The 57071-nt window shown below is 69.0% G+C and carries 49 protein-coding genes, 4 tRNA genes and 1 pseudogene (2 of these 54 cut by a window edge); 32 read left to right on the top strand and 22 right to left on the bottom strand.

Translation table 11 applies throughout. The features are described 5' to 3' along the window. The 6 genes from AC3ERS_RS04265 to AC3ERS_RS04290 form a co-directional block, all read left to right on the top strand. On the top strand, window positions 1-773 hold the 3' portion of the coding sequence (locus AC3ERS_RS04265) for a cytochrome ubiquinol oxidase subunit I (RefSeq protein ID WP_431963701.1). Its footprint begins 718 nt before the window's first position; the window shows 773 of its 1491 coding nt (coding positions 719-1491); its start codon lies beyond the left edge, outside the window; it ends in the stop codon at window positions 771-773. Window positions 774-784: 11 nt separating this feature from the next. After that, complete coding sequence (gene cydB, locus AC3ERS_RS04270; protein ID WP_431963703.1) at window positions 785-1816, top strand: cytochrome d ubiquinol oxidase subunit II; 1032 nt, start codon at window positions 785-787, stop codon at window positions 1814-1816. 6 nt (window positions 1817-1822) lie between these two features. Beyond that, the gene (locus AC3ERS_RS04275; RefSeq protein ID WP_431963705.1) at window positions 1823-3745 is read left to right on the top strand and encodes an ABC transporter ATP-binding protein/permease; all 1923 of its coding nucleotides are present in this window, start codon (window positions 1823-1825) and stop codon (window positions 3743-3745) included. Window positions 3746-3857: 112 nt separating this feature from the next. After that, window positions 3858-5522 (top strand): ATP-binding cassette domain-containing protein, encoded by a 1665-nt coding sequence (locus AC3ERS_RS04280; protein ID WP_431963707.1) that lies wholly within the window; start codon window positions 3858-3860, stop codon window positions 5520-5522. Between the two features lie 285 nt (window positions 5523-5807). Then, window positions 5808-6152 (top strand): Uma2 family endonuclease, encoded by a 345-nt coding sequence (locus tag AC3ERS_RS04285; protein ID WP_431963709.1) that lies wholly within the window; start codon window positions 5808-5810, stop codon window positions 6150-6152. Then, a complete protein-coding gene (locus AC3ERS_RS04290) occupies window positions 6095-6394 on the top strand; it encodes a Uma2 family endonuclease (RefSeq protein WP_431963711.1) in 300 nt (99 codons plus the stop codon). The genes AC3ERS_RS04285 and AC3ERS_RS04290 overlap by 58 nt, the downstream gene beginning before the upstream one ends. Before the next feature lie 78 nt (window positions 6395-6472). On the opposite strand, the gene AC3ERS_RS04295 is transcribed toward AC3ERS_RS04290, so the two are convergent. The 6 genes and pseudogenes from AC3ERS_RS04295 to AC3ERS_RS04320 form a co-directional block, all read right to left on the bottom strand. Further along, window positions 6473-7201, bottom strand: coding sequence for a heme-binding beta-barrel domain-containing protein (locus tag AC3ERS_RS04295; RefSeq protein WP_431963713.1), 729 nt, complete (start codon window positions 7199-7201; stop codon window positions 6473-6475). Between the two features lie 183 nt (window positions 7202-7384). Beyond that, complete coding sequence (locus tag AC3ERS_RS04300) at window positions 7385-7690, bottom strand: DUF1416 domain-containing protein (RefSeq protein ID WP_431963715.1); 306 nt, start codon at window positions 7688-7690, stop codon at window positions 7385-7387. A gap of 5 nt (window positions 7691-7695) precedes the next feature. Next, complete coding sequence (locus AC3ERS_RS04305; RefSeq protein ID WP_431963717.1) at window positions 7696-8529, bottom strand: sulfurtransferase; 834 nt, start codon at window positions 8527-8529, stop codon at window positions 7696-7698. Between the two features lie 128 nt (window positions 8530-8657). Further along, window positions 8658-9131, bottom strand: a pseudogene (locus tag AC3ERS_RS04310) (DUF4395 domain-containing protein); the annotation flags it as partial. Between the two features lie 280 nt (window positions 9132-9411). Further along, window positions 9412-9861, bottom strand: coding sequence for a thioredoxin family protein (locus AC3ERS_RS04315; protein ID WP_431963719.1), 450 nt, complete (start codon window positions 9859-9861; stop codon window positions 9412-9414). Continuing rightward, window positions 9858-10670: an LmeA family phospholipid-binding protein gene (locus tag AC3ERS_RS04320; RefSeq protein ID WP_431963721.1), complete on the bottom strand. Its 813-nt coding sequence runs from the start codon at window positions 10668-10670 to the stop codon at window positions 9858-9860. Before AC3ERS_RS04320 ends, AC3ERS_RS04315 begins: the two co-directional genes overlap by 4 nt. A 185-nt stretch (window positions 10671-10855) precedes the next feature. Between AC3ERS_RS04320 and AC3ERS_RS04325 the strand changes: the two genes are divergently transcribed. From AC3ERS_RS04325 to pstB, 6 genes are all read left to right on the top strand, one after another. Continuing rightward, window positions 10856-11617: a winged helix-turn-helix transcriptional regulator gene (locus AC3ERS_RS04325; RefSeq protein WP_431963723.1), complete on the top strand. Its 762-nt coding sequence runs from the start codon at window positions 10856-10858 to the stop codon at window positions 11615-11617. Between the two features lie 129 nt (window positions 11618-11746). Beyond that, entirely contained in the window at window positions 11747-12661 is a 915-nt protein-coding gene (gene mshD, locus AC3ERS_RS04330) for a mycothiol synthase (RefSeq protein ID WP_431963725.1), read from the top strand. Between the two features lie 336 nt (window positions 12662-12997). Further along, entirely contained in the window at window positions 12998-14110 is a 1113-nt protein-coding gene (gene pstS, locus AC3ERS_RS04335; protein WP_431963727.1) for a phosphate ABC transporter substrate-binding protein PstS, read from the top strand. A gap of 88 nt (window positions 14111-14198) precedes the next feature. Beyond that, window positions 14199-15173, top strand: coding sequence for a phosphate ABC transporter permease subunit PstC (gene pstC, locus AC3ERS_RS04340; protein ID WP_431963729.1), 975 nt, complete (start codon window positions 14199-14201; stop codon window positions 15171-15173). After that, window positions 15173-16078, top strand: a complete 906-nt coding sequence (gene pstA / locus AC3ERS_RS04345) for a phosphate ABC transporter permease PstA (protein WP_431963731.1) — start codon at window positions 15173-15175, stop codon at window positions 16076-16078. The genes pstC and pstA overlap by 1 nt, the downstream gene beginning before the upstream one ends. Before the next feature lie 18 nt (window positions 16079-16096). Then, window positions 16097-16873, top strand: coding sequence for a phosphate ABC transporter ATP-binding protein PstB (pstB, locus tag AC3ERS_RS04350; RefSeq protein WP_067790438.1), 777 nt, complete (start codon window positions 16097-16099; stop codon window positions 16871-16873). A gap of 281 nt (window positions 16874-17154) precedes the next feature. On the opposite strand, the gene phoU is transcribed toward pstB, so the two are convergent. The 3 genes from phoU to dusB all read right to left on the bottom strand — a co-directional run bounded on the left by phoU (window position 17155) and on the right by dusB (window position 22006). Next, entirely contained in the window at window positions 17155-17817 is a 663-nt protein-coding gene (gene phoU, locus AC3ERS_RS04355) for a phosphate signaling complex protein PhoU (RefSeq protein ID WP_431963734.1), read from the bottom strand. A 266-nt stretch (window positions 17818-18083) separates the two neighbouring features. Continuing rightward, window positions 18084-20612, bottom strand: a complete 2529-nt coding sequence (locus tag AC3ERS_RS04360; protein ID WP_431963736.1) for an LCP family glycopolymer transferase — start codon at window positions 20610-20612, stop codon at window positions 18084-18086. A gap of 251 nt (window positions 20613-20863) precedes the next feature. Continuing rightward, window positions 20864-22006: a tRNA dihydrouridine synthase DusB gene (dusB, locus tag AC3ERS_RS04365; protein ID WP_431964513.1), complete on the bottom strand. Its 1143-nt coding sequence runs from the start codon at window positions 22004-22006 to the stop codon at window positions 20864-20866. 166 nt (window positions 22007-22172) lie between these two features. Here dusB and AC3ERS_RS04370 point away from each other — a divergent pair, with 166 nt between their 5' ends. Further along, window positions 22173-22823, top strand: a complete 651-nt coding sequence (locus AC3ERS_RS04370; protein WP_431963738.1) for a hypothetical protein — start codon at window positions 22173-22175, stop codon at window positions 22821-22823. Between the two features lie 70 nt (window positions 22824-22893). Here the strand turns inward: AC3ERS_RS04370 and AC3ERS_RS04375 are convergent, their stop codons facing one another. Together AC3ERS_RS04375 and AC3ERS_RS04380 are read right to left on the bottom strand one after the other, a co-directional pair. Beyond that, window positions 22894-23859, bottom strand: coding sequence for an acyl-ACP desaturase (locus AC3ERS_RS04375; protein WP_431963740.1), 966 nt, complete (start codon window positions 23857-23859; stop codon window positions 22894-22896). Window positions 23860-24802: 943 nt separating this feature from the next. Further along, a tRNA-Lys gene (locus AC3ERS_RS04380) sits at window positions 24803-24875 on the bottom strand. An 850-nt stretch (window positions 24876-25725) separates the two neighbouring features. On the opposite strand from AC3ERS_RS04380, the gene AC3ERS_RS04385 reads away from it, so the two are divergent. The 8 genes from AC3ERS_RS04385 to AC3ERS_RS04420 all read left to right on the top strand — a co-directional run bounded on the left by AC3ERS_RS04385 (window position 25726) and on the right by AC3ERS_RS04420 (window position 30744). Further along, on the top strand, window positions 25726-26391 hold the full coding sequence (locus tag AC3ERS_RS04385; RefSeq protein WP_431963742.1) for a TetR family transcriptional regulator: 666 nt from the start codon (window positions 25726-25728) through the stop codon (window positions 26389-26391). 94 nt (window positions 26392-26485) lie between these two features. Then, window positions 26486-26558, top strand: a tRNA-Glu gene (locus AC3ERS_RS04390). 29 nt (window positions 26559-26587) lie between these two features. Next, a tRNA-Asp gene (locus AC3ERS_RS04395) sits at window positions 26588-26661 on the top strand. Between the two features lie 57 nt (window positions 26662-26718). Then, window positions 26719-26795, top strand: a tRNA-Phe gene (locus AC3ERS_RS04400). Between the two features lie 413 nt (window positions 26796-27208). Next, window positions 27209-28762 carry a ComEA family DNA-binding protein gene (locus AC3ERS_RS04405; protein ID WP_431963744.1) on the top strand — a complete coding sequence of 518 codons (1554 nt, stop codon included), beginning with the start codon at window positions 27209-27211 and terminating at the stop codon, window positions 28760-28762. 11 nt (window positions 28763-28773) lie between these two features. Beyond that, complete coding sequence (locus AC3ERS_RS04410; protein ID WP_431963746.1) at window positions 28774-29469, top strand: HEAT repeat domain-containing protein; 696 nt, start codon at window positions 28774-28776, stop codon at window positions 29467-29469. A 123-nt stretch (window positions 29470-29592) separates the two neighbouring features. Continuing rightward, on the top strand, window positions 29593-29775 hold the full coding sequence (locus AC3ERS_RS04415; protein WP_067790454.1) for a hypothetical protein: 183 nt from the start codon (window positions 29593-29595) through the stop codon (window positions 29773-29775). Between the two features lie 249 nt (window positions 29776-30024). Continuing rightward, window positions 30025-30744, top strand: a complete 720-nt coding sequence (locus AC3ERS_RS04420; protein WP_431963749.1) for a polyprenol monophosphomannose synthase — start codon at window positions 30025-30027, stop codon at window positions 30742-30744. A gap of 129 nt (window positions 30745-30873) precedes the next feature. Here AC3ERS_RS04420 and AC3ERS_RS04425 read toward each other — a convergent pair whose 3' ends face one another. From AC3ERS_RS04425 to AC3ERS_RS04435, 3 genes are all read right to left on the bottom strand, one after another. Continuing rightward, window positions 30874-31317 carry a DUF6069 family protein gene (locus AC3ERS_RS04425; protein WP_431963751.1) on the bottom strand — a complete coding sequence of 148 codons (444 nt, stop codon included), beginning with the start codon at window positions 31315-31317 and terminating at the stop codon, window positions 30874-30876. A gap of 69 nt (window positions 31318-31386) precedes the next feature. After that, complete coding sequence (locus AC3ERS_RS04430) at window positions 31387-32907, bottom strand: HAD-IB family hydrolase (RefSeq protein ID WP_431963753.1); 1521 nt, start codon at window positions 32905-32907, stop codon at window positions 31387-31389. Next, on the bottom strand, window positions 32904-35351 hold the full coding sequence (locus AC3ERS_RS04435) for a glycerol-3-phosphate 1-O-acyltransferase (protein WP_431963755.1): 2448 nt from the start codon (window positions 35349-35351) through the stop codon (window positions 32904-32906). Before AC3ERS_RS04435 ends, AC3ERS_RS04430 begins: the two co-directional genes overlap by 4 nt. A gap of 276 nt (window positions 35352-35627) precedes the next feature. On the opposite strand from AC3ERS_RS04435, the gene nbtS reads away from it, so the two are divergent. Beyond that, window positions 35628-36941: a nocobactin biosynthesis salicylate synthase NbtS gene (gene nbtS / locus AC3ERS_RS04440; protein ID WP_431963757.1), complete on the top strand. Its 1314-nt coding sequence runs from the start codon at window positions 35628-35630 to the stop codon at window positions 36939-36941. 136 nt (window positions 36942-37077) lie between these two features. Here the strand turns inward: nbtS and AC3ERS_RS04445 are convergent, their stop codons facing one another. Next, complete coding sequence (locus AC3ERS_RS04445) at window positions 37078-38685, bottom strand: (2,3-dihydroxybenzoyl)adenylate synthase (RefSeq protein ID WP_431963759.1); 1608 nt, start codon at window positions 38683-38685, stop codon at window positions 37078-37080. Between the two features lie 155 nt (window positions 38686-38840). Between AC3ERS_RS04445 and AC3ERS_RS04450 the strand changes: the two genes are divergently transcribed. From AC3ERS_RS04450 to AC3ERS_RS04465, 4 genes are all read left to right on the top strand, one after another. Then, window positions 38841-42365 (top strand): non-ribosomal peptide synthetase, encoded by a 3525-nt coding sequence (locus AC3ERS_RS04450; protein ID WP_431963761.1) that lies wholly within the window; start codon window positions 38841-38843, stop codon window positions 42363-42365. 67 nt (window positions 42366-42432) lie between these two features. Next, entirely contained in the window at window positions 42433-43311 is an 879-nt protein-coding gene (locus AC3ERS_RS04455; protein ID WP_431963763.1) for an oxidoreductase, read from the top strand. 164 nt (window positions 43312-43475) lie between these two features. Then, window positions 43476-43949, top strand: coding sequence for a carboxymuconolactone decarboxylase family protein (locus AC3ERS_RS04460; protein WP_431963765.1), 474 nt, complete (start codon window positions 43476-43478; stop codon window positions 43947-43949). Between the two features lie 276 nt (window positions 43950-44225). Further along, on the top strand, window positions 44226-45368 hold the full coding sequence (locus tag AC3ERS_RS04465) for a 3-deoxy-7-phosphoheptulonate synthase (RefSeq protein ID WP_431963767.1): 1143 nt from the start codon (window positions 44226-44228) through the stop codon (window positions 45366-45368). Between the two features lie 67 nt (window positions 45369-45435). Here AC3ERS_RS04465 and AC3ERS_RS04470 read toward each other — a convergent pair whose 3' ends face one another. Continuing rightward, window positions 45436-46089: a class I SAM-dependent methyltransferase gene (locus AC3ERS_RS04470; RefSeq protein ID WP_431963769.1), complete on the bottom strand. Its 654-nt coding sequence runs from the start codon at window positions 46087-46089 to the stop codon at window positions 45436-45438. Next, window positions 46082-46684, bottom strand: coding sequence for a GNAT family N-acetyltransferase (locus AC3ERS_RS04475; RefSeq protein ID WP_431963771.1), 603 nt, complete (start codon window positions 46682-46684; stop codon window positions 46082-46084). Before AC3ERS_RS04475 ends, AC3ERS_RS04470 begins: the two co-directional genes overlap by 8 nt. A 104-nt stretch (window positions 46685-46788) precedes the next feature. Between AC3ERS_RS04475 and sigJ the strand changes: the two genes are divergently transcribed. Continuing rightward, window positions 46789-47709 (top strand): RNA polymerase sigma factor SigJ, encoded by a 921-nt coding sequence (gene sigJ, locus AC3ERS_RS04480; protein WP_431963773.1) that lies wholly within the window; start codon window positions 46789-46791, stop codon window positions 47707-47709. A 48-nt stretch (window positions 47710-47757) separates the two neighbouring features. On the opposite strand, the gene AC3ERS_RS04485 is transcribed toward sigJ, so the two are convergent. Beyond that, window positions 47758-47976, bottom strand: a complete 219-nt coding sequence (locus AC3ERS_RS04485) for a hypothetical protein (protein ID WP_431963775.1) — start codon at window positions 47974-47976, stop codon at window positions 47758-47760. 178 nt (window positions 47977-48154) lie between these two features. Between AC3ERS_RS04485 and AC3ERS_RS04490 the strand changes: the two genes are divergently transcribed. Further along, window positions 48155-49342 (top strand): pyridoxal phosphate-dependent aminotransferase, encoded by a 1188-nt coding sequence (locus tag AC3ERS_RS04490; protein ID WP_431963777.1) that lies wholly within the window; start codon window positions 48155-48157, stop codon window positions 49340-49342. Between the two features lie 112 nt (window positions 49343-49454). On the opposite strand, the gene AC3ERS_RS04495 is transcribed toward AC3ERS_RS04490, so the two are convergent. From AC3ERS_RS04495 to AC3ERS_RS04505, 3 genes are all read right to left on the bottom strand, one after another. Then, window positions 49455-50126, bottom strand: a complete 672-nt coding sequence (locus AC3ERS_RS04495) for a CPBP family glutamic-type intramembrane protease (protein ID WP_431963779.1) — start codon at window positions 50124-50126, stop codon at window positions 49455-49457. A gap of 93 nt (window positions 50127-50219) precedes the next feature. Then, entirely contained in the window at window positions 50220-50909 is a 690-nt protein-coding gene (locus AC3ERS_RS04500) for a trimeric intracellular cation channel family protein (protein ID WP_431963781.1), read from the bottom strand. A 159-nt stretch (window positions 50910-51068) separates the two neighbouring features. Next, window positions 51069-51713 carry a LysE family translocator gene (locus tag AC3ERS_RS04505; RefSeq protein WP_431963783.1) on the bottom strand — a complete coding sequence of 215 codons (645 nt, stop codon included), beginning with the start codon at window positions 51711-51713 and terminating at the stop codon, window positions 51069-51071. A 242-nt stretch (window positions 51714-51955) separates the two neighbouring features. Between AC3ERS_RS04505 and AC3ERS_RS04510 the strand changes: the two genes are divergently transcribed. The 4 genes from AC3ERS_RS04510 to AC3ERS_RS04525 all read left to right on the top strand — a co-directional run bounded on the left by AC3ERS_RS04510 (window position 51956) and on the right by AC3ERS_RS04525 (window position 56483). Beyond that, a complete protein-coding gene (locus AC3ERS_RS04510) occupies window positions 51956-53614 on the top strand; it encodes a DNA repair helicase XPB (protein WP_431963785.1) in 1659 nt (552 codons plus the stop codon). A gap of 40 nt (window positions 53615-53654) precedes the next feature. After that, window positions 53655-54323 (top strand): DUF3239 domain-containing protein, encoded by a 669-nt coding sequence (locus AC3ERS_RS04515; RefSeq protein WP_431963787.1) that lies wholly within the window; start codon window positions 53655-53657, stop codon window positions 54321-54323. A 57-nt stretch (window positions 54324-54380) separates the two neighbouring features. Continuing rightward, window positions 54381-55019 (top strand): LysE family translocator, encoded by a 639-nt coding sequence (locus tag AC3ERS_RS04520; protein WP_431963789.1) that lies wholly within the window; start codon window positions 54381-54383, stop codon window positions 55017-55019. A 72-nt stretch (window positions 55020-55091) separates the two neighbouring features. Next, window positions 55092-56483 carry a M1 family metallopeptidase gene (locus tag AC3ERS_RS04525; protein WP_431963791.1) on the top strand — a complete coding sequence of 464 codons (1392 nt, stop codon included), beginning with the start codon at window positions 55092-55094 and terminating at the stop codon, window positions 56481-56483. A 7-nt stretch (window positions 56484-56490) separates the two neighbouring features. On the opposite strand, the gene AC3ERS_RS04530 is transcribed toward AC3ERS_RS04525, so the two are convergent. After that, window positions 56491-57071 carry the 3' portion of a hypothetical protein gene (locus AC3ERS_RS04530; protein WP_431963794.1) on the bottom strand. The gene runs 259 nt beyond the window's last position, so 581 of the gene's 840 nt are visible here — the last part of the coding sequence; its start codon lies beyond the right edge, outside the window; it ends in the stop codon at window positions 56491-56493.

Raw genomic sequence — 57071 nt, forward strand, 5'->3', positions numbered from 1 at the left:
GCATCGCGCTGGTGCTCACCGGCGACGTCCAGGGCAAGCTGATGTTCGAGCAGCAGCCGATGAAGATGGCCTCGGCCGAATCGCTCTGCCACACCGCGACCGATCCGCATTTCTCGGTGCTCACCGTCGGCACGCACAACAACTGCGACAGCGTCACCCATGTGATCGAGGTGCCGTACGTGCTGCCGTACCTGGCCGAGGGCGAGTTCACCGACGTCACCCTCGACGGCGTGCAAGATCTGCAGAAGGCCTACATCGAGAAGTTCGGCCCCGGCGACTACCGGCCCAACCTCTTCGTCACCTACTGGTCGTTCCGCGCCATGATCGGTCTCGCCGCGGGCTCGATGCTGCTGGTGCTCGCCGGACTGTGGCTCACCAGGCGCGGCAGAGTGCCCGATCAGCGCTGGTACTCGTGGCTGAGCCTGCTGGCCATTCCGACGCCGTTCCTCGCCAACAGCGCGGGCTGGGTGTTCACCGAAATGGGCCGCCAGCCCTGGGTCGTGGTGCCGAACCCGACCGGTGACCCCGCCCTGCGAATGACGGTGCAGCAGGGCGTCTCCGACCACGCGGCGGGCACCGTGATCGCCTCGCTGGTGGTGTTCACCCTGCTCTACGGCGTGCTCGCGGTGGTGTGGTTCTACCTGATGCGGCGGTACGTGATCGCCGGGCCGGAGCAGCCGCCGGTGCGCAAGCCGTCGGGCCCCGGCGAAACGGGCGGTCCCGGTGAGCACGCCGAAGAACCTGCCGTCGAACAGCTTTCGTTCGCGTACTGAGGAGCCCGACGATGAGTCTGCAAGAGTTCTGGTTCGTTCTGATCGGCGTCCTGTTCACCGGCTACTTCGTGCTGGAGGGTTTCGACTTCGGCGTCGGCATGCTGATGCCGGTCCTCGGCAAGGGCAGCGACACCAGGCGGCGCGTGGTGCTCAACACCATCGGCCCGGTGTGGGACGGCAACGAGGTGTGGCTGATCACCGCGGCGGGCGCGATGTTCGCGGCGTTCCCCGAGTGGTACGCCAGCCTGTTCTCCGGGTTCTACTTCGTGCTGCTGCTGATCCTCGTCGCGCTGATCCTGCGCATCTGCGCCATCGAATACCGCGCCAAGATCGACGATCCCGCCTGGCGGGCCCGCTGCGACATCGGCATCGGCATCGGGTCCTGGGTGCCCGCGCTCGCGTGGGGCTGGGTGTTCGCCAACATCGTGCGCGGGGTGCCGCTGGACGCGGACAAGCAGATCACCGGCTCGGCGGCGGATCTGTTCAGCCCGTACGCCCTGCTCGGCGCGCTGACCACCGGCCTGCTGTTCCTGCTGCACGGCGCGATCTTCGTCGGCCTCAAGACCGGTGGCGAGGTGCGGGCCGACGCGGTGCGCCTCGCGCGGCTGCTGCTCGCCCCGACCGCGCTCGTCGTCGCCGGGTTCGGCGTCTGGACGCAGCTGGCCTACGGCGCCGGGTGGACCTGGATTCCGTTGGGGGTCGCGGTGCTCGGATTGGCTGCCGCGGCCGTCGCCGTGTTCGCCGAACGCGACGGGTGGGCGTTCACCGGAACGACCTTCGCCATCGGTGCCGCGACGGTGCTGCTGTTCGGCTCGCTGTTCCCGAATGTGCTGCCCTCCACCATCGGTGACGCGTTCCACCTCACCATCGACAACGCCTCCTCGACGCCGTACACGCTGAAGGTGATGAGCTGGGCGGCGGTGATCGTCACGCCGGTGGTGCTCGGCTACCAGGGGTGGACCTACTGGGTGTTCCGCAAACGCCTGACGGTGGAGCAGATTCCGGCGCACACCGGACTGCCGCTGGGGCCAGTGAAGGACTGATCGGCCATGGCACGTCCACCCGTCGACCCGCGCCTGTGGCGGTATGCCCGCTCGGCCCGCAGGTATCTGGTGCTGAGCGTCGGGTTGTCCGTGGTGATCACGGTGTCGATCGTGGTCACCGCGGTGACGCTGGCCAGGGTGCTGGCAGGCGTCGTCACCGACCCCGGTGCGCGCGGATTCGGTTCGTGGACGGTGGAAATCGCGGTGCTGGCCGGCTCGATCGGCGCGCGGGTGCTGGCCACCTGGGTGCAGGCCAGGGTGGCGCACCGAGCCGGGGCGGACGTGGTCGCCGAGCTCGAGACCGAAGTGCTGGCAGCGGGCGCCCGGCTGACTCCGCGCGAAGTGGAGAGCCGGAGAACCGAACTCGCGGTGGTGGTCGGCACGGGTCTGTCCGGGTTGCGCGGGTATCTGAGCGGTTACCTGCCCGCGCTGCTGCTCGCGGTGCTGGTGCCGCCGATCGTGTTGCTGGTCATCGCGATGCACGACCCGGTGTCCGGTGGGATCGCGCTGGTCACGTTGCCGCTGATTCCGATCTTCATGGTGCTGATCGGGTTGCTCACGCAGGGGCGCGCGGCGGCGACGCTGGAGGCGACGACGCGGTTGTCGGATCAGCTGCTCGATCTGTTCGCCGGGATGCCGACGCTGCGCGCGCTGGGGCGGGAGGCGGGTACGGACACCGCTGCCGCACGGTTCGATTCCGCAGCCGAACGTGGGGTGGCGGCGCAGGCCCGCACCATGGAACACCGTGTGCGCGAACTCGGCGACGCCCTGCGTTCGCGCACGATGCGCGCTTTGCGGATCGCGTTCCTGTCCTCGATGGTGCTGGAGTTGCTCGCGACGCTGAGCGTGGCGTTGATCGCGGTATCCATCGGCCTGCGCCTGGTCTACGGCGGGATGAGCCTCTACGCCGGACTGGTCGCGCTCATTCTCGCGCCCGAGGTGTACCTGCCGTTGCGGATGGTGGGCGAGCGTTTCCACGCGGCCCAGGACGGGATGGCGGCGGCCGACAAGGCGTTCGCGATTCTGGAGCCGGGTAAAGCAATTGCCGACCGTCCGGCGGCGGCGAGCGGCGCGCGTGACCGACGGGGGGAATCGGTCCCCGGGTCGGCGGTCGAACGTCCGGCGGACGATGCTGCCGAGGGTTGGGCGGCTACCGGCGGCGCTGCGAGCCCGGACCCGCGGAGTGCGGGCGGGGAATGCGAGCCGGAATCGCGCACCGGCGCGGCAGGCGATCGTAAGCCGCTCGGTCGCATCGAGATTCGTGAACTGAGCGTCGCGGCTCGGGACGGCTTGGCTCCGGAGGGGCTGTCCGCGGTGTTGCGTCCTGGCGCGGTGACCGTGTTGACCGGGCCCAATGGCAGCGGGAAGTCGACGGCGCTGCTCGCGCTGCTCGGGCTCGTGGCACCGGAGCGCGGGCGCGTGCTCGTCGACGGAACCGATGTGCGTGAGCTGGACGCCGAGTCGTGGTGGGCGCGGGTGGCTTGGCTGCCGCAGCGGCCGGTGCTGGTGCCGGGCACGTTGCGGGAGAACCTGGAACTGCTCGGCGCGCGGGCCGCCGCCGACGCGGATCGCGGGGCGGGCCTCGAAGCCGCCTGCGCAGCCACCGGATTCGACGCCGTCCTGGACGAGCTGCCGCAGCGCTGGGACACCGTCGTCGGCGCGGGCGGCACCGGTCTGTCGCTGGGGCAACGCCAGCGCCTCGCACTGACCAGGGTGCTCGCCGCCGACCGTCCGGTGCTTCTGCTGGACGAGCCGACCGCGCATCTCGACGCGGCGAGCGAGTCCGCGGTACTCGCCGCACTCCAGGCCAAGGCCCGCGCCGGAGCCACGGTCGTCGTCGTCGGTCACCGCCCTGCTGTCCTGGCCGCAGGCGATTACGTTGTGCCCGTGCGCGCCTCGACCCTCGATGTGGCGGTGAGCGGGTCATGAGGACCGCGCGCGCCTTGGTCGTCGTCATCGGTCATCGCCCCACGGTCCTGGCCGCCGCCGATTGCGCTGTGCCCCTGTGTGCCACGACATGCGACGAGGCGGTGAGCCGGTCATGAGTACGCAGAGCGTGCGTGACGATTTCCGCAAGATGTGGGATCTGCTGGCGCTGTCGCCCTGGCGGGTGGCGGTGGCGGTCGGCTGGGGCGTGCTGGCGCTGGGGAGCGGACTCGGGTTGGCGGCCTTGGCCGCGTGGCTGATCGCACGGGCGTGGCAGATGCCGCCGGTGCTCGACCTCAGCGTCGCGGTGGTTTCGGTGCGGGCGCTCGGCATCTCGCGTGGCCTGTGCCGGTACCTGGAAAGGCTTGCGACGCACGATGTCGCGCTGCGGTCGATGACGACCGCGCGCACGAGCGTCTACCGCACGCTGGCGGGCTCGGATGTGTGGTTGCGCCGGGCGCGGACCGCATCGGGGGACACGGGGCCGGAGAGCGCGGCACGGTTGCGGCGCGGCGATCTGCTCGTCCGCATCGGCAGCGATATCGATGATCTCGGCGCGGTGGTCGTGCGCGCGCTGGTGCCGATCGCCGTCGCGATCGTCCTGGCTTTCGCCGCGATCGGGTTGCTGGCCACGATTTCCGTTGCGGCCGCCGTGATTCTGGCCGCGGCGCTCTGGGTTTCCGGCATCCTCGCGCCCTGGCTCTCGGCGCGGGCCGCGCGCGAGGCGGAGACCGCGGTGCGCGCCGACCGTGCCGAATTCACCGCGCAGGCGCTCACCGTGCTGGACCACGCGGCCGAGCTGCGCGTCGCCGGGCGGCTGGACGCGGCGCTGACGGCCGCGAAGGAGGCGGGCAAGCGCGCGGTCGCCGCCGAGGACAAGGCCGCGTCCCACACCGCGTCGGCGGCCGCGGCGACCCCGCTCGCCATCGGCGCGAGCGTGCTGGGCGCCCTGCTCATCGGCATCGTGGCCTACGGACCGAACGGCGGTGCGCCCGGCGCCATGACGCCGATGGCGCTCACCATCCTGGTGCTGCTGCCGCTCTCCGCCTTCGAAGCGGTCGGTCCGCTGCCCGCCGCCGCGCAGGCCATCACCACCGCGCGAGCCGCACTGCGCAGGCTCTCCGCCGCCGAGGCCGCCGACCCGTACCGGGAAGCCGGTCTGCCGCGCGAGTTGCCCGAGCTGCCCGCGGGACGCCGCATCGCCGTCGTCGGGCCGAGCGGGGCAGGCAAGACCACGCTGCTCATGTCCTGGGCCGGTCTCTTCGACACCCCGCGGCCCGACACCACGTTCTTCGCCGAGGACGCCCACCTCTTCGGCACCAGCGTGCTGGAGAACCTGCGCGTGGCGCGCGGCGACATCACCGAAGCGGAAGCGGAGCAGGCGCTGCGCGCGGTCGGTCTGGGCGACTGGCTGGATTCGCTCGCCGGCGGGTTGCACACCGAACTGGTCGGCGGCGCGGCCGCGGTCTCCGGGGGACAGCGCCGCCGCATCCTGCTCGCCCGGGCACTGCTCGCGCCTGCCAAGGTGCTGTTGCTCGACGAACCGACCGAACACCTCGAGGCAGAGGCCGGCGCGGATCTCCTGCGCGCGTTGCTCGACCCCGTTGGCGGACCGGTCGATCCGGATCGGACGGTGGTGGTCGTCACCCATCAGCTGCCCGCCGGGCATCGGGCCGACGCGATCGTGCACGTCGACGCATCGGCCCAGGTCACGATCGAATATCCGGCCCGCAACGGCGCCGTTTCCGCCCCGCGCGAAATTCCGTTGCCGACCTGCTGATCCTTCGATAGTTTCGTCAGTACACAGGAAGGAGGTGGTTCGAAGAATGAGTAATTCCAGGACACGTGAGGTGGCTGTCCGCTAGCGCCGCCGCTGCAGGTGGTATCCGCCCGCGCGACCGCTGAGCGAATACCAGGCAGCCACCCGACCCCCGAGCCCCCGGTCCTGTCCGACCGGGACCCGTGCAGGTTACCGAACCCGCACCGGTACGGCTCGGGGGTCGTTCCTTTTCCAGGGGCGGACTTTCCGACCGGATCGCCCCGGACGAATCGCTAGGCTGCGACGATGGCCGTCGAACCGCTCCCGGACTGGGCGATTCCGCCCGCAGGTGGTTTCACCATCGAGAAGTTTCTGAGTCTGCGGGGGCTCCCGAAGCACACCGAGCTGATCGACGGAAGTCTCGTTTTCGCGAGCCCGCAGCGGAAGTGGCACCGGCAGGCAATCGACTTCCTTCAGCGAGAACTCGACCTCCAAGCACCGCCGCAGCTACGAGCCGACCGTGAGATGGCAGTCAAGCTCGGAAAGCGACAGATGCCGGAGCCGGACGTCATCGTGGTGACACTCGCGAGGCGATGGACCGTGCGGACCCGGACACCTACTACTTCGCAGACGATCTGGCCTTGGCCGTAGAAGTGGTCTCTCCGGACTCCGAAGAGCGTGACCGCGAAACGAAGCCGTTCAAGTACGCCAAGGCGGGGATTCCGCACTACTGGAGGGTCGAGCAAGGAGACGGCACCGTCGTGGTGTATGTCTACGAGCTCGATCCAGCCACGAGTCGCTATGTCCCCACAGGGATCTTCCATGACCGGCTGAAGGTCAGCGTGCCGTTCCCTATCGATATCGATTTGACCGCGATCGGAGAGCGGGGCTGAAAGATGCGCTCGCTGCGATGACGGACGAGTGACCGCGTCTCCGGTCGAAGGCGGCGACCGGAGACGCGAGAGGTCGGTCTACCCGATGTAGCGCTGGAGGCGGGCGGAGAGGCGGGGTTCGAGGGGGCCGTCGGCTACCACGCGTTCTTCGACGTAGGCGAGGTCGCCGGCTTCGATGATGCCGTAGAGGCGCTTGGCGCCGCCGACGACGATGCCGGACTGACTGCGGATGACCACGTCGGTGGCCAACTCCCAGGAGGACTGGGTGAGCGCGGTGCCGTAGAAGAGTTCGACGATGCCGGAGCTGTGCGTCAGCAGCAGTTCGATGACCTCGTCGTTGCCGTCGATGCCGACCCGCCAGAAGCCGGTCTCGCGCAGATCGGGCCCGCCGTAGCTGCCGTCTGTCTCGATGATCCAGGAACGGGCGTCCCAGGAGAGGTAGTCGCCGCCGTCGTGCGAGACGACGATCTGCTGGCCGAAGCGGTAGTCCCCGCGCTCGGGGTCGTTGCCCTCGCCTTCGCCGCGCCAGACGCCGACCATGGGCAGCAGCGCGAGCATGGACGCGCTGAGGTCCGGCCCGAGTCGCAGGTTCGCGGTGTCCTCGGGCAGCGGCAGATCCGGCAGTACCGGAATGTTGCGGGCGCCGGTCGATTTCGCGCGCTCGGCGGCCTCGGCCACGGCCTGGTCGCCGCTGCGCCGGGCGCCCGCGTCGTCACCACGCTTCGGCCCGTTGGCGGGAGCGCTGCCGTTCATCTGTTCACTCGCTCGCTCGGCCGAATCGGAACCTTCGCTCGCGAGGTCGCTCATGACTCGGTGAACAGCCGGTAGAAGACGTACAGACCGAACCAGCCGATCAGCACGGACACCAGGACCAGCAGAATTTCGAAGAAGAGGACCACGTCTCGGAGTCTAACGAGCGCCGCTCCGGGCAACGCAACGGCCCCGGAGCTTCCGCGGGGGAAGCGCCGGGGCCGTTGGGGTTCGAGCGCCTTACTTGGCGACCGCGACGTCCACTGCGTGGATGCCCGCGCCCTCGGGGCTGACCTCGGCCGAGCCGTTGCCCGCGGAGGACAGCGCACGGACGGTCCACGAGCCCGGAGCCGCGAAGAACCGGAAGTCACCGGTGCCGGAGGCGACGACCTCGGCGGTGAAGTCACCGTTGCCGTCGAGCAGCCGCACGAACGCGCCGCCGACCGGCTGACCGTCGGTGCTCAGGACGCGGCCGGTGATGACCGTCTCCTTCTCCACGTCGACGCCTGCGGGGATGGCCTGACCCTGGGTAGGTGCTGCACACATGTTGATTACGCTCCCAACTCGATCGGTGCACCGACGAGGGAGCCGTACTCGGTCCAGCTCCCGTCGTAGTTCTTGACGTTCTGGTGGCCGAGCAGCTCCTGCAGCACGAACCAGGTGTGCGAGGAACGCTCGCCGATGCGGCAGTAGGCGATGGTGTCCTTCTCGCCGTCCAGACCGGCTTCCTTGTAGATCTCGGTGAGCTCGGCGTCGGACTTGAAGGTGCCGTCCTCGTTGGCCGCCTTGCTCCACGGCACGTTGATCGCGCCGGGGATGTGGCCGGGACGCTGGCTCTGCTCCTGCGGCAGGTGCGCGGGAGCGAGGATCTTGCCGGAGAACTCGTCAGGCGAACGCACGTCGACCAGGTTCTTGGCGCCGATGGCCGCGATGACCTCGTCGCGGAACGCGCGGATCGTCAGGTCGGGCGCCGCCGCCTTGTACTGGGTGGCGGGACGGTTCACGGCCTCGATGGACAGCGGACGGCCGTCCAGCTCCCACTTCTTGCGGCCGCCGTCGAGCAGCTTGACGTTGTTGTGGCCGTACAGCTTGAAGTACCAGTACGCGTACGCGGCGAACCAGTTGTTGTTGCCGCCGTAGAGGACGACCTCGTCGTCGTTCGCGATGCCCCGCGCCGAGAGCAGATCGGAGAACTGCTCCTGGTTCACGAAGTCACGACGAACCTGATCCTGCAGGTCCTTCTTCCAATCGAGCCGGACGGCGCCCTCGATGTGGCCGCCATCGTAGGCGGAGGTGTCCTCATCGACCTCGACGAAGACGACGCCGGGGGCGTTGAGGTTCTCTTCGGCCCAGTCCACGGAGACCAGGACATCGGAGCGAGCCATTGTTTTCCTTTCAGAGATGACTTGCAGGGTCAGTTCGATGCCGGGGCCCCGGCGGGAGCGTTGGGCCCGGAGGCGGAAGCGCGCGTAACCACGGAGGGCTCGCGGACGCCGCCATGGACTCTGTTCCGGCGGAGGCGGGCGACCAGCGGGTAGATCTGGCAACCCAGGCAGATCCCGAACGCCGCGTTCAGGAACGCCGCGAACAGGGCAAAGCCGGCGAACACCACGCCGACGACTGTGGAGCCGAGCGCGAAGCCCAGCAGGCTGACGGCCGCGAACACGAAGCCGAGCAGCTGCGCGAATCGCAGCGGCGGCGTCGGTTCGGTCTCGCTGGTGGGGGCGAGGCGCGGCGCGAGGAAGGTGGCGAAGATGCGGCCGTACGGGTGCTTGCGCGGACCGGCGGCCGCGCCGATCGCGAAGACGACCGCCTGCAGCGCGATCAGGACCGCGGCGACGGTGGGCGAAACGGTCGCGACGAGCAGGACCAGGACGAGGACAGCGGTGGTGACCCAGGCCGCGAAGCGCGGACCGCGCACGTCGACGCGGTCGATTGCGGCGGGAATGACTGATTCTTCGGAAGTGTTCCGGGTTTCGGTGGACATTGTGCGTACTCCTGCGCTGAAAGCGTTGATTGGCTGGAAATTCGCCAGCTCGCCGGGGGATTGACCAATCACTCGCGCGGCGGGCAGCGGTCGGCGTCAGGAAGATCCGGGGACAGCCGACCGATCAGCGGCACAGGCAGCAACAACCACCGAGCCGACACAGATCCACTGTGCGGCGTCGGGTGAGCATCAGCTCGTGGTCGGATTGCACGAAAGGCAGTTTACCCAATTGGGCCGGAGAATTGGACCCGGGGTGCGTCACAGTCGCGGTCCAGCGGCTTTACGACTGGTTTTGCCCCGTCAAGGGGGCCAACGCGGTACGCAGATCGCCGGGCTTGGGCACACCCGAGATGCGGAAGCGCTCGCGGCCCTCGATGTCGAAGACGAACGTGGTCGGCAGCGAAAGCACGTTCAGTTCCTTGGCCAGCGCGGGTTCGGCATCGATGTCGACTTCGATGTCCTGCGGCGGGCGCGGCGTCTCCGCCAGGTCCGTCGCGACTCCGGCAACCACCCGGCGAACCGCGACGCACGGCCCGCACCAGTCGGCGGAGAAGTGCAGCACCGCGGGACCGGACCCGGTCACACCTACCGCGGCGAGCAGGTCGGCGCGCGCGGAGCCGGTCTCGGCGGCGGGCGCGGCGGCGCGCAGCTTGCCTTGGCGGCCGCGCAGCACCAGTCCGACGGCGAGTGCGGTGAGCAGAACGAGAGCGAGAAGTGTGAGTTCGGTCATGGTCTCTGCAGCTGGTCCAGGTCGATCGTCACGTTCTCTCCTTTGCCCTCGACCAAGATCTGCCCGCCCAGCGCGAACACCTTCGTCGGGCGCACGCCGAAGGGCAGGTCCTTCGTATCGATAGTGCGCGTGAAGCGCGCGAGCACCGCGGGCCGGTCGGCCTCGGACACGACGGCGGTGGTGGTCAGGTCGGTATCGCTGCTCCGGTAGAAGCCGGTGGCGACGATCTTGACCTGGTCGCCGTCCAGCGTCAGCTCGGCCTGCACCGCGACCTTGTCACCGCTCTGCGCGCCCGACTTGCCCGGCTGCGCGGTGCTGCCCGGCAGCGTGCCGGTGAGCACGAGCGCGCCCTCGGTGGTCATGCCGGTGCCGCCGGAGCCGCCCGTTCCGTCGGATTTGTCCGCCGGCCGCGAATGCACTTGCAGGTCGGGGATATTGAACAGACGGCCGAGCTCGACCGGCTCGATGCGCATCGCCGCCTGGACCTTCTCCACCGGCACCTTGCGCACAGTGCCGTCGGCCAGGTCGCTCAGGCTCACCCGGACGCCGGTGAGCGTCGCGTCCACCGAGATCTCGCCGGGGATGTCGGGACGGACCGCGGCCGCGCGGATCACCATGCTCTGATAACGCCCGTCGAGCGCCTGGGCGAGAAACGGGAAACCGTGGATGGTCACCTCGGGATCGGCGCTGAGATCGGCCCCCTCACGCAGGGTGCGCGAGACGCGGTACTCCGAGTAGGCGGCGGCACCGAAATCGATGACGACCGCCAAACCCGCGAGACACAGCAGTCCGATGATCAGCTTGCGCATGCCATGAACAGTAATGCGACGGCGCGTTCCGAGTCGCGACGGTCTCGTCGGCGGCACTTCGCTCACCCGGATGGCGAGGTCATCGGGGTTGACGCGCTAATCTTGCACTCGATTACCTGTGTATTAGCGATGCGGCTTCGGCGATGCTGCCGTAGCTTCGGCGCTACGAGATGGGAGGAGGGCTTGTGGAGCTGCTCCTGCTGACCTCCGACCCCAACCCCGAGTCGGTGTTGCCCTCGCTCGCGCTACTCGCGCACAACGTGCGGCCTGCTCCGACCGAGGTGGCGTCGTTGTTGGAGGCGGGCACCGCCGACGTCGCGCTGGTCGATGCCCGCACCGATCTGGCCGCCGCCCGCGGACTGTGCCGCCTGCTCGGCAGCACCGGTTCGTCGGTGCCGGTCGTCGCCGTGCTCACCGAGGGCGGGCTGGTCGCGGTCAACGCGGACTGGGGGCTGGACGACATCCTGCTGCCCGGCACCGGTCCCGCCGAACTGGACGCGCGGCTGCGGTTGCTCGTCGGTCGCAACGGCGGCGTCGCGAGCCCCGAGAACACCGGCAAGATCACCCTGGGCGAGCTCGTCATCGACGAGGGCACCTACACCGCCCGGCTGCGCGGCCGTCCGCTCGACCTCACCTACAAGGAGTTCGAGCTCCTCAAATACCTCGCCCAGCACGCGGGCCGGGTCTTCACCCGCGCCCAGTTGCTGCAGGAGGTGTGGGGCTACGACTTCTTCGGCGGCACGCGCACCGTCGACGTGCACGTCCGTCGTCTGCGCGCCAAGCTCGGCAGTGAGTACGAATCGCTCATCGGCACGGTGCGCAACGTCGGCTACAAGGCGGTCCGCCCGTCGCGCACCGCCACGAAGGGCGAGCCCGTCACGTTCCCCGACGACGACACCGAGGGCGACGACTCCACCCTGACGCCGCTCAACGGCTCGGTGCAGTAGCAAGCACGCGCGGGCCGCCGGAATGCCGGAGCGGCTGTCGGCGCTGACACACTGCGGACGAGAGCGGCGCCGAGCGGGTGCCGCGGGCGATGGCGTACGGAGCGACGCCGGGATGAAAAGGGGCAGGGCATGGTCGACGTGCGATGGGCCGACGAGTTGGATGCCGACACCGCGCGGTCAGTGCGCGAGTTGCTCGGGCGAGCGACCTCCGCCGACGGCGTGGCCCCCGTCTCCGAACAGGCCGTCCTCTCGCTGAACGAGAAGGGCTCGGCGAGGCACCTGCTCGCCGAGCGGGCGGGCGCGATCGTCGGGTACGCCAATCTCGTTCCGGCACACGGGGATCACCCCGCGATGACGGAAGCCGCCGTCGATCCCGGCGCCCGTGGCAGCGGTGTCGGAACCGAACTCGTGCGCGCCGCACTGGCGGAAGGCGGGGCGGGTGCGCGGGTATGGGCGCACGGCGACCGACCCGCGACCAAGGCGGTCGCGGCCCGGCTCGGCCTCGTGACCGCGCGCGAGCTGTGGCAGATGCGACGCCCGTTGGCTACACCCGAGCTACCGGAGCTGACGGTCCAGGACGGGCTCGTCCTGCGCACCTACTCCGGCCCCGCCGACGACGCGGAGCTGCTTCGCGTGAACAACGCCGCGTTCCATTGGCATCCGGAGCAGGGCGGCTGGACCGAACGCGATATCGAGGTACGCCGCGCCGAGCCGTGGTTCGACCCGAAAGGCCTGTTCATCGCCACCGCCTCCGACGACCCCGCCCGCATCCTCGGCTTCCACTGGACCAAGGTGCACCACGAGGAGCGGCCCGCGGTCGGCGAGGTCTACATCGTCGGCATCGATCCCGCCGCCCAGGGCCGCGGCCTCGGCCGCCTGCTCACCCTCGCGGGTCTGCACTACCTGCGCGACTGCGGGCTTCCGGAGGTACTGCTCTATACGGAAGCCGACAACACCGCCGCCGTCCACACCTACACCCGCCTCGGCTTCACCACCGCACACGTCGACGTCGCCTACGCCGCGCAGGAGACCGATCGGAACTGACTCGAACGAAGCGGTTCGCCGCCCGTGGGGGAAGCGAGGCCCAGCGTCGAGGATCTGACGCAATTCGGCCGAAACCCCAACGGCGCATGGCGCGAAAGTGACGACCCGGGGCCGCTCAGTAAAGCTGCGGCAAATGTCACACAAAACAGACCCAATCGCGCCGGGGTGTTCACCTTGCGTTCACTCAGCTTGGTCCAACTGTCAACCGGGCGACTTTACGTTACTTAAGGGCAGTGCAGCCGCTGCCTGGTGCGCAAGTTCCCCGCGAACGGCACCACAACACCCGCCCGGGCCGGTGAGGGACCGGGCGTGTCGGACGCGATTCCCGGAGGAATAGTGAATCTCAAGCGCAGCAGCGCCCTGGTTGGTGTGCTGGCCGTTGTCGCCATGCCCCTTGCCGCCTGTGGCAGCGACGACAACACCACCGGCGACCCGAGCAACGCCGCCAACACCAGCGTCGCCTGCGGCGGCAAGAAGTCGCTGAAGGCCAGTGGCGCTTCCTCCCAGAAGAACGCCATGGAGCGCTTCATCGCCGCCTACGAGGCGAACTGCGACGGCTACACCCTGAACTACACCTCCAGCGGCTCCGGTGCGGGCGTGAACGAGTTCCTCGGCAGCCAGACCGATTTCGGTGGCTCCGACTCGCCGCTGAGCTCGAAGAAGGAAGAGCCCGCCAAGGCTCAGGAGCGCTGCGGCGCGCCGGCGTGGAACCTGCCGACCGTCTTCGGCCCGATCGCGATCACCTACAACATCGACGGCGTCACCGACCTGGTGCTCGACGGCCCGACCGCCGCCAAGGTGTTCAACGGCACCGTCGCCACCTGGGACGCGCCCGAGATCAAGGCGCTCAACCCGAACGCCAAGCTCCCCTCGGAGAAGATCGCCGTGATCTTCCGCTCCGACGAGTCGGGCACCACCGACAACTTCCAGCTCTACCTGGACGCCGCCTCCGACGGCGCGTGGGGCAAGGGCGCGGGCAAGACCTTCAACGGCGGCGTCGGTGAAGGCGCCAAGGGCAACGAGGGCACCTCGGCCGCGATCAAGAGCACCAAGAACTCGATCACCTACAACGAGTGGTCCTTCGCGAAGTCGCAGAACCTCTCCGTCTCGCAGATCGTCACCTCGGCGGGCAAGGACCCGGTGAAGCTGTCGGTCGAGACCGCGGGCAAGGCCATCGACGGCGTGAAGATCAAGGGCGAGGGCAACGACCTCATCCTCGACACCAGCTCGTTCTACAAGCCGACCGCCACGGGCTCCTACCCGATCATGATGGCGACCTACGAGATCGTGTGCTCGAAGTACAGCGACGCCGAGACCGGCAAGGCCGTCAAGGCGTTCCTGACCTCCGCCGTGACCAACGGCCAGAAGGGCCTCGACGAGGGCGGGTACATCCCGATCCCCGAGCAGTTCAAGACCCGCCTGACCACCGCGATCAACGCCATCTCCTGATCGCATAACCATGACCGTGCACCCTGAGGTGACCGCACCGGGCTCGTCGGACTCGACGGGCCCGTCGGCGGCTGGAGATACTGCGCAAATGCCGAGTGATACGAACACCGAGCCGGCCCGGGTGAAGAGCCGTCCGCCCCACAGCCAGCGCGCCGAGGCGATCTTCCACTCGCTCGCGACGGCAGCGGGCGCGATCATCGTCGCGTCCATCGCGTTGATCGCGCTGTTCCTCTTGATTCGCGCAGTGCCTTCGCTCAGGGCCGACCAGGTGAACTTCTTCACCAGCACGGAGTTCAGCACCACCAACGCGGACAACCTGCGGTTCGGCATCCGTGACCTGCTCATGGTCACGGTGCTGAGCTCGATCTTCGCGCTGGCGATCGCGGTGCCGATCGGCGTCGGCATCGCGCTGTTCTTGACCCACTACGCGCCGAAGGCTTTGGCGCGCCCGTTCGCGATGCTGGTCGACCTGCTCGCCGCGGTGCCGTCCATCGTCTTCGGTCTGTGGGGTTTCCTGGTGCTCGCCCCGGAGCTGGAACCGGTGCAGCGCTTCCTGAACGAGAACCTCGGCTGGTTCTTCCTGTTCTCCGACGGCAACGTCTCGATCGCAGGCGGCGGCACGATCTTCACCGCGGGCGTGGTGCTCGCGGTGATGATCCTGCCGATCATCACCTCGGTCTCGCGTGAGGTCTTCAACCTCACCCCGGTCTCGCACATCGAGGCCGCCCAGGCGCTCGGCGCGACCAAGTGGGAGGTCGTGCGGATGACCGTGCTGCCCTACGGGCGCAGCGGTGTGATCGCGGGCTCGATGCTCGGCCTCGGCCGCGCGCTCGGCGAGACCATCGCGGTACTGGTCGTGCTGCGCACCTCGGCACAGGCGGGTGGCTGGTCGCTGTTCGACGGCGGCTACACCTTCGCCTCCAAGATCGCTTCGGCGGCATCGGAATTCAGTTCGCCGCTGCCGACCGGCGCCTACATCGCCGCGGGCTTCGTGCTGTTCGCGCTGACATTCGTGGTCAACGCGCTGGCCCGGCTCGCGGCAGGCGGAAAGGTGAACGGCTGATGGCAACGCTGACGAAGTTCGACCAGCCGGTCAAGGCCCCGACCTTCCGGCACGTGAGCCCCGCCAGGCGGGTGAAGAACCACCTCGCCACCGGCCTGGTCACCGCCTGCTTCGCCATCGCGCTCGTGCCGCTCGGCTGGGTGCTGTGGATGGTGATCAGCAAGGGCATCAGCGCGATCGCCTCCCTCGACTGGTGGCAGAAGTCGCAGAAGGGCATCCTGCCCGATCAGTTCGGTGGCGGCGTCTACCACGCGATCTACGGCACCGTCGTCCAGTCGGCGGTCGCGGCGATCATCGCTGTACCGCTCGGCATCATGGCCGCGGTCTACCTGGTGGAGTACGGCCGTGGCAGGCTCGCCAAGGTCACCACGTTCATGGTCGACATCCTGGCCGGCGTGCCCTCGATCGTCGCGGCGCTCTTCATCTTCGCGCTGTGGATCGCCACGTTCGGCGCCCCGCAGAGCGCCTTCGCGGTGTCGCTGGCGCTGGTGCTGCTGATGCTGCCCGTGGTGGTGCGCAGCACCGAGGAAATGCTGAAGCTGGTGCCCGACGAGTTGCGCGAGGCCTCCTACGCGCTCGGTATTCCCAAGTGGAAGACCATCGTGCGGATCGTCATCCCGACCGCCGCGCCCGGCATGATCAGCGGCACCCTGCTCGCGCTCGCCCGCGTGATGGGTGAGACCGCCCCGGTGCTGGTGCTCGTCGGCTACGCGAAGTCGATCAACACCAACCTCTTCGACGGCAACATGGCCTCGCTGCCGCTGCTGATCTACCAAGAGCTGGCCAACCCCGAGGCCGCGGGCCGCGAACGAGTCTGGGGTGCGGCGCTCACGCTGATCCTGCTCATCGCGCTGCTGTACGCGGCGGCGGCGGTCGTCAACAAGCTGCTCACGCGGAACCGATAGAAGCGAACGGATATTCGGATGGCCAAGCGTATCGACGTCAAAGACCTGAACATCTACTACGGCAAGTTCCACGCGGTTGCCGATGTCTCGCTCACCGTGTTGCCGCGCAGCGTGACCGCCTTCATCGGCCCGTCCGGCTGCGGTAAGTCCACCGTGCTGCGCTCGCTCAACCGCATGCACGAGGTGACCCCGAGCGCGCGCGTCGAGGGCGCGGTGCTGCTGGACGGCGAGGACATCTACGGCGCCACCGTCGACCCGGTCGGCGTGCGCCGCACCATCGGCATGGTGTTCCAGCGGCCGAACCCGTTCCCCACCATGTCGATTCGCGACAACGTGGTGGCCGGGCTGAAGCTGCAGGGCGTGCGCAACAAGAAGGAACTCGACGAGGTCGCCGAGCGCTCGCTGCGCGGCGCCAACCTGTGGAACGAGGTCAAGGACCGCCTCGACAAGCCGGGTGGCGGTCTGTCCGGCGGTCAGCAGCAGCGTCTGTGCATCGCCCGCGCCATCGCGGTCTCGCCCGATGTGCTGCTGATGGACGAGCCGTGTTCGGCGCTCGACCCGATCTCCACGCTCGCGATCGAGGACCTGATCACCGAGCTGAAGAAGGAATTCACGATCGTCATCGTGACGCACAACATGCAGCAGGCCGCGCGTGTGAGCGACCAGACCGGCTTCTTCAACCTGGAGGCCCAGGGCAAGCCGGGCAAGCTGATCGAGATCGACGACACCGAGAAGATCTTCTCCAACCCGGGCCAGAAGGCGACGGAGGACTACATCTCCGGTCGCTTCGGCTAGAAGGCGCAAACGAGAACGGCCCGCGCGAAACTCGCGCGGGCCGTTCTGTCTGTCCTGGTTGGCATGCCCGGCGCCGACCGCTGGCGGCAGGCGTCCTCGCGCGGGGTTCACACGCTTCGCAGACGCCGCAACGTCTGCGAAGCGTGGGAAGAGTGTGCGAGGAACTGATCGAGCTGTATGCAGCTCGGCCCCGGCGTGTTCCGCCGGGGCCCGAGAAGTGCTTGCGATCCGCGGGTGCCCTCTGCTGTTGCCCGGCAGCAGTGCGCGTCGGGCGGCGCGTTTCAGGCTTCGGTGTCGGGGTCTGCGGGGAGCACGCCGGTGACGAGGAAGATTACGCGGCGGCCGATCTCCACCGCGTGGTCGGCGAAACGCTCGTAGTAGCGGCCGAGCAGGGTGACGTCCACCGCCGCGGCGACGCCGTACTTCCAGTCCCGGTCCATCAGCAGGGTGAACAGGTGGCGATGCAGATCGTCCATCGCCTCGTCGTCCTGGTTGAGCTGGGCGGCGCGCTCGGGGTCGCGGGTCTCGAGGACCTCCTTCGCGCCCGCGCCCATGTTCACCGCGATGCGGCCCATCTCGGCGAAGTAGCCGTTCACCGATTCGGGCAGCGCGTGATTCGGATGGCGCCTGCGGGTGACCTTGGCGACGTGCAGGGCAAGCGCACCCATCCGGTTCACGTCCTGCACGATCTGGATGGCGCTGACCACCTGGCGTAGATCGCCCGCGACCGGCGCCTGGAGCGCGAGCAGCGCGAACGCCTTCTCCTCGGCGTCGGTGATCATTTCGGCGATCCGGTCGGACTCGGTGATCACCTGCTCCGCAAGCGAAAGATCGGCCTGCAGCAGCGACTGGGTGGCCCGGTCCATGGCCGTACCCGCGAGACCGGCCATCTCGCCCAGCAGGTGGGCGAGGTCGGCCATTTGCTCGTTGTAGATGACACGCATAAAACCAGACACTAGTTCCCGGCCCTGTCCAAGTCACCAACGGAGGGTGAATGACGGGTGCTACCGGGTCCTCGCAGCTGAGCCCGGACTCGCTCGCGGACGTCGTCGGCGGCGTTCACGTGCGCCAGGTCCGAAGGAAGCGTGACACGTGTCATAGCGTGCGCGTGCACGGGAGTCCGGCGATGAATCGAGCTCGATTACCAGCTGGGGTGCATATTCGATTCGAACCTGGCTCTCAGGGGTGCCGTCGGGTATCGGCGGTGCGCCTACTTGCAGACCTCTTCGCCCGCGTTGACGTGTTCCAGGTCCGAGGGCAGTTCGACCGGCTTCGAGTCCGTCGAGGTGCTCGTCACGACGTTGGTGATCGCGTCACCGACCGGCGTCGGCGCCTTCACGACGACGCCGTTCGCCGAGTCGACTCCGACGACCACCTCGACGATCCCGCCGAGATCGTCGGCGGCCTCGATCGTCGCGCCCGGGATCGAGGTGGCCACGGTGGCCGCCTCGGCTTCCAGGCCTGCGCCGTAGCGGACCTTGGTGGTCGGGGAGGTGCCGTTGGCGTAGTTGGCGGTGTTGTAGATCGTGAAGCCCTGGTTGCCGAGCTTGGTGGCGGCCGTGCGCGCCAGGCCGTCGTATCCTGAGCCATTCGAGACCAGCAGCGAAACAGTGGAGGGATCCACCGCCGTGTACTTCGTCGGGGTCGGTGCGGCCGGAGCGGGGGCGGGTGCGTCATCGTGGGCGGTCGGCTTCTCGCCGGGCAGCGGCTGGTCGTCGCGGATCGCCTTGAAGATCGCCTTGATGTCGGATTCGCGGGGGATCTCGTTGCCGTAAGTGGTGGTGCCCGCGGTCGGGACGGTGAGGAAGGTGACCGTGCCTGCGTCGAGATTCTGCAGCGAGCGGCCCAGCATCAGCAGATCCTCGGGCCTGGTCTTTTCGTCGACCAAAGTGTGATTGGTGAACTCTTTGATGAAACCGTTCAGTTTGCCCAGATCGAAGAGCATCTTGCTCGCCAGTGCGCCGCGCAGCAGTGAGGCCAGGAAGCGTTGCTGTCGGTTGATGCGGTCGTAGTCGCTGCGTTCCTCGCCGTAGACGTGCCTGGCCCGCACGTAGTTCAACGCGGTCTCACCGTTGATGCGCTGTTTGCCCGGCTGCTCCAGGATGGTGCCGAGTACGCCGTCGACGAGCGGTTTGGTCGCGCAGACCTCGACGCCATCGATCTGGTCGACCATTGTCTCGAAGCCGGCGAAGTCGATGGCGATGAAGTGATTGATCGAGGCGCCGGTCAGGCGCTGGATCGTGGAGACGAGGCACATCGGGCCGCCGAGGTTGTAGACGGCATTGAGCTTGTCGCCGATGGCGGACGGGAACTTCTCCTTGGTGTAGGACTTGTTGCCGTCCCATCCGTTGCACTGCGGTCTGGTCACGTCCAAGTCGCGGGGGAAGGACATGATGACGACCCGACTCCGGTCTTTGGGGAGGTGCACGAGCATGGTGGTGTCCGCGCGGGAGCCTTCGGCGTCGTCCAGGGTGCCCGCGCCGAGTTGCCCATTGGCGCCTGCGCGGGTGTCGGTACCGACGAGCAGGTAGTTCTCGTCGCCGAGCTGGGCATTGGAATCGATGACATCTTCTGAGTTCTCATCGAGGGCGGAGACCTGGGTGAAATTGTTGGTGGTCGACCGCATGTAGCTCCAGCCACCGCCCGTGAGTACCAGCACCAGCACCGCGACCAGCGCGGCGGACACCCGGCCCGCGGTCTTCAGCCGCCGCTCGCGCCGCTGCTTCGAGGCGGCCAGCCGGGACAGCGGCGGGCCGCCGACGGACTTGGACGGGGCCGCGATCTTGGACGTGGCGGACTTGGCTGCCGGTTTGGGTGTCGCGGCGGACTCGGTCGTCGGCCACTTCTCGGTCGCGGAGCCCTCCGGCTCATCGAGCGGGGGCAGTACGTCGGTGACCTCTTCGGCGGGCTCCGCAGGTTCGGCGGCCCGGCGCGGCGGGGCGGCAGGCGACGAGCCGGTGATGTCGTCCACGACGACGGACGGAGCCCGGCGGCCCTGCCGGCCGGGCGCGGCCTGCGCTGCGGCTCGACGCTTCGCCGCGGCTTCCTCGGGTCGAGCGCCCGGGGCGGGTTTCGCGGGGGTGGATTCCGGGGCCCGGCGCGGGGGCGCTTGTGCCGCATTGCGCAGGGGAGCGTTCGGCGCGCCGCGCTGGCCTTCGGGCGAACGGCGCTGGGCGCTGTCCGGAGGGCGGCGCTGAGTGGTCTCAGGGCCGCCGCGCTGGGTGGCTTCGGGTGCGCCGCGTTGGGCGCCCTCGGGCGCACTGCGCCGGGCGGTATCGGGCGCGCCGCGCTGGGCGGTATCGGGCGCATCGCGCCGAGCGCCCTGAGGCCCGCGTTGGACGTTTTCCGGCGCACCGCGCTGTGGACTCTGCGGGGCCCCGCGCTGGGGGCCTTCGGGCGCGCGGCGTTGCTGCGGAGCCGGTCCCTCGGGCGCGCGACGCGACGCGGCGGGGTCGGCGGGGTGTGCGGGTGCGGTGGAGCCCGGTGCGGTCTCCGCGCGGCGATCGGGGCGGCCACCGGCGTCGGCGCGGCGCCTGCGGCCGATGCGCTCGCTGTCGACCTTCTCGACCAGATCCTGGACAGTCAGCGGCGCGGAGCCCGCGTCGGTCGCGCCATCGGTGTGCCGAGAGCGGCGGGACGTCCGCGCGCCGTCTCGTTCGGGGTTGTCCGCCGTGGGATAGCGCTCCCACGGGGCGCGACCTCCGGGCCCTGGCGCACGCCCGTGCCGATCGTCACCCACCAACGAACCTCGCTTTTCGTCTTTGCTGCCGCCGGCGCCGAGCTCGAACCAGCATGACCGATTTCGCCAATGATAACGATTCCGCCACGGCGGGCCAGTCCGGAGCGAGATCGAATACGCCGCAAAGCCGTTTGCAATTCGCTGTTGTTCGGTAACCGGATGGTAGCGAAATCAGTGCCGAAACAGCCGATACCAGGGCAGTTCCGGCGTGTGTCGGTTTGCCCGTGGCAGCGGCGTCGGATCGCCGTCGGTCAGCCTCCGCTGTGCATCACGTCGGCCGCGGTCGGTACCGCGGGATCGTCCGGATCGTCGAGCCAGCCGTGTGGCAGCGCCACCTTGCCGGGCGAACCCTGCCGCCCGCGCGGTCCCTCGGCGTCCTTCGGAAACGGCGCGGCCGGATCGAGCTTGCCGATCAGGTCGCCCAGTTCGGTGAGACTGGACACGGTGGCGAAGGCGCGGCGCAGATCGGCGCCGACCGGGAAGCCCATCAGATACCAGGCCATGTGCTTGCGCAGATCGCGCATGGCCTTCTCCTCGCCCAGATGGTCGGACAGCAGCGCGCCGTGCCGGTGCAGCACCTCGCCGACCCGTCCCAGGTTCGGCGCCTCGGGCAGTTCCTGGCCGCGCAGCGCCGCTTGCAGCTCGCCGAACAGCCACGGCCTGCCGAGGCAGCCGCGACCGACGACCACGCCGTCGCATCCGGTCTCCGCCATCATGCGGACCGCGTCGTCGGCGGAGAAGATGTCGCCGTTGCCGAGCACCGGGATGGTGGTCACCGCCTCCTTCAGCCGGGCGATGGCCGACCAGTCCGCCTGGCCGGAGTAGCGCTGGGCGGCGGTGCGCGCGTGCAGCGCGACGGCCTGCGCGCCCTCGGCCTCGGCGATGCGGCCCGCGTCCAGGTAGGTCAAGTGCTCGTCGTCGATGCCGATGCGGAACTTGACCGTCACCGGGACGCCCGCGGGCTCGGCAGCGCCGACCATGGCGCGCACGATCCGGCTGAACAGCGCTCGCTTGTAGGGCAGGGCCGCGCCGCCGCCGAGGCGGGTCACCTTCGGCACCGGGCAGCCGAGGTTGAGATCGATGTGATCGGCCCAGCCTTCGCCGACGATGATGCGCACCGCCTCGCCCAGCGTGGCCGGGTCGACGCCGTAGAGCTGCATCGAACGCGGGTGTTCGTCCTCGTCGAAGGACATCATGTGCAGCGTCTTCTCGTTGCGCTCCACCACCGCGCGGGCGGTGATCATCTCGCACACGTAGATGGAGGTGGAGCTGCCGAACTCGCGGCACAGCTTGCGGAAGGCCAGGTTGGTGATGCCCGCCATCGGCGCGAGCACCACCGGCGGATCGACCGGATACGGCCCGATCCGCAGCGTGGTCGGCGCCTCGGTAGTCATCGTCACGCGTTCCAGTGTCTCATCAGGGCCCGCTCGACCCAGCGGCGCCGTGGCGTGACGTGCGCTGATTCACTTGCGGCGGTGGGCGCACCTTCCCGCATGCGGAAGGTGCTCGACGGCTTAGTCTGGGACAGTCAGCTGTATCCACACGACATCGGAGTACCCATTGCCAGCCGAGGACATCGAATCGGGCACGCCCGACGACGACAAGGCCACCGCCGCGGAACAGCGTGAGAACCCGTCGGACGTGCGCCTCGACAAGAAGGACGATCCAGCCCCCGCCCCGAAGTCCGGCGCCACTGTCTCGATTCCGGTGTCGTCGGTGCTGTGGGGCGCGGCTGTCGGCGTGCTCGGCGTGCTGACCGTGCTGTTCGCCGTCCTGTGGTGGTCGGCCAAGAGCGATCTCGACGAACGAGATCAGCGCGCCGCCGACGACCGCCGCGCCGAACAGGTCGCCACCGATTACGCGGTCGGCGCCGCGACCGTCAATTATCAGGACATCAATGCGTGGGTCGGCAAACTGAAGGCCAACACCACCCCGCAGCTGGCGAACAAATTCGACGCGACGGCGCCCAAGCTGGAGCAGATTCTGGTTCCGCTGAAGTGGACGTCGACCGCCTCGCCCATTTCCGCCAAGGTCGTTTCCGAGGACAACGGCGTCTACAAGGTGAATGTCTTCGTGAACGTCAGTTCCACGAATGCGCAGAGCCCCGAAGGCGCGCAAACCACGGTCACTTACAACGTCACGTTGGACGAGAACTCCGGCTGGAAGATCACCGATGTCGGCGGAACCGACGGCGCATTGCCGTTGAACTGAATAGGGTCTCGATAAAAGGACGCCGCCGCCGGAATGATTCCGGCGGCGGCGCTTGCTTTTCGGTCTGCGATCAGATCGCGGCGGAGCCCGCGAGTTCGCGCTTCTTGGCTTCGCGGGCGAGCATACGGTCGCGCTGCTCTTCGAACTTGTCGACGTCCTTGCTCAGCTTCTCCAGGAAGTTGCCGAGCCGCTCGCGCACTTCCTCGCCGCGCGCGGTGAAATCGTCGCGCTCGAAGATGCTCCACTTCTTCAGCACCGGCTGCACGACCTCTTCGAGGTGCTGGCGCAGGTCGTAGATGCCGTGCTTGGCCATCAGCACGCCGTTGCGGCGGAAGTTGGGCATGCCTGCGCCGGGCATCTGGAAGTTCTCCAGGATCAGCGTGATGGCCTCGATGGCCTGGTCGGGGGCCAGGTCCAAGGCCGCACCGCACATGTTGCGGTAGAAGATCATGTGCAGGTTCTCGTCGGCGGCGACGCGCTGCAGCATGCGGTCGGCGATCGGGTCGTCGCAGACCTTGCCGGTGTTGCGGTGCGACACACGCGTGGCGAGTTCCTGGAACGTCACGTAGGCCACCGAGTGCAGGAAGCCCGCGTCGGCCTCGGTGGGGGAGGCGAAGCCGTTGGTCATGTGGACCATGCGCGCCTCTTCGAGGGCGACCGGATCCACGCCGCGGGTGACCACCAGGTAGTCACGCATCACGATGCCGTGCCGGTTCTCCTCGGCGGTCCAGCGGCCCACCCAGGTACCCCACGCGCCGTCCTGTGAGAAGTTCTCGGCGATCTCGCGGTGGTAGGAGGGGAGGTTGTCCTCGGTGAGCAGGTTCGTGATCATGGCCGCCTTGGCGACCTCGTTCAACCGGGACTGCTCCGGGTCCCAGTCGACACCGCCGAGTGCCGCGAAGTTGCGGCCCTCATCCCACGGGACGTAGTCGTGCGGATGCCATTCCTTTGCCAGGGAGAGGTGCCGGTTGACGTTTTGTTCGGCAACCGGCTCCAACTCCGTGAGCAGCTCGAGTTGAGTCAGATCCCTTGCCATGTAATAGCCCTTCATTGAGTGCGTGCACGCTTGCAGGTCGTCCCCGGGTGGACCGTGCTGATGCGGCCATACCTTACGGCACCGTAGGTGTGATGCGAAACGCATACAGCTGACAATCGATGCCTGGTGATGCACTTCATACGTCAACGTCGACGCTCGGCGCACCATCCGAGTGTAAGCCGCGTCGAGCTTGGCGTCCGGTGACGGGAGGCACGTCCGCTCGCAGCGACTTGTCTATCGCCGCGGGACCGCAGGCGTTAGCTCGCGGTGGCCGCGATCTTGGTACGCCGCTCTGCGGTTGCCCGTCGAGCGGGCCTGCCGAGCCGATCGGCGATGTGTCGCCTACGTTCCCGACCAGCGGGTCGTCCATGTTTCCGACCGGTGCGTCACCTGTGTCTCGGGCCACCTGATTGCCCGTGTGCAGGCTGGTCGCCCGTGTCCATTGGCCAGCTGGTCGCCCGCGTCTCCGGCCAGCGGGTCGCGAACATTCTCGACAAGCGCCTCTCCGATCACGCGGCTGCCGCCGGAACGGATCGCCCGGGGTGCCGTCGATCGCGCTGCCGCCCGACCACCAACCTCGCGCTTCCGACACGAGCGCGCCTGTGCCGCCACGCATCTGCTCAGCCGAGGACGTCGACACGGCTGGGCGAGACGCCCAGACGAACGGGGCGAGAATGGGCAGCCGCTGCTTTGGATCGGGTCCGCAATCGTGCCAACCGATCGTGCCGACCGGGGTTCTCGCTCGCTCCGGATCTGCCATTTCGCCGCAGAACGCCGCACAGGCCCGAACGGACCGCGATCGCCTCGTCGCCGCCGAACCTCGCGATGATCCGGGGGCAATCCGGAACATTGGCGCGCAATTAGGCGAAGGAAGCCGTCCGCTCCGCACGTACCCCGGAAACGCCGCAGGCGCCCGGAACACGTCCGGGCGCCTGCGGCGATGTGCCCCCAGTAGGGCTCGAACCTACGACCTGCGGATTAAAAGTCCGTAGCTCTACCAACTGAGCTATAGGGGCGCGAAGGGCAAGTGTAGTGCGCGGTGTCCGTTTCCCCCAAGCCGGGCGGCGCGGTGTCGGGAGTGGCGGGGTTCGGCGGGTGGCGGGCGCGCGCGCGGCATGGTTCGACGCGCGCCCCCGGGTGCGGTAACAAGGGAAGCGCGCGATGCGATGGTGCCGGTAAACATTTGGCACCCAGCTTTGTTCATTCCTCCCGGAACTGGATATCATCCAATCATGTTGGCTTCCAGGGACTTTGGATTTGCAGAGGGTGGGAGACCGAAGCTCGGGGGAGCACGCGGGCGGCGTGGGCGATGGTCGCGTGGCGGGCGGGCCGCCGTCGAGCCTGCCGGTCGGCTCGGGTGAACGGCGCTGGCACGCTGGCGAATTCGGAAATCCGGCAAGCGCCCGATTCTGATTGCGAGATGTTTGCTGTAACAGATATCCGAACTCGGCGGCTACCTGACTCTTCGGTTTGCCGCGTGTCGGAACGCGATTCCGGGTACGGTGACGCCTTGGTGAATTCCGGAAGAATCGCCGCCACACCCGGCGAACTGGAATTCGGCTTATCGTTGTTGTGCTCGAACGTGTCGCGACCGGTACGGCCGATCGTGGCGAACAAGGAGTCGATGCCGCAGGAGGCTGATCCAAGACGATGTTTGCCCGGGTGCGCACCCCCTGCGGCGCACCCAGGCAGGCAAACTATACCAGCTGGTGTGTTTCAGGTTTTTCGCAAGTTTTCGTACCGAAAGTTTGAAACTGGGCGAAAACCCGGTTTGAAGTATTGATAAAACTCATAACTTCGCGCCAAGGGTTCGTTCCTATGGGGGGCACCGATTGGCGGCGAGTAGGCTTCGGAGGCGTTTCGAGCATGGCACGGCAGCAAGAGCGGGCCCGCCGGACACGTGCGGCGATTATCAGGTCCGCCGCCGTTGAGTTCGGGAAGAGCGGCTATGCCGCTGCATCGCTCAACCGCATATTGGAAGGTTCGCGCGCGACCAAGGGGGCGATGTACTTCCATTTCGATTCAAAGGAAGATCTGGCCCGCGCGGTACTGGAAACGGCGGTGGAGCGGTATCGGTCCTCGGCCGAGCGCTGGCTCGCCCGAACGGATCTCGGTCCGCTGGACACCCTGCACGGGATGATCGACGAGATGGCGCTGCGGCTGGAGCACGACATCATCGTGCAGGCGGAGTACCGCTTGATCATCGAGCCGGACTTCTACCGCGACGTGAAATCCGGCGGCGGTCGCATCCTCGGCCGCGCGACAAGGGTGCTTGCCGTGCGCGCCATCGAGCACGGGCAGCTGCGCCCCGACGCCGACCCGGACCGGTTCACCAGGACACTGGCCGCCGGCCTGGCGGGGCAGCGCTACATGCTCGACCTCCTCGGCGGCGCGACCGATCTGCGCTCGCGCTTCCAGGAGGTGCTCGAGGTGGTGGTCGAGTCGATGTCCACCCCGGAGTGGGGCGCCGCGTTCCGTGTCGACGGCTGGCGTGCGTCGGCACGGCTGGAAGAGCTCGGTCTGGGCCTCTGACCAGCTGATTTGGGAATCGCGGCGATACTGTCATAAGCTATGCGAGCTCCCAACGGACACCCGTTGAAAGCCGGTCCGGAGGAATCCGGGACGAGCCCCCTTCGTCTAGCGGCCTAGGACGCCGCCCTTTCAAGGCGGTAGCGCGGGTTCGAATCCCGTAGGGGGTACGGTCTTCGGACCGTTGGAAGCAGAGCAAGGCCCTGTGGCGCAGTTGGTTAGCGCGCCGCCCTGTCACGGCGGAGGTCGCGGGTTCGAGTCCCGTCAGGGTCGCAAGTCAGCGCCGGAGCAATCCGGCGCTTCGCATCGGCATTCGGAACGGGTGCCTGCGGCCAGGTAGCTCAGTTGGTACGAGCGTCCGCCTGAAAAGCGGAAGGTCGCCGGTTCGATCCCGGCCCTGGCCACCACAATCCCCTCGCCGGTCCCGGTGGGGGGATTTTTCGTTTGGCGCATACGGGTACTGGCCGGAGTGTGACAGAGGTCTCCTCGCGGACCATCGCCGTCCGTAATGTCTGGTTCGTGTGGAGTATCGCCGTCTTGGCCGTTGTCAGCTGTGTCGTCATCGCCTACGGCTTCGCCGTTGGCCTACCGAAGGATTGAGCCCCGACCGGCGGGACGGTCGCGTCCCGCAATCTGTTCGGCCAGCGCGGTGAATGGACCGTTCCTGTACCTGCCCGGGGCGCGGTATGGCTCGGGAAGTCGGGTGGCCGACTACTCGTTCGCGCGGACTGCCGCCTGCCTACCTTGAGGATCACATCGAAGCCCCGCCGTCGACCGAACCGGTCGGCGGCGGGTCGGAACTGATCCCGGAGGTGTGGATATGGCCCACGACAGGGGAGCCGGACGCGTCGCGCGGAAGTCGGAACTAGCGGCATCGCGGCGTCGCCTCGGACTGGATGTGCCCGCGCCGATCGACCTGAATCGGGCGACCGTCCGTGAACTCGGTGATCAACCGGCGATCGGAAAGGCGTTGGCAGGCAGGATCGCTCGGTGGCGTGTGGAACGGACGGTGCAGACGCCTGCCGATCTGTTCCACGCGGGGCTGATCTCGGCGCAGCGTCTGCGGGAGCTCGAGCAGGTGGCATACGGGGTCACCCTGATCCGCCCGATGATCGTCGGCATCGAAGGCCCGGCGCACGGGTACGTCGACGAGGGATTCACCGTGGATGTCCGGTTCCGCGTCGGCGTCGTGGCGCCCGCGATCCTCTCGATCGACTTCTTGTTCCCCTCCGGGGCGATGCGACGCGCGCACTTCCGGCTCACGGCGGAGGACATCGAACGCGGAGCCATCACGGTCGGCGACATCGTCTCGGGGGAGTCGGGCGAGTTGCACGTCTACGCGAAGCTGAGGGATGCCGACGGCGGCGTGCACGAGTACGTGACGACCTTCGACGTGTTCACCAGGAACCCCGTCCAGATCTTCGTCACGCCAACCCACTTCACCCAATCCGGGGCCGCGGGCGCGCCGAAGTTCGACTTCGGTCAGCGCCGCTGGTACTGCTACGCCGACGTCCGCTGGGTGAACGGCGAGGACCGCGCGGTCGACCTCGGCCGAGCCGTCACCGTCCGGATGACCGACGCGGGGACCGAGATCGGCACGTTCACCTTCAACCTGTCCGGCAACATCGTGATACCGGCGCGCTCGACGGTGTACGGCAGCTGGCACACCTATCACGAGGAAGGCAGCGCCGCGTTCGGCGTCTTCCACGCGAAGGGCGATCTGACCTACACCTACAGCATGAGCGGATCCGGCTTCACGCCCACCCGCTCGCAGGTGTGGCGGACGATGCGCACCCTCGGCTACAACATCATCAGGGTCGGCGATTTCACGGCGAACGAGCGCAACGAATACCGGCGGGCGGCCGGCGAGGTAGCGTCGGGAATCTTCCGGTCCCGCGATATGACCGTGCACGGCGTCGAGCTCTACCGGATCGAGGGCACGCCGGAGATGGAAGCCGACAAGGCGCGTTTCCGCTTCATCGACAATCAAGACGAGATCAACCAGCTGCGCAGCAAGTACACCGTGGACAACTGGTACCTGGACGTGTTCTTCGTCGAGGGTCGCTGGGACGGCGCGTTCGGGAGTTCGCCCGTGGACGGTCCCGTCGACAAGGAAGGCGACGGCAGCGGGCTGGTCTTGCGCAGGGACGGCGACACCGTGAATCTCGGCCAGACTTTCGCCCACGAGTCCGGGCATTACCTGGGCCTCGAGCACGCCGACGAGGAAGACGGGTGTGCCGATACCGATCCCGCCTCGCCGGATATCGACGACAACTTCATCTTCTCGTCGTCGCATGCCGACAGTCACGTGATCACCGGCTGTCAGATCAACCGGATGCGCAAGCACGGCCTGGTGCGCTCGGTAACCCCGTAGGGAGACTCATCATGGACAAGCGTGATTTTCCATCGAATCGCCCGGTGCCCTCGGAACCGGACGACGGATCGGCGGAAGGCGTCTACGACGAGCCGATGCCGCCCCGAGCCGCGGACGTGGCCCCCGAGGGGAATTGGACAGCGGGCGAAACGGATTCGCCTGCCGACCTCCGGTTGCGCGTCGAGCACTTGCTGTTGCGGCGGGAACCACCGGACGCCGACGCCTGGGCGGTCCTCGGTCCCGAGACGGCCGGGCTGCTGGTCAGGATGATCGATGACCCGGCGATCGGACGGCGCCCCGCACTGCGCGACCGAGTGATCGCGACACTCGGACAGCTGGGCGTGATCAGCGCGATTCCCCGGCTCGGCGAGATCATGGTCGATCGCGCGGAGGTCGCGGCGACGCGCGCGCTCGCGGCGAACGCGACGGGCCGGATCGGAGCGCGGGAGGCGACCGCCACTCTCGCCCGGGCGGCGGGGGACAAGGACGAGATGGTGCGCAGGCAGGTCGCTCTGGCGTTGGGGCGCATCGGTGACGTCGAGGCCGTCACCCATCTGCTCGCGCTCAGCGCCGACTCGTCGGCAATCGTGGTCGAGGCGGCGCAAGACGGGTTGCGCCGTTCCGCCGTGGACGTCGATGTTCTCGATCGCGCGGAAGCGGTCGAACGGCCCGAGCCTCGGTCGCCCGCCCCCGAGAAGCGGCGCTGAATTCCGGCGCCTGCTCGCTACGGGCGGTGCCGGCCAGGTCCGCAGAATGACGCCGACCTCCGATCCCCCGTCCCGCTCGGCGAAATGCGGACCGGGTGGTCGGCGAAATGGGATGCTGGGGGCATGGCTGAACGGTGGTACTACTGCTTGAAGCACCAGCGTGCCGAGAAGGGGCGCCAGTGCTGGTTCCGGGACCGGATGGGCCCATACCCGGACCAGGCCACGGCCGAACGCGCGCTGGAAATCGTGCGCGCGCGCAACGAACGCGAGGACGCGCGCGACCGATCCTGGCGCGACGGCGACTGACACCCCTCCTGCGCGAGAACCGATTTCGTTCGCGAAGGCGGGCGGGTCCGCTCGCGTCCACGCCGTCGCCGCAGGTCCGTGACTTGATCTTGGTCCGGGCCGCGGCGCACGCTGCCCTGCTCTCCGCAAGCAGCCGCTCAGGTGTCCATCAGGTCTATCAAGTACGGTTTCTCAGAATCTTCAGATCTAACGAGTGCTCGGGTCCAGCGTGGGCTGCGGGCTGGACCAGGTGAGCAGGGAGGGCGACCCTTGAGGGTTACCGTTGTTGTGCCGACCTACAACGAGCGGGAGAATCTGCCGGTTGCGGTGGAGCGGCTGACGGCACTGCCGGTGCCCGACCTGCACGTCCTCGTCGTCGACGACAATTCGCCGGACGGCACCGGGGAGGTCGCCGACAAGCTGGCTGCCGAGCTGCCCAACGTGGTCGGCGTGCTGCACCGCACCGAGAAGGACGGCCTCGGTCGCGCCTACGTGGCGGGCATCACCCGGGCGCTGGACGAGGGCGCCGACGTGGTGATCCAGATGGACGCCGACCTCTCGCACCCGGCCGAGGTGATTCCGGCGATGCTGGAGAAGCTGCGCGACACCGACGCGGGCGTCGTGCTCGGCTCCCGGTACGTGCCGGGTGGTTCCACCGCCGAGGAGTGGAAGTGGTACCGCAAGGCCCTCTCGGCCTGGGCGAACTTCTACGTGAACCTGATCCTGCGCCTCGGCGTGAAGGACGCCACCGCGGGCTTCAAGGCGTGGCAGGCCGACACGCTGCGCGCCATCGATGTGGCCTCGATCCGCAGCAACGGCTACTCGTTCCAGGTCGAGATGAACTACCGCACGGTCAAGCAGGGCGTCGCGATCGCCGAGGTGCCGATCCGGTTCGAGGAGCGCACCCTGGGCGCCTCGAAGATGAGCCTGAAGGTGCAGCTGGAATCGGCGCTGATGCCGTGGAAGCTGCTGTTCGGCCGCTCGGTCTGACCGCACGGCCCCAGCATCGCGGACGACCCCAGCACCGCGGACGACCTCGGGCCACCGCAGACAACAGAGCCCCGCATCCGTGAGACGGAAGCGGGGCTCTGGTGCGTTCGGGGATCGGTTCGGGCGTGCTCACCGCTCGGTCAGGTGCTTGCGCAGACCCTCCATGCTCACCACGATGACCGGCACCAGCATCACGTGCATGATCGCCAGTGCCACGGTGGACGCGGTGTCGAAGGCGGCGGCTACGGTGCCCGCGATGGTGGCGAGCGTCAGCACCGAGCCGACCGCCGCAGCCACCCGCAGCACGCCGACCCAGCGGTAGGACAGCAGCGCGGCGGCAGTCAGTCCGATCAGCAGTGGCACGGCCGACATGACGACGACGCCGCCGGGCGCCACGTCCTGGGTCTTCGTGCCGTCGACCAGGATGAAGGAGCCGCCCGCTGCGGCGCCGATCAGCCAGACGACGAGATTGACCAGCACGGCCGCGGCCGCCGCGCCCAGGACGGCGACGGGGCGGTTCAGTGCGGGGATCTGGACGGCGGTGCGTGCGGGAGTGGCGTGCGCGACGGACATGACGGTCTCCTGAGGTGAAGCTGTGATTTCGCTGTGAGACCCATCTTGAAACCTCGAGAAACGTTGAGGTCAATCGGTGTGGCGCGCAGTGTGTTCCACCTCACTCACCGCGTCGTCCGGCCAGTTCAGCAGCGTCTCGAGATAGAGCTCGCGAACCCCCTCGACCTGCTCGCTCATCGCGGCGGGGTCCCAGTCGCGCACGTCGATGGGAGCGAGGATCGCGACGTCCACCGTGCCGCGGCGCGCGATCATCGAATTGCGCCAGGAGATTTCGCCCGCGTTGCGAATCACCACCGGGATCACCGGCACGCCCGCCTGGTGGGCGATGTGGAAGGCGCCCTTCTTGAAAGGGCCGACTTCCGGTGTGTACGAACGGGTTCCCTCCGGCGAGACCGCGATCGACAGCCCGCCGCGTAGCGTCTCGACGACGGGTGCCAAGGTCGCCTTGGCGCGGTGGGTGTCCGAGCGGTCGATGAAGGTCACGCCGACGAACCGCATCAGCGGGCCGAAGAGCGGGTTGCGGGTCAGCTCCTTCTTGCCGATGCCGGTGACCGCGCCGCCGAGCACGTTCGGCACGATGATCACGTCGAACTGACTCTGGTGGTTGAAGAGGAAGACGGCGGGGCGGGGCGAGCGTGCGTGCTCGGCGCCGGTGACCCGGATGCGCACGCCGAGCGCCCGCAGCGTCGCACCGGTGCCGTAGGCCATGAGTGCGTCGGCCATCTTCCTGCGCTGTCCGGTGTACGCCTTGGCGAGCACGCCGAACACCGCGCCGCCGACCAGTGCGGCGAAACCCGCAATCGTGCGCAGGTAGTCCCGCGGCCGCGGCGCCCGGCGCGGCCGGAATGCCACGGACGGCCAGGCGTTGCCGGTCGCCATCGCGGCGAGTTTGCGTTCCGGGTTCACCGCGACGGGATGGCCGACCAGCGCGAGCAACGGCACGTCGGCGACCCCGTCGGAGTAGGCGTAACTGCGGCTCAGATCGATGCCGTTGGCCGCGGCGAACGAGCGCACCGCGTCGGCTTTGCCGTGCCGCCACAGGGTCTTGCCCTCGGCGTAGCCGCTGAGCACGCCGTCGCTGGTGGCCATCGCCGTGCACAGGACGTGCGCGACCCCGAGCGCCGCGGCGGCGGGCGCCACCTGGAACCGCGTCAGCGAACTGGTCAGCACCACGGTGTGCCCGGCCGCCTCGTGCGTCCGGATCAGTTGCCACGCCTCGGGAAACAGGTGGCCGTAGATGGCGCGGCGGAACAGCCGCTCGCCGAGTTCGTCGAGTTCGTCCTCGGTCCGTCCGGCCAGCGCGTACGAGGCCTGCTGGAGGAAGCGGCTGTACTCGCCGTCGGTGAGCCCGTTGCGGATGCCGCCGAGCAGCGTCGCGGAAAGACTTCCGGAGCCGCGGCCACGCAGTGCTCTGCGATACAGCGGCGGGCGGGCGAAACCGTCGACGACGGCGCCGCCGAAGTCGAAGACCGCGGCGATCTCCGGACCCTGCGGCCCGGATCGGATGGCAGACAGCAGCGTCCGTAGGTCGGCGGGTGAATCCGTCTGGGCGCTTTCGGCGGTCGGGCGCGGTGTGGCGGCCTGGCTCATCGCGCCGCCCCCGGAATATTGGACGGGTCGAGCGCCGCCGCCTGAGCGATCCGCGCCCCGATATCGCGCAGGCGCTCGGCGAATTCGGTGCGACGCGCGGTCGCTTCCGCGCGGTCCTTGGCCGAGGTGCCTGCCACCGGCGCGAGCAGCCCGTGGTTGTCGGCCAGTTTCAACGCGCTGCCGAACAACTCGGTGGACACCGATTCCGGGCTGTGCAGCCGCTGCTGGAGCAGCATCTGCTTACCCACCGACACGCATTCGTCGAGGAATTCCTTGCGGTCGATGGCGAGACCGGGGTCCCGTGCGGCAAGCCGCTCGGCGACCACCAGTTGCGCGTCGAAGAACGAGCGAAGCACGCGGTGGGCCATCATGAATCCGGACGCGGTGAGCTTGCCCAGAATGTCGGTGCCGAGGGTGTCCTTGCGGCTGCGCGCGTGCCAATCCGGGTCGACGAGTAGCACTTCGGCGGTGATCTGGGTGGTGAACTCCGCGCGGTCCGGGAAGAAGAACTCGAATTTCAGCAGATCGCGCAGCCGGAAGGCTTCGTCCCAGCCGGTGCTGAGCTGATCGGGCGCATCCGAATCCACCGCGGCCAGGATCGACAGTTCCAGGATCGCCCGGTTCACGAACCAGTGCACGGCGCTGTTGCGGTAAAAAGCCGCCTCCAGGTGCGCGCCGCTCTCGATCGAATACACCGGCTCCAAGCCGCCGCGATAGACGGTGACCACCTTGGCGAGCGAAAGCTGTTCCAGCACAACGGCCAGACTCTGCTCGTCGCGCAACGCGTCGAGTTCGCCGCTGGGCAGCCCGCGCTTCTCGATATAGCCGAGCACCGGCGCGAGCAGGGTGCGCACCTCGCCGAGGGTGAGCGCGCGCTCGTCGACGCCGAGCAGGGCCAGCGTGGCCAACGCGTTGACGGTGATCGGGGTGACCGTGTTGATCCCGACGGCGATCTCGAAGGCTAGGCGCTGCACCGCCTTTCGCTCGCGCTCGGTGGTCTCCGGATCGGCGTCGGTGATCGGCTCGGCGGCGGAATCGGTGTGGTGCAGGGGAATCGAGATGCGCGGCGGGGTGAGCGGGTCGCCGTGCGCGGCCAGCCGGTCGCGCGCCGAGAGCGGCGCGCCGAAGCGCACGTAGACGCGGCCCGCCGAGTGCTGCTGGCTGCGGATGTAGCGCGCCATCCAGGTCAGCCCCTCGGGCTTCTTCGTCCCGCCCGACTGTTCGGTGGCGATGGCGCCGAGCTCGTTGAGCCGCTCGTAGGTGATCGAGACCGGCACCAGCATCACGTCGTCGACGCGGTCGGCGCGCACCGCCGCGGCGAGGTAGTTGAGCAGACCGTAGCGCGGCGGACGCAGCTTGCCGGTGCGGGTGCGACCGCCCTCGAAGTACCACTCCAGGTTGAAGCGCTTGGCCACCAGGTAGGCGAAGTACTCCTCGACGACCGCCTTGTAGACCTCGTCGTCGCCGAAGCTGCGCCGGATGAACACGGTGCCGGTGCGCCGCGCGATCGGACCGAGCGGCCAGAACCGCAGATTGGCGCCGCCGATCACGTGATTGGGCGGAAAGTCGTTGCGGGCCAGCACGTCGCCGAGCACGAACGCGTCCACATAGGAGCGGTGCGAGGGCAGGAACACCAGCGGGTACCGGCGATTGAGCGCGCGCAGCGCGGTCAGCCCGGACTCCTCGGTGTCGACCTTCCACGTCGAGGCGTGCACCGGGCGCATGGCCTGGGTGAACAGATCCGAGACCAGCCTGCTCTGCGCGGCGACCAGTTCGTTGAGCGCCTTCTCCGCGCGGCGGTACACCTCCTGGGGGTCGGCGCCGATCTGGTCGGCGATCAGCTCGAGCCTGCGCAGGAAATCCGGTGAATCCAGGATCTCTTCGGCCACCAGCCTCGGCACCTTGTAGCGGTCGCCGATGATCGAGCGCTCCGCGCGCTCCAGCGCGACGACCGCGGCGCGCAGAATGGCGCGCGCGAACGGTTCGGCCGTTCCCGCCGCGTGCAGTGCCGAGGCCTCGGGGTTGTTGGCGCGCAGCTCGCTCAGCAGGGCGGGCTGCCCGGTCAGGATGACGTAGCGGTCGGGCGACTGGTGCACCAGTTTGCGCTGGGCGAGGCGGTGCGGTTTGCGGGGATTGGTCAGCATCGCCACATCGGCGAAGGTCATCCGGCGCACGCCGTCGCGCTCCGGCGGCAGCCACAGCACCCGGATCGGGACGACCAGCGGATCGTCGCGGCGCCCGATCAGCCTGCCCGCGATCGCGCCCGCGTCCAGGTCGAGCTGGGTGATCGGCGCGTCGGTGCCGATCTCCTTGGCGATGCCGCCGTCGCCGAGCCAGGCGCCGACCAGTTTGCGCTCCACCCCGGAGGTGGCGTCCACCAGTGCCACCACCGACCGGGGCGCGGTAGCTGACTTCGTCGGCGAGCCGCCGCGGTGCTCGATCATCGATGTTCTTCCCTCCGCAGGTGACGCTTCCTTCATTCAAGCCTTTCGCATCGCTGTGCGCAGGAACTCCGCGCGGCGAGTTCGATTCGGTATGCGCGAGGGCTGGAACTTCGGCGGCGCGGAGGGAGCTCTGCGCGCGGTGCAGGCGGGACAACCGGTGTCGCTCTTGGCGTTTGCCGGGGCGCGTGCTGTGTGGCCGCGGGCACACCTGCGCGGCGGCCAGGTAATGCTAACCTTACCTCTCGAAGTTAGGTCAGGGTAACCTTTGGAGGATCGTTGTCGACCACGGACGAGCGCTTGCGCGTTGAGTATGTGACCGATCCGGCGGCAGCGATGTCCCGGCTGGCGGCGGCGGATCAGTTCGGCGAGTACGTGATGTACGAGCGTCCGGGAGAGTGGGTGTTCGCGGCCGACCCGATCGGCAGCATCGAACTCGACGCACGGGAATTGCGCGTCACTTGGGCGGGGAAGACCACCATCAGCGGCTGGGAAGGCTCGCCTGCGCGGGCGCTGGACGAGGCGCTCGGACTGCTGCCGCTGGACGGCAGGCGCGCCTACGGCTGGATCGGCTTCGAGTTCTGCGCGTGGGCGCTGGACGCGACGGCGCACTTGGACGAGCGGGCCTCCCTGGCGCACCTGATGATTCCGCGCATCGAGGTCCGCGTCGACGAGTCCGGTGTGCGCGTCTCGGGCGCGACGCCCACCGAGACCGGTGACATCCACGATCTCATCGCCGACGCTCAGGGCAGCGAACTCCCGCAGCCGCACCCCACCGACATCCGGGTGGACCCGACCGGCTACCGCGACCGGGTCGCCGAGGCGGTCGACGAAATCCGTTCCGGCCGTTACCAGAAGGTCATCCTGTCCAGGAAGGTCGACCTGCCGTTCGCGGTCGACGTGCCCGCCACCTACCGGCTCGGCCGCGCGAACAACACCCCGGCGCGCTCCTTCCTGCTGCGGCTCGGCGGTCTCGAGGCCGCGGGCTTCAGCCCGGAGCTGGTCGCCTCCGTCGACGACGATCGCGTGGTCACCACTGAGCCGCTCGCGGGCACCCGCGCCTTCGGCCTCGGCGCGGAGGTCGACATGGCGGCCCGCGCCGACCTGATCAGCGATCCGAAAGAGATCGTGGAGCACGCGATCTCGGTGCAGACCTCGTTCGCCGAGATCAGCGCGGTCGCCGATCCGGGAACCCCGGCGGTCTCCGATTTCATGGCGGTGCGCGAGCGCGGCAGCGTGCAGCACCTGGCCTCCACCGTGCGCGGCAGGCTGGCCGCCGACCGCTCCAGCTGGGACGCGCTCGAGGTGCTCTTCCCGTCCGTTACCGCGTCCGGCATTCCCAAGCGCGAAGGCGTCGACTCGGTCTTCCGTCTCGACGGCGCACCGCGCGGTCTGTATTCCGGTGCGGTGGTGACCATCTCGCCGACCGGTGCGATGGAGGCCACCCTGGTGTTGCGCGCGGTCTACCAGACCACCGAGGGCGCCTGGCTGCGCGCGGGCGCGGGCATCGTCGGACAGTCGCGCCCCGAGCGGGAATTCGAGGAGACCTGCGAAAAGCTCGGCAGCGTCGCGCCGTACGTCGTCAAGGCCTAGGCCCGAGCCGAACGGCACACGGGCCGCCCACCGATCGGTAGGCGGCCCTTCGGCGTATCTGTCGGTGCCGGAACGCGTTACGAGCGACATGTCGAATACCCCGCGACGCGTTGGAATGCGCCGCAGCGGTTCGTTTCTATTGGACGCGCAGAGCCTTCTTGTCGATCTTGCCGACCGCGGTGATCGGCAGCGCGTCGGCCTGCCGCAGCACGTCGGGCAGCTTGTAGGTGGCAAGGCCGCGGCCGGTGAGGAAGGTCTTGATCTCGGTGAGCGTCGGCATCGCGCCGTCCACGACAAGTACCGCGCCGACCTTTTCGCCGAGCGCCGCGTCCGGCAGTCCGACGGCGGCGGCGTGCCGGACGGCGGGATGGGCGAGCAGGTGCTCCTCGAGCTCGTCGCACGAGATGTTCTCGCCGCCGCGGTTGATCACGTCCTTGATCCGGCCGGAGACCACCAGGTGACCGGAGGGCAGGCGGCGGACCAGGTCGCCGCTGCGGTAGTAGCCGTCCGGGGTGAAGGCGCGGGCATTGTGCTCGGGCGCGCGGTAGTAGCCGCGAATCGTGTACGGGCCCTTGGTGAGCAGCTCGCCCTCCTCGCCCGGCGCGACGTCGTCGCCCTCGCCGTCCACCACGCGCACCTCGTCGGCGGGGGAGAGCGGCCTGCCCTGCGTGGTGTGCAGCAGCTCGGCAGGATCGTCGAGCCGGGTGTAGTTGAGCAGACCCTCGGCCATGCCGAAGACCTGCTGGAGGGTGGCGCCGAGCGCGGGGGTGACCTCGACGGCGTTCACCTCGGCCAGGCGCGCGCCGCCCACCTGAAGCAGGCGCAGCGAGCCGAGATCGGCGTCCTCCCATTCGGTTGCCGCGCACCACAGCTGGGCCAGCGGCGGCACCACGGCGGTGACCGTGACCCGGTGCTTCTCGATGGCGGCGAAGGCGTTCTCGGGGCTGGGATCGGTGACGAACGCGACCGCGCCGCCGACGCCGACGGTGCCCAGGATGCCCGGGCAGGCCAGCGGGAAGTTGTGCGCGGCTGGCAGAGTCGCGAGATAGACGTCGTCGGGAGTGAGCTCGCAGACCGCGGCGCTGGCGGTCGCGTTGTAGACGTAATCGTCGTGCGTGCGCGCGATGAGCTTCGGCAGACCGGTGGTGCCGCCCGACACCAGCATGAGCGCGATGTCGCTCGGGTCGATCTCCGGCAGTGTGCCGCCCTCGCGCGGAACAGTATTCAGGTCGGTGAACACGCCCGGCTCGCCGAGCACCAAGACGTGGCGCAGGCTGGGCACGGACTCGCGCACGGTGGCGGCGAGTTCTCGGTAGTCGAAATCGCCCTGCCGGTCGATGACGACGTAGGCCACCGCCTCGGAAAGCGCCGTGAGGTGCTCGATTTCGGCCCTGCGGTGCGCGGGCAGCGTCAGCACCGGGATGATGCCCGCTCGCAGCAGGCCGAACAGCACCGTCAGGAACTCGGGCATGTTGGGCAGCTGCACGACGACCCGATCGCCCGGCGCGATGCCGAGCGCGAGCAGACCGTGTGCCATCCGGTCGGCGTCGGCGTCCACCTGCGCGTAGCTGCGAGCGCCGTCGCCGGTGAGCAGCGCGGCCCGCTCCGGCGCGCGGCGCGCGGTCTCGCGCAGCAGGTCGCCGAGCGCGCGGCCGGTCCAGTAACCGGCGGCCCGGTAGTTCTCGGCCGCGTCGGCGGGGAAGGGGACGTAGCCCTCGCGGTGGGTGCTGGATGTGGTGGTCACGGTCTGCCTCACAAGGTCCGGACGGGTGGGGTTGTCGGATCGAGTAATTAGGGTCTCTTTATGTAGGTTAGGCAACCCTATCTCAGTGCGATACGCTAGCGCCGAGCAGTCTCGATCCGCCGGATTCGGCGGCGACCAAGGAGTGACAGCGGCACATGGAGCCAGCACAGCGACAGGGGGACGGGGCGGGAAGCACCGCGAACGCGGTGATCGGCCGGGACGAGATCCGCGCCGCGATCGCCGGGCAACTCGGCATCGAGATCGACGCGATCGCCGACGAGGACGATCTGATCCAGTTGGGCCTGGATTCGATTCGGACCATGAAGCTGGCGGGCGGTTGGCGCAAGCGCGGCGCCGACGTCAACTTCGCCCAGTTGGCCGCCACGCCGACCGTCGCGGAATGGTCCAGGCTGCTCGGCGCCGAGGCCGCGCCCACGGAGGCCGCGCCCACGGAGGCCGCGCCCGCCGACATCGCGCCCGCCGCGGCCGACGAGTCCGAGCCCTTCCCGCTGGCGACCATGCAGCACGCGTACTGGATCGGCCGTTCCGACGAGCAGGATCTGGGCGGCGTCGCCGCGCACCTGTACGTCGAATTCGAGGGAGCCGCAGTCGATCCCGAGCGGCTGGAGCGCGCCGTCGCCGCGCTGGTGGCCGCGCACCCGATGCTGCGCACCCGAGTGCTGCCCGACGGCACGCAGCAGACCATGCCCGCGCCGGACCGGCCGGTGTTCTCCGTCGTCGACCTGCGCGCGGAATCCGCCGACGCCGCCGACGCCGAACTGGAACGCCTGCGCGACGCCAAGACCCACCAGCGGCTCGCCATCGAGGACGGGCAGGTCCTCGACATCACCCTCAGCCTGCTCGCCGACGGCCGCAGCCGCCTGCACCTCGACGTCGACATGCTCGCGGGTGACGCCATGAGCTACCGCGTGCTCGTGTCCGACCTCGCCGAGCTCTACCACGGCGGCACGCTGCCCGCCGAGACCTACAGCTACCGCCGCTATCGCACCGAACGTCGGATCGACGAAGCGGCTCGGGAGCGCGACAAGCAGTGGTGGCAGGAACGACTCCCGGAACTCCCGGGTTCGCCCGAGCTGCCGACCATTCCGGTCAGCGAGCGGGTCGACCCGCACCGGACGGTCCGCTACAACCACTGGTTGGAGCCCGCGGCCAAGCAGCGGCTGCTGGACGCCGCGCACGCGCGGGGCATCACCCCGGCCATGGCGCTGGCGGCGGTGTTCGCCGAGACCATCGGCGGCTGGTCCGCGCAGAGCCGCTTCCTGCTGAACGTGCCGCTGTTCCACCGTGAGCCGGTGCACCCCGACATCGACCGCGTGGTCGGCGATTTCACCTCCTCGATCATGCTCGAGGTGGACGTCAGCGCGGACATGACCGTCGCCGACCGGGCCAGGGCGCTCCAGCGGTCGATGCACGAAAGCGGCGCGCACACCGCCTATTCCGGCCTCGAGGTGCTACGCGATCTCGGTCGTCACCGTGGCGAGCCTGTCCTCGCGCCGATCGTCTACACCAGCGCGCTCAACCTCGGCGAACTGTTCGCCGACGCGGTGACCGAGACCTTCGGCGAACCGATCTGGATCATCTCGCAGGGCCCGCAGGTGCTGCTGGACGCGCAAGTAACCGAGGTGCGCGGCGGCCTGCTGCTGAACTGGGACGTGCGCGAATCCGCCTTCCCGGCGGGCGTGATCGATGCGATGTTCGCCGGCTACACCGACGCCATCGCGCGGCTCGGCGCGGGCGAGGCCGGGTGGAGCGCCGAAGCGGCAGTCCGGCTTCCGCTCGCGCAGGCCACGGTGCGGGCCCAGGTGAACGCGACCGACGGCCCGGTCTCCGGCCGCGCCCTGCACGAGGGCTTCTTCCAGCACGCCGCGGCGACGCCCGACGCGCCCGCGGTGCTGTGGCGCACCGACGGCGTCGACGGCGGGTGGAGCTACGGCGAACTGGCCGCGCAGGCGCTGGCCGTCGCCGGTGCGCTGCGGGATCAGGGTGTGCGGCAAGGCGATACGGTCGCCGTCCAGCTGCCCAAGGGCCCGGATCAGATCCTCGCGGTGCTCGGCGTGCTCGCGGCGGGCGCGACGTACGTACCGATCGGCTTCGATCAGCCCGTCGGCAGGCGAGCCGAGATCCTGCGCACCGGCGAGGTGGTGGCCGCGCTGACCGTCGACGGGGCGGACATGGGCCGTCCCGAAATCGTCTGCGTGCCCGTCTCCGAGGCCAAGCTGCACCCGAATCCGCTTGCCGCGCCCGTGATTCCGGATACCTCCGCGATCGCCTACGTGCTGTTCACCTCGGGATCGACCGGCCTGCCCAAAGGCGTCGACCTGCCGCACAGCGGCCCGATGAACACCATCGACGCCGTGAACGAATGGTTCCAGGTCGGACCCGGCGACCGAGTGCTCGGCCTGTCGGCGCTCGAGTTCGACGCCTCGGTCTACGACATCTTCGGCATGTTCTCGGTGGGCGGCTCGGTTGTCGCGCTGAACCCGCGCCAGCGCGAGGAGGCGACCACCTGGGTGGAGCTGCTGCGGCACTTCGGGGTGACCATCCTCAACTGCGTGCCGAGCATGCTCGACATGATCCTCGAGATCGGCGGCGACGGGCTGGGCGACTCGCTGCGCGCGGTGACCCTCGGCGGCGACTGGGTGGGCGCCGATCTCGCCCGCAGGCTCGCCGCGCAGGTGCCCGGCTGCCGCTTCTCCGGCCTGGGCGGCGCCACCGAGACGTCCATCCACAACACCATCTGCGAGGTGAGCGACCCGCCCGCGCACTGGACCACGGTGCCGTTCGGCGTGCCGCTGCGTAATGTGCGCTGCCGCGTGGTGAATTCGGCCGGTCGCGACTGCCCGGACTGGGTGCCCGGCGAATTCTGGGTCGGCGGAGCGAACGTCGCCGCGGGCTATCGCAACGACCCCGAGCGCACCGCCGAGCGGTTCGTGACGCACGACGACATCCGCTGGTACCGCACCGGCGACATGGCTCGCTACTGGCCCGACGGCACCATCGAATTCCTCGGCCGCGCCGACCATCAGGTGCAGATCCGCGGTTATCGCGTGGAACTCGGCGAGGTGGAGAGCGCGCTGCGCACCGCGCCCGGCGTCCGGCACGCGGTCGCGGCCGTGGTCGGAACGGGCGCGCCGAAACTGGTCGCCGCGGTGGCCGGGTATCCGGGCAGCACCGTGGATCTGGTCGGCGCGATCTCGGATCTGTTGCCCAGCTATATGATTCCGACCCGCATCGAGCTGCTCGACGACATGCCGCTCACCGACAACGGCAAGCTCGACCGCCGCGCGGTGATTGCGCTGCTGGAGCCCTCGGCGCAGGACATCGCGGATCTCGCGCCGCGCACGCCGCTGGAGGAGGCGCTCGCGGCGATCGTCGCGGAGGTGCTCGGCGTGTCGCGGCTCGGCGTGCACGACGACTTCTTCGGGCTCGGCGGCGACTCGGTGCTCGCGACCACCGCGATCGCCCGGGTCCGCGAATGGCTCGACGTGGATCACGCGCTGGTCGCCGACATCCTCGTCGGCCGTTCGGTGGCGGGTCTGGCCGAACGGCTGCTCGCCAAGGAGACCGAGGCGGGCACGCCGGATCGGCTCGACGAGGTCGCCCGGCTGTACCTGGAGGTCGCGGCCATGACCGACGAGGAGATCCTCGCGCAGGCCTGAGCCCGGTTCCGTCGCCCCGATTCCGATCGGGGCGACGGGAACAGGCGCCGGGACTAGACTCGGCCGCATGACCCGTTGGGACACCTCGAGCATTCCCGACCAGAGCGGCCGGACGTTCATCGTCACCGGCGCGAACAGCGGACTCGGCGCGGTCGCCGCGCGTGCGCTGGCAGGAGCGGGCGCCGATGTGGTGCTGGCCTGTCGCAATGTGAGCAAGGGCGAGCGGGTGGCCGCGGAGATCGGCGACCGCGCCACGGTGCGCGAGCTCGATCTGGCCGACCTCTCCTCGGTGCGCGCGTTCGCCGAATCGGTGGACCGCGTCGACGTGCTGATCAACAACGCGGGCGTGATGGCGGTGCCGCAGGGCCGCACCGCCGACGGCTTCGAAATGCAGGTCGGCACCAATCATCTCGGCCACTTCGCGCTGACCGGCCTACTGCTGGACAAGATCTCGGACCGCGTGGTCACTGTGTCCAGCGGCGCGCACGCCATCGGCAAGATCGACCTCGACGATCTAAACTGGGAGCGCAGGAAATACCAGCGCTGGGCCGCCTACGGGCAGGCCAAGCTGGCCAACCTGATGTTCGCCTACGAACTGCAGCGCAGGCTCACCGCCGCCGGTTCCGCCAAGGTCTCGGTCGCCGCGCACCCTGGCTACGCCGCGACCGAATTGCAGTCGCACACCGAGTCGTTGCTCGACCCGCTCATGTCGATCGGCAACCGGGTGTTCGCACAGAGCGCCGAAATGGGCGCGCTGCCAGAGCTTTACGCCGCCACCGTCACCCCGATCGAGCCGGGCGCGTTCTACGGGCCCACCGGGCTGGGGGGCATGCGCGGCTACCCGGGCACCTCGCGTTCCACCAAGCAGTCCCGCGACGAGGCCGTCGCGAGCGGTCTGTGGGAGCTGTCGGAGAAGCTCACCGGCGTCACCTACTCGTTCTCCTGACGCGTCCCTCGGACGTCGAGCGCCCGCGGCCCTGCCCGGTGCGTCCGGCGCTGTGACCGGGCTCACAACGGGCGATGTCACACCTCGCGGAGGTGGGTCGTCATATCGGTGTAAGACGCTCCGGCCCCGCCGGAGCGACTATCCGACAACCCGAGGAGCACATCATGGAAGCGCGTTTCGACTACTACGGCACCGAGATCGGCGCGAAGTTCACCAAGCGCATCGGCAACTCCGGGCTGGTCGTCGATCAGTCCACCCTCCCGCGCGCGACCCAGGAGCTGGTCAAGCTGCGGGCCAGTCAGATCAACGGCTGCGGCTTCTGCACCGACATGCACAGCAAGGACGCGCTGCACGCGGGCGAGGACCAGGTGCGACTGAACCTGGTGGCCGCGTGGCGCGACGCCACCGTGTTCACCGACGCGGAGCGGGCCGCGCTGGCGCTCACCGAGGAAGGCACCCGGCTGGCCGACGCGCACACCGGCGTCAGCGACGAGACCTGGGCCCAGGTCCAGAAGCACTACGACACGGACCAGATCGCCGCGCTCATCTCGCTCGTCGCGCTGATCAACACCTACAACCGGATGAACGTCATCGCGGGCACGCCCGCGGGCAGTTACCAGCCGGGGCAGTGGGGCTGATCGTTTCCCGGCGCCACGGGCGGTAGCCGACGGGCATCGATGTGACGGCCGACGCCGCCACGATCTTGGAAGTTGGCCCTTGCGTCACCCGGCTGCCAGCGCCTGGTACAGTGACCGACGTGCAGCGCGTGTATTTCTGGTTTAGCAAGCCGGCCCTGGGTGGGTCGGTCTGCGGCAACCACGTGCGCTGACTTTCTTCCACCCCGAGCCGGATGATGGACCGGCTCGACGGTATTCACGTCCGTGGGTCGGCCTCGAGAAAAGGAACCCACAGAGATGACAACCGCAGCCGACGTCGACGCGCGGCACGCCCACCCGTCACCCGACCGCCGCCCCTCGTCGAATCGCTCCGCGATGCTGTTCGATCTCGATGACCAGCGCACCCTGTCCGTGAGCCCGCTGCGCTCACCGGCCGAGGTGCGCATGGTGCACCCGATCACCGATCCGCTGGCCGACACCGTCCGCGCGGGCCGCGAGGCCACGGTGAACGTGCTCGACGGCGCCGACGACCGCCTCATGGTGATCGTCGGCCCGTGCTCCGTGCACGATCCCGCGGCGGCGCTGGACTACGCGCGGCGGCTCGCCGAGAAGGCCGCCGAGCTCGACGACCGGCTGCACGTGGTGATGCGGGTCTACTTCGAGAAGCCGCGCACCAGCCTCGGCTGGAAGGGCCTCATCAACGATCCGCACCTGGACGGCTCGTTCGACGTCAACACCGGTCTCGGCATCGGACGCAAGGTACTCGTCGACATCACCGCCCTCGGTCTTCCGGTGGCCTGCGAGTTCCTCGACCCGATCACCCCGCAGTACATCGCGGATCTGGTCTCCTACGGCGCGATCGGCGCGCGCACCGCGGCGAGCCAGGTGCACCGCCAGCTGAGCAGCGCGCTGTCCATGCCGGTCGGCATCAAGAACGGCACCGACGGCGACGTGCAGGTGGCCGTGGACGGCGTGCGGGCCGCGGCGGCCAGCCACGTCTTCCCCGGCACCGACCTGGACGGGCGCTCCGCGCTCATCCGCACCACCGGCAACCCCGACTGCCACGTGATCCTGCGCGGCGGCAGCAACGGCCCGAACTACGACGTGGCCTCGGTCTCCGAAGCGTGCCTGCGCCTGGAGAAGGCCGGGCTGCCGCAGCGCATCGTGGTGGACGCCAGCCACGGCAACAGCAACAAGGACCACAACAAGCAGGTCGACGTGGTCACCGACATCGCGGAACGCGTCGCCGCGGGCGAGCGCAGCGTGGTCGGCGTCATGCTGGAGAGCTTCCTGGTCGCGGGCCGTCAGGACCTCACCCTCGGCCGCGCCGCCGATCTGACCTACGGCCAGTCCATCACCGACGCCTGCATCGACTGGTCCACCACCGCGGCCCAGCTGGACCGCCTGGCCGACGCCGTCGCCGAGCGCCGCGCCCGATGACACATACTCTTTCGACGCCTCACGGGCCCATTCGGTCTGTGAGGCGTGGGAAGGGTGTGTGGGAGAACTAGTCGCGGGCGGCGTGCACGCACAGCAGGTCGCCGGAGGCGCGCGTGCGAACAGTGAAGCCTGCCTCTGTCAGGTACTCGTCCAGGCGCCCCGGCGGCGGCTTCGGTGAGGTCGACGCCCCATCCGGACCGCCGTAGCCGTAGCACAGGTACAGCCCGCCGCCGGAGACCAGCAGTTTCTCGATGACGGCGAGCTCCGCGGTCGGCCGTTTCGTCCAGAACACGTTGACGTTGACCGCCAGGATCTTGTCGAAGCCATCGACCCCGAACGTGTCGAGCAACTGTTCCGGGCGCAGCCGGGCCAGGTCGGCGTGGAAGAGACCGATGCGGTCCGAATTCACTTGCGCCGCAGGCGCACATGGCTCGTCCACGCTCGGCGCGGCGTGGTCCGTCGGCGCACGGCCTCCGGCTTCGGCAGGGTTGTCCGCGCTCGGCTCGGCGTGATCTGTCGACGCGCCGCGTCCGGCTCCCAGCCGTTGCGCCGCGCGGGCGATCGCCGTCGCGGAGCGGTCGACGCCGACGACGCGCCCATGGGTCACCCGCTCGGCCAGCAGTGCCAGCGACGGGCTCGAACCGGGGCCGATCTCCAGTACCCGGTCCGTGCCGCGCAGCTCCATGACGTCGGCGAACCAGCGAAACCGGGCGTCACCCACGGCGGGCCGTGCTCCCGCTCGCGAGGAACTCGGCGGGCCAGGCGTCGTCGGCCGGTCCCGGCGGGTCGCTGTGCAGGCGGGCCGCCCGCCATTCGTCGCGCCGGACGCCGCGGTGCAGCACACCGAGCCTGGCCAGTCCCTCGTAGCGGAAGCCGTTGCGGCGTACCGCGGCGGCCGAGGCGTAGTTGCCGACGAACGCGCGCCAGCTGATGCGGGCCAGCGCCATGCCGTCGGCGGCGAAGCCGAACTCGCAGACCAGCGCCACCGCGCGCGCCATGTGGCCGTGGCCGCGGTGCTCGGGGGCCAGCCAGAAACCGATCTCGCAGGCCGACGCGTCCTGTTCGGCCAGGCCGATCATGCCGATGACGGGCCCGTCGGGCGCGGGGCGCAGCGCCCAGGTCGGGCTGCGTCCCGCCCAGCCGGGACCGACCAGGTCGGCGAGGAAGTGCTCCGCGTCGGACCGGCCGTAGGGCACCGGGATCGTCGTCCACTGGCCGATGGACGGGTGCTGGCAGTGCGCGACGATGACATCCGTATCGGCCGCGGTGGGCGGTGACAGCCAGACCGCGCCGTCGGACAGCGTGCGGATCTCCATCGGGTCATCGTGACACGGACCGGTCGGGGCGAGCATCCGGTTATCGGATGACCGGATGGATACCGCGGTGATCGCCCGGCCGGGCGGACCGTAGAATCGGCCCGATGGTTTCCGCTCTTATCGCCGACCTGTTCGAATCACATCGGGCGCATTTGCTTTCCGTCGCCTACCGGCTGACGGGCAGCGTCGGCGACGCCGAGGACGCGGTGCAGGAGAGCTGGCTGCGTCTGGCGGGGACACACCAGTCCGAGATCGACGATCTGCGCGTCTGGCTGACGACCACGGTGAGCCGAATCTGCTTGGACCACTTGCGCACCGCCGCGACGCGCCGGGAAACCTATGTGGGGCAATGGCTGCCGGAGCCCATCGTCACCGGCGTCGCCCCGTCGAGCAGGCCGGATTCGCTGGAATCGGTGGTGCGCGGCGAGGAATATCGCATGGCGGTGATGGTCGCGCTCGAGACCCTGACTCCGCCGCAGCGGGTGGCGCTCGTGCTGCACGACGGGGCGGCCGTGCCGTTCGAGGAGATCGCCGATGTCCTCGGCGTCTCCGCGGATGACGCGAGCCAGCTGGCGGTCCAGGCGCGCGAGGCCGTCGCGGGCGTGCCGACAGCGGTGTCCGACGTCGAGCACGAGGCCGCGGTGCGGCGTCTGCTCGTGGCGCTGGCCACGGACGAGGTCGACGCGGTCGCGACGGCGTTGCACCCGGACGCGGTGCTGATCGGCGACGCCAACGGCACCACCTCCACGGTGGTGAAGATCGTCGGCGGCGCGGAGCGGATCGCCCGCTTCATGCTGGAGCTGGTGCGCAAGCACGGCATCGGCTATTCCGAGCAGGCCGCCACGCGCTACGAATTCGCCACGGTGAACGGGCAATTGGGCCTGGTGATGAATCTGGATTCGGAGACCGAGGAACAGGATTGGCATCCGGCGCGGGTCGTCGGGTTCACGGTGCGCGACGGATTGATCTGGGGCACTTACGATCACGCGAATCCGGCCAAGCTGACCGGCGTGCGGTTGTCCTGAGCCGCCGGGCCGGACCCTCATCGTCCGACCCGGCGGGGGCCGGACGGGTCAGGGAGTCGTCGAACCGGTGAACCAGTCGCCCGTCGACGATCCGGTGCCGCCGTTGCCGGTGGTGGACCCGGTGAACCAGTCGCCGGTCGACGATCCGGTGAACCAGTCGCCGGTGCCCGCGATCAGATTGTGCGCTACTTCGCGAATCAGACCGAGTACGGATCCGGCGACCTCCGACGCGGCCGGCTGCAGTACGAGGTCGAGATACGAGGCCATGAGCGCCCCTTTCGAGATGCCGCCGGTAGTGCGGCGGCTTGTGAGATAAAACACGGCGAGGCTAGCTCTCTGTGGGAGAACGCACAACCATGCAGGTAGATGCACCAAAAAGAATGTGAAACATAGCTGTTCGCTATCTAATGGCAACAATGGCGATCGCTCCGCTACTCTCCGGTGTATGCCTGCACGCCCCGCGACCGTCGCTCGCCTCCGTCCCTTTGCCGCCACGATTTTCGCCGAGATGACCGAACTCGCCGTCCGGCACGAGGCGGTGAATCTCGGCCAGGGCTTCCCCGACACCGACGGACCCGCGGGCATGCTCGAGGTGGCCAGGCAGGCCATCGCCGACGGCGTCAACCAGTACCCGCCCGGTCGCGGCATGACGGTGCTGCGCCGCGCCATCGCCGACGACCGCGCCCGCCGCTACGGCACCGAATACGACCCGGAGCGGGAGGTGCTGGTGACCGTCGGGGCGACCGAGGCGATCAGCGCGGCCATGCTCGGACTCGTCGAGCCCGGCGACGAGGTGGTGCTGATCGAGCCCTACTACGACTCCTACGCGGCGGCGGTCGCGCTGGCGGGCGCGCACCGGCGCACGGCGCGGCTGGTGGCCGACGGGGATCGTTTCGTGCTCGATCTGGACAGCCTGCGCGCCGCGATCACCCCGCGCACCAGGATGCTGGTGGTCAATTCGCCGCACAATCCCACCGGGACCGTGCTCGGCATGGCCGATCTCGCCGCGATCGCCGAGATCGCCTGTGCGCACGACCTGTTGGTGCTCACCGACGAGGTCTACGAACATCTCGTCTACGACGGCAACGAACACATCAGCCTGGCGACGCTGCCGGGCATGGCCGAGCGGACCGTCGTGGTGTCCAGCGCCGCAAAGACTTTCAGCGTCACCGGCTGGAAGATCGGCTGGGCGTGCGGCCCCGCCTACCTGATCGACGGCGTGCTCGCCGCCAAGCAGTTCCTGTCCTTCGTCGGCGGCGGCCCGTTCCAGCCCGCCATCGCGCACGCGCTGACCAACGAGCTCGACTGGGTCGCCCGGCTGCGAGATTCGCTCTCGGACAAGCGCCTTCGGCTATCGGCGGCGCTGGCCGACGCGGGCTTCGGCGTGAAGGCCAGTGGCGGAGGGTATTTCGTGTGCGCCGATCTCACGCCTACCGGCCACGCCGACGGTCTCGAGTTCTGCCGCGAGATCCCCGGGCGGATCGGCGTGGCCGCGGTGCCCGTGAGCGTCTTCGCCGACGACAAGCCGGCGTGGAACCACCTGGTGCGGTTCACCTTCTGCAAGCGCGACGAGACGCTGGACGAGGGCGTGCGGCGGCTGCGCGCGGGCGTCGCGGCGAGCGGTAAACGCTGACCGAAGGTGCGCCGCTGCTGCCTCGCCGATCGGATGTGGTTGGTCGACGTCGAACGGATGGGGCAGTTCGCGCAACTCACCTACCGGCTGAGCTGATCCGGCCGCGGCGGGATCAGCTCGCGCCGTGGTACAGGAACCCGCCGAGGCCGATGGTGAAGGCGAGGCAGCCGTACAGTGCGTGCTCGACCGAGACCACGAGCAGCGAACCCGTCCGCCGGTACCGGTAGCCGAAGAGGACGCCGCCGACCAGGGTCAGCGCCACGGCGATCCAGTTGCCGAAGATGATGTGCGCGAATCCGAACGCGGCGGCGTTCGCGGCGATCAGCGCCCACCCGTCGCCGAAAGCCGGTGCGTACCGCTGGAACAGGAACTTGCGGAAGATCAGCTCCTGCGGGTACACCGAGAACAGCGGATAGAACACCATCACCACCGCCCACAGCAGCGGTTCGGTGCGCGGCAGCGACAGCAGCCGTTCGGGGCTGAACACCGCGAGCGTCAGCCCGATGGCGATCGCCGCGGCGATCCAGAGGGCCAGCATCGACGGCAAGACGGCGCGCAGCGTGCGGAGTTGCTCCCGAAGGCTGTCCGGCTGTACCCGGCGTCGCAGCCAGAGGTGTGCGGCGACGGCCAGCACGACCAGCAGCGGGATCGGGCTGCCCGGACTGCCGATCGCGGCGTACCCACCGACCAGTCCGAAGTACAGCGCCACGAATTCGATGGCGAGCCAGGTCGACCGGCGGCCGCGTTCGGATCGAAGGTCCCGTCGCAGCTCGGTCGCCGTCACGTTCTCGAGATTACGGGCGGGCGGCGAGCGATGCCATGTCTCCTTCGGCCCCTGGACATCCGCGGTCCAGGTCGGCGCGGGCGCGGTTGTCCGTCAGTCCGCCGTGCGATCGAGACGGCCGGTGTTGCGGCGGGCCTGCGGCGCCCGCCAGTCGTAGCGGCGGGCGAGCATACGGAAGCCGATGGCGAGGCAGGCCGCGAGCAGACCGGTCCACGTCCAGTAGGCGTCGAAGTGCAGCAGCGTCGCGGTGGCGGCGGCGCCGAACAGCGCTGGCACGGCGTACAGCTCCTGGTCCGGGCGCAGCACCCGCGGCACCTCGCCGCCGAGCACGTCGCGGATGACGCCGCCGCCGATCGCGGTGACCATGCCGAGCAGCGCGGCCGTCGGCGCGCCCACCCCGCTGGCATACGCGACCGCCGTGCCGGTCACGCAGAACAATCCGAGCCCGATGGCGTCGAAGACCTCGAGCGGGCCGCGGGTGAGCCGGTGCGAAGGGTGCTTGAAGAAGATCACCAGCGCGGTGAGCAGCGATGCGCACAGGTAGGTGAGGTCGGTGAAGGCCGCGGGCGGGGTGCGGCCGATGAGCAGGTCGCGGATGACGCCGCCGCCGAGCGCGGTGCTACAGGCCAGCACCGCCATGCCGAAGACGTCGAGATTCCGGCGCATCGCCAGCAGCGCGCCCGACGCCGCGAACGAGATCACCCCGAGCAGCTCACCGATGCGCTGGGCGGCGTTCACGGCGGAATCGAGCTGCGTGGCCATGACGTCCAACCCGGCGATCATGAAACCGCTCCTTTCCTCTTTCTCCGCCCAGCAGGTTTGCACGCCGATTGCGGGCACGCGACGGGCGGGTCCTCCGCCGACGCCGCGTTCGCCCCGGTGACCAGCTGTCACTGGGGCGAACGCGGGGGAGATCGCCAGGGTGTTGCGGCGGCGACGCCGTCAGGCCGGGGCCGGGCGGGCGCGGTCGGTGGCGAGCAGCACCGCGATCGACCCGAGCATGGTGCCCATCACGTACCGCTGGGCGCGCAGCCACAGTGGCCGCCCGGTGAGGAAGCCGGAGATCATGCCCGCGGCGAGCACGATGAGGCCGTTCACGGTCAGCGCGACGGCGATCTGCACCGCGCCGAGGCACAGGCTCTGCAGCCAGATCAGCCCGCGCTCGGGCACGACGAACTGCGGGATCAGCGCGAGGTACATGATCGCGATCTTCGGGTTGAGCAGGTTGGTGACCAGGCCCATGGCGAACAGCCTGCGCGCTCGGTCGGTGGGCAGCTCCGAGGGCGTGAACACCGAGACGCCGCCCGGCCGCAGCGCGTGCCACGCCAGCCACAGCAGATAGGCCGCGCCCGCCAGCTTCACCGCGACGTACAGTCCCGGCACCACCGCGAACACCGCGGTGATGCCCGCGGCGGCGGCGGTGAGATAGACGCCGAAACCGGCCGCCACCCCGGTCAACGAGATCAGCCCGGCCCGTCGCCCCTGCGATACCGTGCGGGAGACCAGGTACATCATGTTGGGTCCCGGGGTGAGCACCATGCCGAGCGCGGCCGCCGCCACGCCGAGTATCGCCGCTGTTTCGATCATGTCCACGATCGTCGCCGACCGGACCGCGCCGCGTCTCGGTCCACTTCGGGGCCGGTGGACCCCGACCGTGACCAGCGCAACGGAACAAAACGCACGCGGCCTACGCTGGTATCTCCGGAGCCGGACCCCGCTGCGCACACCCACCGCAGCCTGCGGGTTGTCGGTGGGCCAGGGGAGAATGAGCGCCGAAACCGGCGCGCACGGGCGAACGACGTCCGCACCGCCCGATACGAGGAGAGACTGTGACCGACGGTCCGCTGATCGTTCAGAGTGACAAGACGCTGCTGCTGGAGGTCGACCACGAGTTGGCCGACGCGGCGCGCCAGTCCATCGCGCCCTTCGCCGAACTGGAACGGGCGCCCGAGCACGTGCACACCTACCGGGTGACGCCGCTGGCGCTCTGGAACGCGCGCGCGGCCGGGCACGACGCCGAGCAGGTGGTCGACGCTCTGGTCAGCTTCTCCCGGTACGCGGTCCCGCAGCCGTTGCTGGTCGATGTCGTCGACACGATGGCCCGGTACGGCAGGCTGCAACTGGTGAAGCATCCGGCGCACGGCCTGACGCTGGTCAGCCTGGATCGCGCGGTGCTCGAAGAGGTACTGCGGCACAAGAAGATCGCCCCCATGCTCGGCGCGCGCATCGATGACGACACCGTGGTGGTGCACCCGTCCGAACGTGGCCGGATCAAGCAGATGCTGCTCAAGATCGGCTGGCCCGCCGAGGACCTGGCCGGGTACGTCGACGGCGAGGCGCATGCCATCGAGCTCGATTACACCGGCGGCCACTGGCATCTGCGCGACTACCAGCAGATGGCCGCGGACTCGTTCTGGGCGGGCGGCTCCGGCGTGGTCGTGCTGCCGTGCGGTGCGGGCAAGACGATGGTCGGCGCGGCGGCGATGGCCAAGGCCAAGGCCACCACGCTGATCCTGGTGACCAACACCGTCGCGGGCAGGCAGTGGCGGCGCGAGCTGCTGGCCCGCACCTCGCTGACCGAGGACGAGATCGGCGAATACTCCGGCGAGCGCAAGGAGATCCGGCCGGTCACCATCGCGACCTACCAGGTGATCACCCGCCGCACCAAGGGCGAGTACAAGCACCTCGAACTGTTCGACAGCCGCGACTGGGGCCTGGTCATCTACGACGAGGTGCACCTGCTGCCCGCGCCGGTCTTCCGGATGACCGCGGACCTCCAGTCGCGCCGCAGGCTCGGCCTCACCGCCACGCTGGTGCGCGAGGACGGTCGCGAGGGCGACGTGTTCTCGCTGATCGGCCCGAAGCGCTACGACGCGCCGTGGAAGGACATCGAGGCGCAGGGCTGGATCGCCCCGGCCGACTGCATCGAGGTGCGGGTGACGCTCACCGACGCCGAGCGCATGGCCTACGCGACCGCGGAGCCGGAGGAGCGCTACAAGCTGTGTTCGACCGCGCGCACCAAAATCGCTGTGGTGGAATCGATTCTGGCCAAGCACAAGGATGCGCCGAGTCTGGTGATCGGCGCCTACCTCGACCAGCTCGACGAATTGGGCGCCGATCTGAACGCGCCGGTAATCCAGGGCTCCACGAAAACCAAAGAGCGCGAAGAACTTTTCGACGCGTTCCGGCGCGGCGAGATTCCGGTGCTCGTGGTGAGCAAGGTCGCCAACTTCTCCATCGATCTGCCGGAAGCCTCCGTGGCGGTGCAGGTTTCGGGTACCTTCGGTTCGCGTCAGGAGGAGGCGCAGCGGCTGGGCAGGTTGTTGCGGCCGAAGCAGGACGGCGGGCAGGCGCACTTCTATTCGGTGGTCGCTCGCGACACCCTCGACGCCGAATACGCGGCGCACCGCCAGCGTTTTCTCGCCGAACAGGGCTACGCCTACCGCATCACGGACGCCGACGACCTGCTCGGGCCTGCCATCGGATAAGCGGAGGCAAATCCTCCGCAACGTGTGCTAGGAAAGTAACGTGCGACGCTTCGAATTCGCGGTGGACCGCAGGCATGCCCATGCGGTGAACGAAGTGTTCGCCGATCTGCGCCGGTTGCGCGTCGTCGCGATCGCCGCGGCCGTCGTATCCGCCGCCGTGACGGCCTATCTGATCTGGCTGGGCCATCCGTGGTCCTACCTGCTCGCGGTCGCCTCCACGCTCGGCACGGTGACGTCGCTGTGGGTGGCGCTGTGGGCGCCGCACCGGTCCAGCATCGATCGCCTCTACGCCGACGGTGAACTCGTGCCCGCCGTGGTCTCGGAGACCTATCCGACCGGGGTCGTGCTGCTCGCGCTCGTCGACGTGTCGACACCGGAAGCGACCGATCCGCGCTACGCACTGGTGACCCGCAAGGTGCGGGATCTGCCCGGCCACCAGAAGCGGGCGGGCGAGCGGGTGCCCTCGGTCGCGATCCGCACCGACCGCGCACCGCGCCAGGTGGGGGAGCGCTGGCAGTCGGTGAGCGCCATGCCGATCGCCTGGGGGACCAGGGACGGCCGGGTCATCGAGCGGGCGCGCGCCGCCATCAGCGAGGTCGAATGGCGGCTGCTCACCGACAATCTCGCGCTCGCCGCGCAGGTGCGCCGCACCTCGGCCAAGCGCCTGCTGCTCGATCCGCAGCAGCTGCCGGACGATCTCGGCAACTGACCCGGCGGGTCTCGCGCGACACGCCGCGTCGGCGGCGCCGCGAATTAGACTGCCCCGATGGTTCCCATGACCAACCTGGTGGCGTTCATGGCCGCAGCCACTCTCATCGTCGTCATACCCGGTCCCGGCGTGTTGTTCACCGTCGGACGGGCGCTGGCCCTCGGCAGGCGGGCCGCGCTGATCTCGGCCGTCGGCCACTGCGTCGGCGTGCTGGTCTGCCTGATCTTCGTCGCGATCGGGCTCGGCACGCTGCTCGCGGCGTCATCGTTGGCTCTCACCGTGGTGAAGTTCGCGGGCGCGCTGTACCTCGTCTATCTGGGCGTGCAGGCGATTCGGGAACGCAAGGCGCTGCGCGACGCGCTCGGCGCTAGCGCGGACACCGTCGCCGACGGACGCGTCTTCCGGCAGAGCGTGATCGTCGGGGTGACCAACCCGAAGGGCATCGTGTTCTTCTCCGCCGTGCTGCCGCATTTCGTCGATCCGGCCTCCGGTTCGCTGCCGTGGCAGTTCGTCGTCCTCGGGTCGGTGTTCCTCGCCATCGCGCTGGTCTCCGACAGCGCGTGGGCGTTGCTGGCGGCCTCGGCCCGCAGCTGGTTCGCCAAGTCGCCGCGTAGGCTCGAAGCCGTCGGCGGCGCGGGCGGCGCGATGATCGTCGGACTCGGCGCGTCGGTGGCGCTCAGCGGCACGGCGGACTGAACCGGCTACCATCCACGTGCGCGGTACGTCGGTACCGGAGTTCGGGGTGTGGTGGAAAGGGGCGGTGGTCGAATGAGGTTGTCCGGCTTGGTGTGTGGCACGGTCGCCGTCCTGCTGCTCACGGCAGCCGGGCCCGCGAACGCCGATCCGTTCGTCGGCGCCCCCGGCTTGGACGATCCCTACTACCCCATGGACGGCAACGGCGGCTACGACGCGCGCCACTACGACGTCACCATCGATTACGACCCGCCGACCTATCAGCTCACCGGCACCGCCCGCATCGACGCCGTCGCGACGCAGGCTTTGCGCGCGTTCAACCTCGACTTCGCCGGGCCGGAGGTGCGGATGGTCTCGGTCAACCATCAGCCCGCCTCCTTCGACCGCAACGGCGAGCACGAACTCACCGTCACCCCGCTGCTGCCGATCCTGCCCGGACTGCCCTTCACGGTGACCGTCGACTACGCGGGCGAGATGACGAGCACCGTGGGCGAAGGCTGGACCTTCGCGCCGAGCGGCGGCGCGTTCGTCGCCGGTGAGCCGCACTCCGCGACCACCTGGTACCCGCTCAACGACACCCCTTTGGACAAGGCCACCTTCGCGCTGCACGCCACGGTGCCCGCCGAGTGGGAGGTCATGTCCAACGGGCTGCGCACGCAGAACACGGTGCTCGCCGACAAGCGCACCGTCAGTTGGGAATCGCGCAGGCCGGTCCTCGGTTACCTGACCACCGTCGCCATCGATCACTTCAGCTTCCTCGAGCAGTGGCGCGCCAACGGCACCCCGCTGCTGAGTGCCTTCGCTCCCGATGCGGAGCACAGCAGGGAGAACGAGGAGCGCTTGCCCGAGATTCTCGATTTCGCCGAGCAGCTCTACGGGCCGTACCCGTTCGACGCGGGAGGTGGCATCTACGTCGACGCCGACATCCAATTCTCCCTGGAGACCCAGACCCGTCCGATCTACTCGCCGCGCAGCGATCTGCACACCGTGGTGCACGAGATCGCGCACCAGTGGTGGGGCGACGCGGTGTCGGTGCGGCAGTGGTCCGACATCTGCCTGAACGAATGCTTCGCCAGTTACACCGCCGAGTACCTGTGGCCGGAGCGGATGGAAGGCGAGGACATCGACGCGCAGTATCGCGAGACCATCGCGAAATGGTATGACAAGCAGCGCTTCTGGGACATCCCGCTGGAAAATCCCGGCGCCGGTTTCGAATTCACCTCGGTCTACTATCGCGGCCCGCTGTTCCTGCACGCGCTGCGCAAGCAGCTCGGCGACGACGTGTTCTTCGGCGCGATCAGGGAATTCCTCGGCAGGCACGCCTACGGGAACGCCTCGATGCCCGAGTTCCGCACCTTCGTGCAGTCGAAGACCCGGACGGATCTGACGGGATTCTTCGACGCGTGGCTGAACCAGACCTCCCCGCCCGCCGACGAATATCTGTACCCCGGCGACCTGCGGCTCTGACCTCGGGTCAGTCCCGCACCCGATCCTGCGCCCGCCGCACCCACCGCTGGGCCCGGTCGAGCTGACGCTGCGCCGCGCGCAGCTGCTCCTGCGCGCCGCGTTCGGCGGTGCGGGCGAACTGCTTCTCGTGCTCGGCGTGCTCGAGTTCGGCGCGTAGTTCGCTGATCCTGTCCTCGATCCCGGTGCGCCGCGCCGTCGTCTCATCGGCCTGCTGCTGCGCCGAATCCAGTGCGGCCCGGGCGGATTCGAGGGTGGCGCGCGCGTCCTCGAGTTCCCGCTCGGCCTCCGCGTCGGGCTGCTTCTTCGGCGTTTCGCGCGCCTTCTTCTTCGACGGCGCCGAGCCTTTGCCGTCGACCGCGACCAGCGCGGGACCCGCGGGGCCGAATCCCTCGTAGCTCGCGGCGGTGGCCAGCGTTCCGGTGCGCACCTGCTCGGCGACCTCTGGGTCGGCGAGGGCCGCGGTCAGCGTCTGGCCCACCTCGCGCAGCGCGCTTTCGCTCAGCGGCTTGCTCACCTCGGCGGCCAGCGCCCCCGCCCGCCGGGCCAGTGCGTTGACCACCTGCTGCCGCTGCGTGGTGAGGGTGCGCA

This window comes from Nocardia sp. bgisy134 (assembly GCF_057708325.1).

Excerpts from the sequence above, each read along its gene's own strand:
- cydB (WP_431963703.1), top strand. The coding sequence starts at position 785 with ATGAGTCTGCAAGAGTTCTGGTTCGTTCTGATCGGCGTCCTGTTCACC.
- AC3ERS_RS04275 (WP_431963705.1), top strand. The coding sequence starts at position 1,823 with ATGGCACGTCCACCCGTCGACCCGCGCCTGTGGCGGTATGCCCGCTCG.
- AC3ERS_RS04280 (WP_431963707.1), top strand. The coding sequence starts at position 3,858 with ATGAGTACGCAGAGCGTGCGTGACGATTTCCGCAAGATGTGGGATCTG.
- AC3ERS_RS04285 (WP_431963709.1), top strand. The coding sequence starts at position 5,808 with ATGGCCGTCGAACCGCTCCCGGACTGGGCGATTCCGCCCGCAGGTGGT.
- AC3ERS_RS04290 (WP_431963711.1), top strand. The coding sequence starts at position 6,095 with ATGGACCGTGCGGACCCGGACACCTACTACTTCGCAGACGATCTGGCC.
- AC3ERS_RS04295 (WP_431963713.1), bottom strand. The coding sequence starts at position 7,201 with ATGAGCGACCTCGCGAGCGAAGGTTCCGATTCGGCCGAGCGAGCGAGT.
- AC3ERS_RS04300 (WP_431963715.1), bottom strand. The coding sequence starts at position 7,690 with ATGTGTGCAGCACCTACCCAGGGTCAGGCCATCCCCGCAGGCGTCGAC.
- AC3ERS_RS04305 (WP_431963717.1), bottom strand. The coding sequence starts at position 8,529 with ATGGCTCGCTCCGATGTCCTGGTCTCCGTGGACTGGGCCGAAGAGAAC.
- AC3ERS_RS04315 (WP_431963719.1), bottom strand. The coding sequence starts at position 9,861 with ATGACCGAACTCACACTTCTCGCTCTCGTTCTGCTCACCGCACTCGCC.
- AC3ERS_RS04320 (WP_431963721.1), bottom strand. The coding sequence starts at position 10,670 with ATGCGCAAGCTGATCATCGGACTGCTGTGTCTCGCGGGTTTGGCGGTC.
- mshD (WP_431963725.1), top strand. The coding sequence starts at position 11,747 with ATGGTCGACGTGCGATGGGCCGACGAGTTGGATGCCGACACCGCGCGG.
- pstC (WP_431963729.1), top strand. The coding sequence starts at position 14,199 with ATGCCGAGTGATACGAACACCGAGCCGGCCCGGGTGAAGAGCCGTCCG.
- pstA (WP_431963731.1), top strand. The coding sequence starts at position 15,173 with ATGGCAACGCTGACGAAGTTCGACCAGCCGGTCAAGGCCCCGACCTTC.
- pstB (WP_067790438.1), top strand. The coding sequence starts at position 16,097 with ATGGCCAAGCGTATCGACGTCAAAGACCTGAACATCTACTACGGCAAG.
- phoU (WP_431963734.1), bottom strand. The coding sequence starts at position 17,817 with ATGCGTGTCATCTACAACGAGCAAATGGCCGACCTCGCCCACCTGCTG.
- dusB (WP_431964513.1), bottom strand. The coding sequence starts at position 22,006 with ATGACTACCGAGGCGCCGACCACGCTGCGGATCGGGCCGTATCCGGTC.
- AC3ERS_RS04375 (WP_431963740.1), bottom strand. The coding sequence starts at position 23,859 with ATGGCAAGGGATCTGACTCAACTCGAGCTGCTCACGGAGTTGGAGCCG.
- AC3ERS_RS04385 (WP_431963742.1), top strand. The coding sequence starts at position 25,726 with ATGGCACGGCAGCAAGAGCGGGCCCGCCGGACACGTGCGGCGATTATC.
- AC3ERS_RS04405 (WP_431963744.1), top strand. The coding sequence starts at position 27,209 with ATGGCCCACGACAGGGGAGCCGGACGCGTCGCGCGGAAGTCGGAACTA.
- AC3ERS_RS04410 (WP_431963746.1), top strand. The coding sequence starts at position 28,774 with ATGGACAAGCGTGATTTTCCATCGAATCGCCCGGTGCCCTCGGAACCG.
- AC3ERS_RS04415 (WP_067790454.1), top strand. The coding sequence starts at position 29,593 with ATGGCTGAACGGTGGTACTACTGCTTGAAGCACCAGCGTGCCGAGAAG.
- AC3ERS_RS04425 (WP_431963751.1), bottom strand. The coding sequence starts at position 31,317 with ATGTCCGTCGCGCACGCCACTCCCGCACGCACCGCCGTCCAGATCCCC.
- AC3ERS_RS04430 (WP_431963753.1), bottom strand. The coding sequence starts at position 32,907 with ATGAGCCAGGCCGCCACACCGCGCCCGACCGCCGAAAGCGCCCAGACG.
- AC3ERS_RS04435 (WP_431963755.1), bottom strand. The coding sequence starts at position 35,351 with ATGATCGAGCACCGCGGCGGCTCGCCGACGAAGTCAGCTACCGCGCCC.
- AC3ERS_RS04450 (WP_431963761.1), top strand. The coding sequence starts at position 38,841 with ATGGAGCCAGCACAGCGACAGGGGGACGGGGCGGGAAGCACCGCGAAC.
- AC3ERS_RS04455 (WP_431963763.1), top strand. The coding sequence starts at position 42,433 with ATGACCCGTTGGGACACCTCGAGCATTCCCGACCAGAGCGGCCGGACG.
- AC3ERS_RS04460 (WP_431963765.1), top strand. The coding sequence starts at position 43,476 with ATGGAAGCGCGTTTCGACTACTACGGCACCGAGATCGGCGCGAAGTTC.
- AC3ERS_RS04465 (WP_431963767.1), top strand. The coding sequence starts at position 44,226 with ATGACAACCGCAGCCGACGTCGACGCGCGGCACGCCCACCCGTCACCC.
- AC3ERS_RS04475 (WP_431963771.1), bottom strand. The coding sequence starts at position 46,684 with ATGGAGATCCGCACGCTGTCCGACGGCGCGGTCTGGCTGTCACCGCCC.
- sigJ (WP_431963773.1), top strand. The coding sequence starts at position 46,789 with ATGGTTTCCGCTCTTATCGCCGACCTGTTCGAATCACATCGGGCGCAT.
- AC3ERS_RS04485 (WP_431963775.1), bottom strand. The coding sequence starts at position 47,976 with ATGGCCTCGTATCTCGACCTCGTACTGCAGCCGGCCGCGTCGGAGGTC.
- AC3ERS_RS04490 (WP_431963777.1), top strand. The coding sequence starts at position 48,155 with ATGCCTGCACGCCCCGCGACCGTCGCTCGCCTCCGTCCCTTTGCCGCC.
- AC3ERS_RS04500 (WP_431963781.1), bottom strand. The coding sequence starts at position 50,909 with ATGATCGCCGGGTTGGACGTCATGGCCACGCAGCTCGATTCCGCCGTG.
- AC3ERS_RS04505 (WP_431963783.1), bottom strand. The coding sequence starts at position 51,713 with ATGATCGAAACAGCGGCGATACTCGGCGTGGCGGCGGCCGCGCTCGGC.
- AC3ERS_RS04520 (WP_431963789.1), top strand. The coding sequence starts at position 54,381 with ATGGTTCCCATGACCAACCTGGTGGCGTTCATGGCCGCAGCCACTCTC.
- AC3ERS_RS04525 (WP_431963791.1), top strand. The coding sequence starts at position 55,092 with ATGAGGTTGTCCGGCTTGGTGTGTGGCACGGTCGCCGTCCTGCTGCTC.